Source organism: Streptomyces sp. NPDC048415, assembly GCF_040651675.1.
GTDB lineage: Bacteria > Actinomycetota > Actinomycetes > Streptomycetales > Streptomycetaceae > Streptomyces.
Window position 1 is genome coordinate 1 of sequence record NZ_JBEZKJ010000018.1, and the last position, 56673, is coordinate 56673.

Genomic DNA, 56673 nt, shown 5'->3' on the forward strand with positions numbered 1-56673 from the left:
CGGCGGTGGGGGCTGGTTCTCGCCCCCTGCGCCCCTTCCCGTCCCTGGAGCTCCGCCCCAGACTCCGCTCCTCAAACGCCGGAGGGGCCAGTCCTGGCCCGTCCGGCGCTTGAGGCCGAGAAACGACTGTCAGCCGCCCAGTTCCTGGTGGCGGGCCGCCAGGCGGGAAGCGCCGTCCTGGGTGAGGGAGCCGAAGAGGCGCAGCCTGGAGATGCCTCCGTCCGGGAAGATGTCCACGCGCGCGTGGGTGGCGACAGTGGGCTCGGGGAGGGTGAAGCGGTGGTTGGTGTCGGGCTGGAGGCGGGTCCGCGGCAGGATCTCCGTCCAGTCACCGTCGTCGCCGTCCTTCACGGCCACCGACGCCCAGCCGGCGCTGTTGCCCTTCAGATACGCCGTGTCGATCTCGATCGCACGGATCTCGGACTGCGCGACCAACTGGTAGCGAATCCAGTCGTTGCCGTTGTCGCGCCGGCGACGCGTCTCCCACCCGTCGTCCATCTTGCGCGAGCGCCCGGGCTGGATGGTGTTGGTGGCGGGCGAGTAGAAGAGGTTGGAGGCGTCCTCGACCTGTCCGCCGTTCTCGAGGGCGACGACGTCGAAGGTGCCGAGGACGGACAGCCACTTGGGGTCGGGCACGACCTCGCCGTACACCCGCAGACGGGCGATACCCCCGTCGGGGTGCTGGTTGACGCGCAGATGCGTGAAGCGCTGCTCGACGGAGACGGCGAAGCCGTTCGCCGCGTGACCGCCGACCGCCGTGCGCGGGACGAGCGTCGTCCACTTCACGTCGTCCGCGAGGAGTTCCTCGGGGGAGGGCGAGCCGGGTACCGAGGCGCCCTCGACCGACACCGCCTGCGGGTAGTTGCCGCGGAAGTGAGCGGTGTCGACGACGATGCCGCGGATGACGCCGGGCGCGCCGAGGCGGACCAGCGCCCAGTCGTGGTCGTCGGACGTCGGCCACGGGTGTGCGGCCGAGGCGCCACGGCGCCGCCGCGTCTCCCAGCCGTCCATGATCTTGCCCTTGTGGCCGAAGTGCTCGGGGTCGAACTCGGCGGCCTCGGGCACCAGAAGGTTCTCGCGCTGGGCGAAGAACTCGTCGTTGGCGGCGATGACTCCGCCGCCGAGCTGCCGGTCGGCGAGGTTGGCGTACTGGGTGAAGGGGAAGTCGGCGGTGCGGTAGTCCGCGTACGGGTCGCCGCCTCCATAGGGGTTCGCGTCGCCGGTGAAACGGGACAAAACGGAGGGATGCTGCGCCGTCACGATGATCGATCTGCCTTTCGAGGGTCGGCCGCTGCGGGTGCGGTGGACGGACTACGGGTGGCGGGAGAGGAGTTGGCCGGTCGGCTCACCGAACTCTCCGTCGGCCACGATGCGTTCGCCGCGCAGCCAGGTGGATTTGATGACGCCGCTGAGGGTCTTGCCCGCGTACGCCGTGACGCGGTTGCGGTGCTGGAGCCCGGCGGGGTCCACGGTGAAGGTCTCGTCGGGCGCGAGGACCGCGAAGTCCGCGTCTCGGCCCGCCTCGATGGCGCCCTTGCGGTGGTCGAGGCCGACCAGCCGCGCGGTGCGCGAGGACATCCAGCGGACGACGTCCTCGAGGCCGTAACCGCGCGCCCGCGCCTCGGTCCAGACCGCCGACAGGCTCAGCTGCAGGCCGGAGATGCCGCCCCATGCCGTCGCGAAGTCGTCCGTCTTCAGGTCGGCCGTCGACGGCGAGTGGTCGGTGACCACGCAGTCGATGGTGCCGTCGGCCAGCGCCTGCCACAGCAGGTCCTGGTTGGCGGCCTCGCGGATGGGCGGGCAGCACTTGAACTCGCTGGCGCCGTCCGGTACTTCCTCGGCGGTCAGCGTCAGGTAGTGCGGACAGGTCTCGACCGTGAGCCGTACACCCTCGGCCTTCGCGGCGGCGATCAGCGGCAGCGCGTCGCTGGAGGACAGGTGCAGCACGTGCACGCGGGCGTTGAGGCGCTTGGCCTGGGCGATGAGGTTCTCGATGGCCGTGTCCTCGGCGTCGCGCGGGCGCGAGGCGAGGAAGTCGGCGTACTTCTGGCCGCCCTTCTGGGGGGCGGCGGCGAGGTGGTGCGGGTCTTCGGCGTGCACGATCAGCAGGCCGCCGAATCCGGCGATCTCGGCCAGCGACTGGGCGAGTTGCTCCTGGTCCAGCTCGGGGAACTCCTCGACTCCGGAGGGCGACAGGAACGCCTTGAAGCCGAAGACGCCGGCGTCGTGCAGGGGCCGCAGGTCCTTGACGTTGTCGGGCAGCGCGCCGCCCCAGAAGCCGACGTCGATGTGCGCCTTGGAGCGGGCGACGTCCTTCTTGGTGCGGAGGTTGTCGACCGTCGTCGTCGGCGGGAGGGAGTTGAGCGGCATGTCGATCAGGGTGGTGATGCCGCCGGCCGCCGCGGCGCGCGTCGCGGTCCAGAAGCCCTCCCACTCCGTGCGGCCGGGGTCGTTCACATGGACGTGGGTGTCGACGAGGCCGGGCAGCAGGACGTCGTCGCCGAAGTCCTCGAGCCGGGCACCGGCCGGTACCTCGGCGTCGTGCGCGAGCACGGCCGTGATCTTCCCGGCTGCGACCGCGACGGAGGCGGCGCGTGTCCCTTCCGGAGTAATGACGCGCGTCGAGCGCAGCACCAGTTCGACGTCGGACACCCGGACCCCTCTCTCTGCCGCTGTTGACTCCCGGTACCGCGGGTTTACTTCCGCGTAATGGAATTCAACGTTCTGTTGAAGGAGTCTTCACTCCCGCCCTCACGCCGTCAAGAGTCCACTTCTCCACTCTGCCTCTCGGGCGTCTACTCTGGACGTTTCCACAAAGCGGAATTAGAATTCCATCCTGTAGAACGTAGCTACGCACAACCTTGTGGTCAACCGACCGCCGGGTAGGCTGCCTCCCTGCCCGCCCGTCACCCGCCGCCGCCCTAATCGAGACCCTTCGGGTCGCCCCCTCGATTCTGCGCCTCGAAAGGACCGCCGCCGTGCCGCCCTCCACCGCCAGCACCACCGACGCCGCCAAAACGTCCGCTCCGAGCGGCGGTGTCCAGTCCCTTGAGCGCGCCTTCGACCTGCTCGAGCGCATGGCGGACGCCGGGGGCGAGGTCGGCCTGAGCGAGCTCTCCGCCAGCAGCGGACTGCCGCTGCCCACCATCCACCGGCTCATGCGCACGCTGGTGGCCTGCGGCTACGTACGTCAGCAGGCCAACCGCCGCTATGCGCTCGGCCCCCGGCTGATCCGCCTCGGGGAATCCGCCTCCCGGCTGCTCGGCACCTGGGCGCGCCCCTACCTGGCGCGTCTCGTCGAGGAGACCGGCGAGACCGCGAACATGGCCCTGCTCGACGGGGACGAGATCGTGTACGTCGCCCAGGTGCCGTCCAAGCACTCGATGCGCATGTTCACCGAGGTGGGCCGACGCGTCCTGCCGCACTCCACCGGCGTGGGCAAGGCCCTGCTCGCGCACACCCCGGCCGACGAGGTGCGCGCGCTGCTGGCCCGTACCGGCATGCCCGCCGCGACGGACAAGACGATCACCACGGCGGACGGCTTCCTCACCGCGCTCGAGGAGGTGCGCCGGCTCGGCTACGCGATCGACGACAACGAGCAGGAGATCGGCGTCCGCTGCCTCGCCGTTCCCGTGCCCGACTCCCCCACCGCCGCCGCCATCTCGATCTCCGGACCCGCCGGCCGCGTGACCGAGGCCGCCACGGACAAGATCGTGCCCATGCTGCAGCAGGTCGCGACGGAACTGTCCCAGGTACTGGCCAGCTCGGGCCCCGCCGCCTAGGGCGCCCCCAGCGCCGTACGGCCGACCGCCACTACCGGCGTACGGCGCTCACGAGCCGCCCGTCCGCCATCTCCCGTACCGCGTCCGCCTCCCCGAGGTGGGCGCGGTCGTGTGTCACGAGGACGGTGGCCGTGGCGCGCTCGCGGGTGAGCCGGGCCAGCAGGTCAAGGACGGCCCCGCCCCGTTCGTGGTCGAGCGCGCTGGTCGGTTCGTCGACGAGCAGCACGGATGGCTCGTTGACCAGCGCGCGGGCGATGTTGACACGCTGGCGCTGGCCGCCGGAGAGCTGGTGCGGCCGCCGGTGCGCCAGGTCGCCGAGCCCGACGGCGGCCAGCAACTCCCGTGCCCGGTTCGCCACTTGGCGGCGCCCGTCCAGATGGCCCATCACCAGGAGCTGTTCCAGCGCCGTCAGTGACGGCAGCAAGTTCGGCTGCTGGAAGACGATGCCGATCTCGCGCCGCCGCAGCACGGCCCGCTCGGAACGGCTCAGCGTGCCCGTCTCCGTACCGCCGATGAGGACGCGTCCGCACTCTGGCGTGACGAGGGTCGCGGCGACCGCGAGGAGGCTCGATTTGCCGGAGCCGGACGGGCCGACGATCGCCGTCATGGTCCCGGCCGGGACATGGAGGCCGACGCCGTCGAGAGCGGTCAGGCGGCCGTCCCCGTCCGGGTAGGTGAGGGTGATCTCGTCCAGAACGAGGCTCATCGGGCACTCCCCAGCGCGGTCAGCGGGTCGACGGCGGTGATCCGCCGGATGGACAGGCCCGCGCCGAGCGCCCCGAGGGCGACCATCACGGCGGCGGGCCCGAGGACGGTCGACGCGTCGAGGACGAACGGCACGTCGCCGCCCCGCACCAGCCCGCCGATCGCGGTGGCGAGGCCCGTGCCGAGGAGCGTCCCCGCCGTGAGCATCAGCACCGCCTGGCCGAGCGCGTCGCGCAGCAAATACGGCGTGGAGGCTCCCAGCGCCTTCAGTACGGCGATGTCGGCGGACCGCTGGATCGTCCAGACGGTGAAGAACGCCCCTATGACAAGGGCCGAGATGACGAAGAGGAATCCACGCATCAGTTGCAGCGAGCCGTTCTCGGCCCGGTAGGAGCCGATGGCGGTGAGGGCGTCGTCCATGGTGAGGGTCTGGGTGCCCGCGGCCTTGTCTGCCGCCGCGAGGCCGGCGCCGTCGGTGCGCAGGGCGATCACCGTGGCGTCGCCGGACAGCGGGGTCCACACCACCGGCGTATGGCTGTACGAGGCGTCGCCCTCGACCGCCGCGACGGTCCGCTCGGTGCCGCCGAGCCGTACCCGGTCCCCGGCCTCTGCGCGAAGGTCGGTGGCCGCCTTCTCGGAGAGCACGACGCGGCCGGGGCCGACGCCCCGCGGGGCGATCCCGGAGTCCGGCTCGACGGCGAAGGACGACACCGCGGCCGTACGGTCCCCGGCGGTGGCGTTCAGCGTGCGAATGCCGATCGGCTCCGCCGAGGTGACACCCGGCCGCTCGGCCCACGTCCGCCACGCGCGCGTGTGGAGCGAGGAGTTGGTGAACGACACCGACTGGCCGGCCGGCGGCGCGGCGAAGGCCAGGTGGTCGGCGGGCAGGCCGGTGATCGCCGAGGTGTTCTCCTCGGCGAGCCCGGCGGTCAGCCCGGACAACAGCCCCACGAGCAGGGTGATCAGCACGATCACGGCCCCCATGAGGGTGAACCGCCCCTTGGCGAACCGGAGGTCTCTCCACGCGACGAACATGCCCCCACCCTGCGGCCCGGGCGGCGTCCGAAGCATCGCGCCACGGCACGGTTCACCCGAATCGAAGGCGGGAGCGCGCGGCGACGAAGGAGGGGCCTCTCGCCATCGAAGTACGGACCCCACTTTCAACCTTTCGGTTGACCGGGGCCCGCCCGCGCCCGCCTACCCTGGAACGACCATGGACGTCCGCCGGCACTCCCCCGTCGTCGCCACCCTGCGTCTGTGTCTGTACGCACTGCTCGCGGGGCTTCTAGCGCTGGCCGCCGTTCGCTCCGGGGACAGCGCGCATCCGTCGGCCGTCGTCGTGTCCGTCCTCGCGACGGGCGCGGTGTTCGCGGTGGGCGCGTTCAGCCCGGCGGTGCGCCGGTCACGGCGTACGGCCGCGTGGTGGCTGGCTGCCTTGTGCGCGAGCTGGCTCGCGCTGCTCACCCTCTCGCCGGACGGCTTGTGGGTGGCCTTCCCGCTCTACTTCCTGCAGTTGCACCTGCTGCCCGTGCGCTGGAGCCTGCCGGCGGTCGGCCTGACCGCCGCGGCGGCCATCGCGAGCTTCCTGGCGCACGGCTCGCATCTCACGCCCGGTGCGTTCATCGGCCCGCTCCTCGGGGCCGCCGTCGCGGTCGCGACGGTCCTCGGGTACGAGGCGCTGTACCGTGAGAGCGAGCGCCGCCGTGAGCTCATCGAGGAACTCATCGCCACCCGCGCCGAGTTGGCCGACGCCGAGCGCACCGCGGGCACGCTCGCCGAGCGGGAGCGGCTGGCCCACGAGATCCACGACACCCTCGCGCAGGGCCTGTCCAGCGTCCAGCTTCTGCTGCGTGCCGCCCAGCGGCTGCTGCCCGCGGACTCCCCGGCGGCCCCGCACATCGAGCAGGCCCGCTCGACCGCCCAGGACAACCTCGCCGAGGCTCGCCGCTTCGTCCGCGCCCTCACCCCGCCCGACCTGGAGCGCGGTTCGCTCGCCGGAGCCCTGGAGCGGCTGTGCCGGTCGGGCGCCGTCGACACTCCCACGGTCCGTTTCTCGGTGAGCGGGCGTCCGGCCGCGCTTCCGACGCCGTACGAGGTGGCCCTCCTGCGCATCGCCCAGTCGGCGCTCGGCAACACCCTGCGGCACGCTCGCGCGGACCGCGCCGAGATCACCCTCAGCTTCATGGACACGACGGTCGCCCTGGACGTCGTCGACGACGGCGTCGGCTTCACCCTCGATGCCGGACGGCCGGACGGCGGCCGCGAGGACGGCGGTTTCGGTCTCCCCGCGATGCGCTCGCGCGCGGAGTCGCTGGGCGGCACGTTCACCGTCGAATCGGCGCCGGGCCAGGGCACGGCGCTGGCGGTCACACTCCCACTGCCGGTCGTCGCCGCGGGGTGGGGGCCGCGGTCCGGCGACGCGGGCGGTTCTTTGCCCACCGCCGAGGGCCGGGTGCCTTGGCCGGTCAGCGGAGAGCGGGCTTGTCACAGCGCCGACGCGGACCGGCTCCCTCCGTCGCCTACGGCGGACCGGGCCCCTTTGCACCAGGCCCGGTCCGGCGACGCGGGCGTGATCCCCGGGACCCCGCTGCCGCGTGCCGCCGGGAGGACCGTGTGAGCATTCGGCTGCTGCTCGCGGACGATCACCCCGTCGTGCGGGCCGGGCTGCGCGCCGTCCTGTCCGCGGAGCCGGACTTCGAGATCGTCGCGGAGGCGCCGACGGCGGAGGCGGCGGTGGAGCGCGCCGGGGCGGGCGGTGTGGACGTCGTCCTCATGGACCTGCAGTTCGGTCCCGGCATGCACGGCGCGCAGGCCACGGCCGCGATCACGGCGCGCGCCGGCGCGCCACGGGTCCTGGTCCTGACCACCTACGACACCGACGCGGACATCCTGGCGGCGGTGGAGGCGGGCGCCGCGGGCTATCTTCTCAAGGACGCTCCGCCCGAGGAGTTGTCCGCCGCCGTGCGCACCGCCGCCTCGGGCCACTCGGCGCTCGCCCCTACGGTCGCCGACCGCCTCATGGACCGTATGCGCACTCCCGCCGCCGCCCTCAGCCGCCGCGAACTGGAAGTCCTCGAGCTCGTCAAGGACGGCCTGTCCAACCTGCAGATCAGCAAACGGCTGTTCCTGAGCCAGGCGACGGTGAAGTCCCATCTGGTCCATATCTACGCCAAGTTGGGCGTGGACTCGCGTACGGCCGCAGTGGCGGTGGCCACGCAGCGGGGCGTCATCCGGCGGCGGGGCTAGCGCGTGTCGGCGCAGGAGCACCGGCGGCGGGTCGCCTGACCCCCGCCCGCGCTTCCCCCGCACCGCCCGCCCGGCTACCGTCGCCCGGGCGGTTCCCCGAACAGTTCCACCGCGGTGCGGACGCCGGCGAGGCCGGTCGCCAGGGCGCTGACGGAGCCGATCGCGCCCGCGATCAGGAGGAGGGAGCGGCGCAGCCGGGGAATCTCGGGGATGCCGCTGACGGCCATCGCCGCGAGGGCCGCGAGTTCGTCCTCGGCGATGACCCGGTCGGGGAACTCGGCCGGGTGTGCGGCCAGTTCACGGCGCAGCCGGGAGACGGCGGTGCGCAGTTCCGCCACCCTCGGATCTTCGTCGCTGCCGGTCACTGGCCTCTGCCCCAAGCTCCGCAACACAGCTCTCCCCCCTCGCACGCCGTTGTGCGCCGGTTCTTCCCTGTCGGGCCCCACTCCCCATGGCGGTGGTCGCACGCCGGGGGACGCGGGCCAGTAAACGCCACCCCGTGTGCCGTGCGCCACTCCGCGGACCGAAATTCAGCCCTGGGACACCACGGTGACGGGCCAGGTTCCGCAGCGCGCCGGGGCCCGGTCGGGTATGCAGGGGACATGAAGGAGAACAAAGACCAGGTGGCCGGGCTGCTGCTGGCGGCCGGCGGCGGGCGGCGCCTCGGGGGTCGCCCCAAGGCACTCCTGCCCCACCGGGGCCGGCCCCTCGTCGAACACGCGGTCGCCGTGCTGCGGGCGGGCGGCTGCGCCCGCGTCCATGTGGTCCTGGGCGCCCAGGCCGACGCCGTACGCGCGCGGGCCTCCCTGCCGGGGTGCGTCCTCGTGGACAACCCGGAGTGGGAGAAGGGCATGGGCACCTCGCTTCGGGCCGGTCTGGACTCGCTGGCGGACACGGGGGCGCGGGCCGCGCTGGTGTCGCTCGTCGATCAGCCCGGCATCGGCGCGGAGGCGGTGGCCCGGGTGCTCGGCGCCTACGAGGACGAGGAGTCGCTCGTCTCGGCCGCCTACGCGGGCGTACGCGGCCATCCCGTCCTCTTCGGCGCCTCTCACTGGGCGCCGACCGCCGCGACCGCGACGGGCGACCGGGGCGCGCGTGCCTACCTGAGGGCGCACGAGGAGGCGATCACGCTCGTCGAGTGCGGGGACGTGGCGCGGCCGTACGACATCGACACGGAGGCCGATCTGATCCACCTTGAGTGAGCGGGGTGGCACTGAGCGCCATGTTGCCTCGACTCGGAGAATCTCGACATCAACAAACCATTGAACTTCCACTATGAGGAAACTAATATCCACTGATCAGAAGCGCCCGGCTGCTCCCCGGGCGCCCACCGCCCTACCCAGGTTTACTGGCACCCGGTGCCAAGCTCGCTGAAGGAAGTGACAGCTCATGTCCGCACCAGCGCCGTCCCCGCTGGCCATCGTCGACGCCGAGCCCCTGCCCCGGCAGGAAGAGGTCCTCACCGACGCGGCCCTCGCCTTCGTGGCCGAGCTGCACCGGCTGTTCACGCCCCGGCGTGACGAGCTCCTCGCCCGCCGCGCGGAGCGCCGCGCCGAGATCGCCCGCACCTCCACGCTCGACTTCCTCCCCGAGACCGCCGCGATCCGCGCGGACGACTCCTGGAAGGTCGCCCCCGCTCCGGCCGCCCTGAACGACCGCCGCGTCGAGATCACCGGCCCCACCGACCGCAAGATGACCATCAACGCCCTCAACTCGGGCGCCAAGGTCTGGCTCGCGGACTTCGAGGACGCCTCGGCGCCCACCTGGGAGAACGTGGTCCTCGGCCAGCTGAACCTGATCGACGCGTACTCCCGGAACATCGACTTCACCGACCCGAAGTCCGGCAAGTCGTACGCCCTGAAGGCCGCCGACGAGCTCGCGACCGTCGTCATGCGCCCGCGCGGCTGGCATCTGAACGAGCGGCACCTTCGGGTCGACGGCGTCCCGGTCCCCGGCGCGCTCGTCGACTTCGGCCTGTACTTCTTCCACAACGCCCGGCGCCTGCTCGACCTCGGCAAGGGCCCGTACTTCTACCTCCCGAAGACGGAGTCGCACCTGGAGGCCCGCCTCTGGAACGACGTCTTCGTCTTCGCGCAGGACTACGTCGGCATCCCGCAGAGCACCATCCGCGCGACCGTCCTGATCGAGACGATCACGGCCGCGTACGAGATGGAGGAGATCCTCTACGAACTCCGCGATCACGCCTCCGGGCTGAACGCGGGCCGCTGGGACTACCTCTTCTCCATCGTCAAGAACTTCCGTGACGGCGGCGCCAAGTTCGTCCTGCCCGACCGCAACGCGGTGACGATGACGGCCCCGTTCATGCGCGCGTACACCGAACTCCTCGTCCGCACCTGCCACAAGCGCGGCGCGCACGCCATCGGCGGCATGGCGGCGTTCATCCCGTCGCGGCGTGACGAAGAGGTCAACAAGGTCGCCTTCGAGAAGGTCAAGGCCGACAAGGACCGTGAGGCGGGCGACGGCTTCGACGGATCGTGGGTGGCCCACCCGGACCTCGTCCCGATCGCCATGGCCTCCTTCGACGCCGTCCTCGGCGACAAGCCGAACCAGAAGGACCGCCTGCGCGAGGACGTCTCGGTCGCCGCCGGTGATCTGATCGCCGTCGACTCCCTCGACGCCAGGCCGACGTACGACGGTCTGGTCAACGCCGTCCAGGTCGGTATCCGCTACATCGAGGCCTGGCTGCGTGGCCTCGGCGCAGTCGCCATCTTCAACCTGATGGAGGACGCGGCCACGGCGGAGATCTCGCGCTCGCAGATCTGGCAGTGGATCAACGCGGGCGTCGAGTTCGAGAACGGCGAGAAGGCCACCCCCGAGCTGGCCCGCAAGGTCGCCGCCGAGGAGCTGGCGAACATCCGCGCCGAGATCGGCGAGGAGGCCTTCGCGGCGGGCAACTGGCAGCAGGCCCACGACCTGCTGCTGACCGTCGCGCTCGACGAGGACTACGCGGACTTCCTGACCCTGCCGGCGTACGAGCAGCTGGCCGGCTGAGTCAGTCCGCTGTTCTGTCCGAGTGGCCCAGGGATCTTTCCGGGGCCACTCGGTCGCGTACGAGCCTCTTCACCGCCGTCGGCTCGGGGAAACCCTGCTCGCGGCGGTCCCAGACGACCTCGTCGTCGACGCGGACGACGAAGACACCGCCCGTGCCGGGCTTGAGAGCCAGCTCGCTCAGCTCCGTCTCGAAGGTGGTGAGGAGTTCCTGCGCGAGCCAGGCGGCACGCGGCAGCCAGCGGCACTGGGTGCAGTACTCGATCTGCACACGGTGAGCGTTTTCCCTGGTCATCCGAGGTGTACCGACCAATCCTGTTCCGCCGCCGGTTTGCCGTGCAGGTCCGGGACCCGCTTGAGCCAGTCCGGCCGGCCCCGCTGGGTTGTCGCCGCGCGGTCCGCGTCCTCGGCGGCCAGCTTTTCACGGCTCGGGAAGTCCGTGGGAAGCCAGGCCGCGGACGCCTTCACCCGGGCGAGGAGGTAGCCGACGTACGCCTCGCGGGCCTCGGCGGGGCCGGCGAAACCGGGCTCTTCGGCGAGCCAGGCGTCCGGCACCTCGGCCGTGACCTCGCGCAGCAGCTCCTCGGTCACCTTGGGCGCGAGCTCGGCGTCCGCCGCCCGGGTGTCCGGGGCGTAGCCGCCGAGAGCGTGGCGCCGGAAGTCGTACGCCTTCTCCGGTGACGAGGCGTCCCAGCGGTGATGGAAGACGAGGGCGGCGCCGTGGTCGATCAGCCACAGCCGCGGGGGCGCGATGCCGAAGGTGGGCCAGATCATCAGGTTCGAACTGTGCACCGTGCGGTCCACGTTGACGGTGAGGGCGTCCAGCCAGATCACCTTGCCCGCCTCCACCGGGTCGACGGTGAACGTCTTGGCGATCTCCGGTGTGAAGTCCTTCGCGCCCGGCAGATAGTCCATGCCGAGGTTCAGCCCGGCGCTGGCCCGGAGCAGGTCCCGCACCTCCTGGTGGGGCTCGTGCTCGCCGACCGCCGGGTCGAAGTGCACGAGGACCAGCTCGGGGAACCGCAGTCCGAGGGCGCGCGCCAGCTCACCGACGATCACCTCGGCGACCAATGCCTTGCGGCCCTGCGCGGAGCCGGTGAACTTCACGACGTACGTCCCCAGGTCGTCGGCCTCGACGACGCCGGGCACGGAGCCGCCCGCCCTCAGCGGGGTCACGTATCGAACAGCGGTCACGTCGCGCAGCACACCGGCCACTGTAATTCAGCCGGTCGTCCGGCCCATCGGCATTTTCGGCGCCCCCGTCCGGGCCAGCGGGTTGGGCAGCGGTACATACCGCGCGTCCGCGCCGTCCGCGCCCGTCCAGCGCAGCAGGAGGTTCGTCTTGCCGGGGAGGGTGGGCGAGGACAGCAGCCGCGCGATCTCAGGCAGGCTCCGCTCGCTGTCGTACCCGGTCAGCTCCTGTCGTACGGCGGGCCACGGGTCGACTCCCGGACACCGCTCGGCGAGCAGGTCCGCGAGCTCGGAGAGGTGGTTGACCAGCAGGCAGTACACCAGCCGCTCCCATCCGGCCGCCCGGCTCACCTCGGGGAGCAGCTTCACGCCCTCGGCGTCCCGGAACAGCGCCTGGACGGGCATGCCGTCGCTGTCGACGGCCACCAGGGTGTTCTGCAGATGCGCCTCGACCACGACTCCGTGGCGCGCGAACACGTCCAGGACCGGCGGTACGACCTGGCGCAGATACGCCCCCCACCAGGCGCCGGGGTCGGTGAGCAGGTCCAGGGGGCTGCCGTCGAAGCCCTCCACCAGGGCTGCGGCCAGCAGCGGAGTCGCGCCGGGGACGAGATGGTCGCGCAGTCCGTCGCGGACGAGGACGGCGAGTTCCTCGAAGGCGAAGTCGGCGGTGCGGTAGCCGCGGTCGCTCAGCCAGGCGGCCGGGCCGTGCCGGTCCGCGAAGGCCGAGGCGGTCGCCGCGTCCGTGCGGCGCATTTTCCGCAGGTCGTGCCGCCACAGCCGGCGAATATCGTTGGTGATGCGCACGTCGAGGCTGAACTTCAGGAACAGATCGTCCTCGGGGGCGTACAAGGTGCGGATGGCAGCCGTTGGCCGGAGCGGGCGCGCCGTGCGCCCCAGTCGCTTGAGCCGGCCGTCCGTGAAGGCGTCGCGGATCTCCGGGCGGCCGCCGACCAGGTCCAGCTGCCAGGGGTGGGCGGGCAGCAGCCGGTAGCCGGGCGGGGCCTGGCCGAGCGTGTCCAACGCCGTCGTGTCGCCCTCCTCGACGACCGCGTCCTCGCGCACCGCGAGCAGTTCGAGCGGGAAACGCGCGTACGCCTCGGGCGCATAGGGCAGCCAGCCGGCGACCGGTCCCCCGCCGCGGGCCTTGGGAGCGGGGTGGTGGGGGTGCCCGATGATCAGGGACTGCTCGGAGCGCAGATACGGGTCGTCGGGCGGTGACGTGCGCGCGCGTGCGGTGAGCAGCGCGGCCACCGCGTCGCGGCTGTCGAGCATCTCGGCGGGCAGCTCGGAGTTGGCCAGGCCGGTGTGCCGGCGCAGTTCCTCGGCGGTGAGTTTGACCAGCTCGGGATGGGTGAGCCGGTGCCAGGAGCCGCCCGCGTACACCTCGGGTTCGGTGGGGCGCCGCGTGCCCCGCACGCGCAGCAGCCGGCCGCCGGGGCCGAGCCGGTACACGCCGGGGGTCTCGGTGAGCTCTCCCAGCTCCCGCAGGAGACAATTGAGCAGAGGCGCGGCGGCGTAAGCGTCGGCGGCCGCTGCGACGTCGTCCGCGGGGGGGATGGGGTGCATGGAGTCCACGCGATCCATTCGTTCCATACGGTGCACTGGTGATCAGTATGTCTGTCGTCGCCGGCAGGCGCGACGCAGTCCCCGTACCCGAGGAGCCCGATCGTGCACCGTCCTTCCCGGCCCGAGGCCGAGTTCGCCGCCGAGCTGGGCGCCGTACGTCCCGACCTGTCGGCGCCGTACGCGGACGCGCTGCCCGGTGCGCGGGCCGCGGTGCTGTCCCGGCTGTGGCGTGCGCTCGCGTATGAGCCGCTGGCCTGGGTCGCGCGCCGCGAGCGGGGACGGGACGGGCTCGCCCTCCGCCTGAGGGACGGTCGCCGACTGCACGGGCCGCACGCGGACCCGTACGCCACCACCGCGTACGCGACCGAGGTACGGCTCGACGGGCGGCCCTACGACCACCCGGCGCGGCTGATGGAGGACCTCGCGGTCGCGCACGGGTCCGCCTTCGCCGCCGAACTAGACAACAGCGTGGTGTCCTTGGCCCTGTCCCGCGCGGGTCAGGCGACCTTCGGGGAGCCGGCGGAGTCCGCGACGAGCCTCGGATGGGAGCAGCGAGTCGTCGACGGGCATCCGTACCACCCCAACTGCCGTTCACGGCCCGGATTCTCGGTGGCCGAGCAGCTCGCGTACGCGCCGGAGCACCGCCCGGCGGTGGAGCTGGGGCTGATGCCCGCGGAGGACTGTCTCGTCACGGGCGAGTGGCCGAAGTGGCTGCGGGACGGGGAGCGGGTGCTGATTCCGGTCCACCCCTGGCAGGCTGCTCATGTGCTCGACGGTCCGGTCCAGGAAGGGTTCGCCGCCCACCCGTTGATGTCGCTGCGCACGCTCGCCCTGCCGGACGGCCCGCACGTGAAGACCGCGCTGAGCGCCCGGCTGACCTCCTCGGTGCGGGACATCTCGGTGTACTCGGTCGAGACGGCCGAGACCGTCTCCGCGTTCATGGAGAAGGTGACCGAGCGTCTCGACCTGCCGCTGCACGTCACCCGCACGCTCGGCGCGGCCAGCGCCAACGCCCCTGATCTGGCGGCGGTGTTGAGGGAGCCACCCGACGCGTACGCGGCGCCGGGCGAGCGGGTCGTCCCGGTGGCCGCCCTCCCGCTGACCGCCCTGCCCGAACATCCCGGCCGGCTCGCCGAGTTCACCCGGCTCGTCCTCACCGTGGGTCTGCGACTGCTCGAGGCGGGCGTGGCTTTGGAGGCGCACGGGCAGAATCTGCTCGTGGTCCTCGACCACGTCGGCGCCCCGGTCCGGCTCGTCTACCGCGACCTGGCCGACATCCGCGTCAGCCCGGCGCGTCTGGCCCGCCACGGTATCCCGGTCCCTGCCCTCTCGGGCCGTATCGTCACGGACGACGAGACCACCCTGCGCCGCAAGCTCTTCGGCTCCCTCGTCGGCGGCACGCTGGGTGCGACGGCCGGCTCGACGGCCGCGCTGCGCGAGGCCCTGGAGAAGGTCGTACGAGATCTGCCGGGCACCCCGGACCTGCCCGCCCTCCTCGAACAACCGCTTCCCACGAAGGCGCTGACCTTGATGCGGCTGTCGCCCGGCACGCCTGGTGACAGCTGGACTCAGCTGCCGAATCCGCTTGCCGTTCCCGGCTCGGCCACCCTCTCGTTTTGAAGCGCGGCACCTTTGATCAATAAGATCCGCCGATGATCACAAGACAACGGCTGGCGGCAGGAGTCTGCTCCCTGCTCGCCGCCCTGACGGCCGGAATCGCCTTCCCGGCCGGAGCGGTCGCCGACGAAACGGCGGAGCAGGCCGCTCCCAAGGTCGAACTCGTGCTGGACGTCAGCGGTTCGATGCGGGCGACGGACATCGACGGCGGGTCGCGGATGGCCGCGGCCAAGCAGGCGTTCAACGAAGTGCTCGACGCTACGCCCGAGGAGGTGCAGCTCGGCATCCGTACACTCGGCGCCAACTACCGCGGCAACGACCGGAAGACGGGCTGCAAGGACACGGCTCAGCTGTATCCGGTGGGGACCTTGGACCGCACCGAGGCGAAGACCGCCGTGGCGACCCTCACACCCACCGGCTGGACGCCGATCGGCCCCGCGCTGCTCAAGGCGGCCGACGACCTCGACGCGGGCGAAGGCACCCGCCGTATCGTGCTGATCAGCGACGGCGAGGACACCTGCCAGCCGCTCGACCCGTGCGAGGTGGCCCGCGAGATCGCGGCCAAGGGCATCGGCCTCACCATCGACACGCTCGGTCTGGTGCCGGACGCCAAGACCCGCGACCAGCTCAGCTGCATCGCGGACGCCACCGGCGGCACCTACACCTCCGTGCAGCACAAGGAGGAACTTGCCGACCGGGTAGGCCAGTTGGTGGACCGGGCCGCCGATCCGGTGGTGACGCCGGTCGCCGTGGAGGGCGCCGCCGAGTGCGCCAAGGCGCCCGCGCTGAAGTCGGGGCTCTACACCGACCGTGAGGAGTTCGCGCAGCACCGCTGGTACCGCGTGGAGGTCGAGCCGGGCCGGGAGCTGCGGGCCTCGGTGAGCGTCGGGGCGGACCGCGAAGTCAACCCGGACTACGGGGTGTTGCTGCGGGCCGTCACCGTGCAAGGACGGGAGATCGTCCGCGGCGAGGCGGCGGGCAACGGCCGCACCGACGTCATCTCGACCGGGCTGCGCTACCCGAAGGCCGACAGCGACGACGGGGACGCCACCGCCGAGACGGTGTGCCTCCAGGTGTCCAACTCCTTCTCGGCGGCCGCCGGCGTGAAGACCACGCCCGGACTGCCGCTGGAGCTGACGGTCGACGTCGTCGACGGGCCCGACCAGGCAGGCGACGTGGCCTCGTTCGGCCTCGGACGCGGCTGGTGGCTGCTCGGCGCCCTCGTGCTCACCGGCTTCCTCGCGGGTGTGCTGTGGGGCTGGATCTCGCGCTGGCGTGTCGCGGTCTGGAGGACCAACTGATGCGTATTCGACGTGTGTTGACCGCGACACTGTTCATGGTCGGTGTCGCCGTGACGCCCGCCGTCGCCGACTCCTCGCCCTCGGCGAGCCCGTCGGGCGACGGGGGCGCGCCCACCGAGGCCGGTACGTCGTTCCGTACGGCGACCGAGATCGAGCAGGGGCAGCAGGCCACCGCCAGCGGGTCCACGGGTGACTACCTGTACTGGTCGTTCCCCGCGGATGCCGGACAACGGCCCACCGTGAAGGCGACGGTGAAGCTGCCCGAGGCCTCGACGCGGAACACCGCCGAGACCTGGCAGCTCGATGTGTACGACGGGCTGCGACGCCGCCAGGCATGCCAGTACGGGGCGCAGACGCGGACCGCGGCGCGTGACGCGGCCACCGTGGACCTGTCCTGCACCCTGCGCACCGTCCGCGCCTGGTCGGAGACCTGGGCCGACGACCCGCTGCCGGGCACGTACTACGTCCGGCTGACCGCCACGGGGCTCGGGGCGTCCGAACTGGGCCTGCCGGTGAGCGCCGAGGTCAAGGTGGACTCCCAGGACATCGGCGGCTCGGCGGCCGTCGACGGCTCGCTCGCCAAGCCGCTGGTGCCGGGCATCGCGACGACCGCCGAGAAGTCCGCCTCCGGCTCGGACTCCTCGACGGCCGCGCTGTCCTCGCTCGAACCCGACGACGGCTGGACCTCCGGCTGGTGGTCCGACCGCTGGGTGTGGACCGCGATCGGCGGCGTCCTCGCGGCGCTCGCGGGCATCGGCGGGTACGCGCTGACGCGGGGGACGGGCCGCCCGTCGCGGGCCTGAGACGTCACAACGCCGGACGGGCAAGGATTCAGCCCGTCCGGCGTTTGAGGACGAGCAAGGATTCAGCCCGTCCGGCGATTGAGGACGAGCGCGAAGCGCGACAGCGGGGGTCTGGGGGCGGCAGCCACCAGGTAGGGGACGGGTAGGGGCGGAGGGGGCGAAACCCGCTCCGGTCACACCTCCCGCAGCACCTTGGCCAACGTGCCCTCCCCCGTCACCTCCACCCGCCCCGCACGCACCGCGTCCAGCAGACCCAACGCACCGCGGCTCACGGCCTCACACGTCTCCGTGTCGAGCGACAGCCAGACATCCGGCTCCTCAGGGGCCGGCCCGTCCCCGTACACGGGCCCGTCCCCGGCGCCCAGCCACACATGGAACTCCCCCTCCTCCAGGCGGACTTCCACCAGGCCCTCACCCTCCAGCCCGCGCAGCACCGGCAACGCGAACCAGTGAGCCCGCACCGCATCGGTGGGCCGTCGCTCCCCCAGCACGGGCGCACCCCACTCGCCGAGGGCCTGCAGCACGGGCAGCAACTCCCGCCCCCGCTCGGTGAGTTCATAGACGTACGCCGCCCCCGGCGGGGGAAGACGCCGCCGACTGGTCAGCCCGTCGCGCTCCATGTCCTTGAGCCGGGAGGCAAGAACATCCGTGCTGACGCCCGGCAGATCGGCGTGCAGATCGGTGTAGCGGCGCGGCCCGCCGAGCAGTTCACGGACGATCAGAAGGGTCCACCGGTCACCGACGGCGTCGAGGGCCCGGGCGGCGGAACAGTACTGGTCGTAGCTTCGGCGAGGTGACATGCGACGCAGTCTAGCTATCTTGTTGGACTTTCCAAGCGTCCACTTGGTAAAACCAAGCATCACCACTCACCGGAGGGCGCAGCGCATGGAGTTCCGGCAGTCGAGCAAGCTCAGCGAGGTCTGTTACGAGATCCGCGGCCCGGTGATCGAGCACGCCGACGCACTGGAGGCGGCAGGCCACAGCGTGCTGCGCCTCAACACCGGCAACCCCGCACTCTTCGGCTTCGAGGCACCGGAGGAGATCCTCCAGGACATGATCCGGATGCTGCCCAGGGCGCACGGCTACACGGACTCGCGCGGCGTCCTCTCAGCCCGCCGTGCCGTCGCCCAGCGCTACCAGGACCGGGGCCTGGAGGTCGGCGTGGACGACGTATTCCTCGGCAACGGCGTCTCCGAGCTCGTCTCCATGGCCGTCCAGGCGCTCGTCGAGGACGGCGACGAAGTCCTCATCCCCGCGCCGGACTTTCCGCTCTGGACGGCCGTCACCACCCTCGCGGGCGGCAAGGCGGTGCACTACCTCTGCGACGAACAGTCCGACTGGTACCCGGACTTGGCCGACATGGCGGCGAAGATCACCGACCGGACGCGCGCGGTCGTCATCATCAACCCCAACAACCCGACGGGCGCGGTCTATCCGAAGGAGATCGTCGAGGGCATCCTCGACCTCGCCCGCCGCCACGGCCTGATGGTGTTCGCCGACGAGATCTACGACCAGATCCTGTACGACGACGCCGTGCACCACTCGGCCGCCGCCCTCGCCCCCGATCTGGTGGTCCTCACCTTCTGCGGACTGTCGAAGACGTACCGCGTCGCCGGATTCCGCTCCGGCTGGCTGGTCGTCACCGGTCCGAAGCAGCACGCGCGCAGCTATCTGGAGGGGCTGACGATGCTCGCCTCCATGCGGCTGTGCGCCAACGCTCCCGCCCAGTACGCCATTCAGGCCGCACTCGGCGGCCGCCAGTCCATCCACGAGCTGACCGGCCCCGGCGGCCGCCTGCGCGAACAGCGCGACCGCGCCTGGGAGAAGCTCAACGAGATCCCCGGCGTCTCGTGCGTGAAGCCGAAGGGCGCGCTGTACGCGTTCCCGCGCATCGACCCAGAGGTGCACCGGATCCACGACGACGAGAAGTTCGTCCTGGACCTGCTGCTCCGCGAGAAGATCCAGGTCGTCCAGGGCACCGGCTTCAACTGGCCCCGCCCCGACCACTTCCGCATCCTCACCCTCCCGCACGCCGACGACCTGGACGCGGCGATCAGCCGGATCGGACGGTTCCTGAGCGGGTACCGGCAGTAGGGCGGGTACGGCGGCAGGGCCGACCGGCTCAGCCGCCGCTGCGGCCCGCCCCGACCGATGTCACCGTACGGAGGGACACAACCGTACGACGGGACAGAAAGGGTGCGGCGATGGGTGACCTTCTCCTCGTACGGCACGGTGAGACCGAGTGGTCGTTGTCCGGGCGGCACACGGGGTCGACCGATGTGGAACTGACCGACAACGGGCGGGAGCAGGCGCGCAGGCTGGCTCCGCTGATCGCGCGGCATCACATCGCGGCGGCCTTCGTCAGCCCGATGCGGCGGGCGCGGGAGACGGCAACGCTGGCCGGCATCGGCGGAGTCCGCGTCGACGCGGACCTGTCCGAGTGGGACTACGGCGGGTACGAGGGAATCACCACCGTCGAGATCCACCGGGAGCGACCCGACTGGTTCCTGTTCACGGACGGCGTCACGGCCGGGCCTCCCGAGCACCCCGGGGAGAGCCCGGACCAGGTCGGGGGGCGGGCGGAACGGATGCTGGCCAAGATCGACGCGGCGCTCGCCGAGGCGGAGGGCAGTGTGGTCGTCGTCTCGCACGGGCACTTCCTGCGGGTGCTGACCGCGCGCCGGCTCGGGCTGCCCGCCTCGGCCGGTGCCCTGTTCCAGCTCGGCACCGGGACGATGAGCCGGCTCAGCACGGAGCACCGCCGCCATGTGGTGGCCGGCTGGAATGTCAGACCCGACGCGTACTGTTCCCATGAGCCGCTCTCCCCGGCGGGACAGGGGTCCGAGGAGCAGTGCGAGGAGCGCTGACGGGCGGCTGAGCGAGCCGCCGTGAGTCGAGCGGCGGCGGGAGGGAGCGCGCCGTGACACGACCGCCGACCGCGGCGCAGCGGCGCGTCATCGATGCCGCCGATCCCGTGACCGGGCGGCTGAGGGGCACGGAGGCCCAGCTCGCCGCGCTGGTGACGCGCGGGCTCGCCTTCCGGCATCCCCGGCCGCCGCACGACCATTTTCTGACGCCCGCCGGGCATCGCCTGCGCGAGGCGCCGGAACCGGCCCCAGCCGTGGAGGCTCCCGCTCCGGCCGAGACCGGCGTGTTCGCCGCGCGAATCGGCGGCGAGGAGGCGACCGACGCCGGGCCCGCGCGCCTACGCGAGGTGCACAGCGCCTGGCAGGGGCTCCTGGAGCTGCGCCGGATGACCAATCCGGGCGGTGACGTCGACCGACCGTGCGGGTGGGAGCGTACGCATCTGGTGCGGGCCGCCGCGCTCGCCCTCGAGGCGGCGGGGCACCGGCCCGCGGCGGCCGAGGGCGGTGGCTACCGCGTGCGGGCGACACCCCAGCCGGAGGCCGTCGCCGTGCGCGAGTCCGACCAGGCGGCGCTGCGGGCCTGCGCGGCCACGCTGGAGAAGGCGGGCTGGCAGGTCGGCGAGCACACCGAGCCGCGCACCGGGGCCCGGTATGTGCTGGCTTCGCCGCGACGGATATGAGGGGCCGGAATGCCTTGCGGTACAAGGGAGTTGGAAGGAATCACGTCCTTGACCGCCGTTGAAGGGGAAGTCGTGACAGAGCCGTTTTCCGTCGCAGTGACCGTCCGGGGGTACGAGACGGATGTGCTGGGGCACCTCAACCAGAGCGTCTATCTCCAGTACGCCGAGCACGCACGCTGGTGCATGCTGCAAGCGGCCGGGATCGGCCAGAGCGAACTGATCGGCAAGGGCGTGGGCCCAGTGGTCCTGGAGACGACCATCCACTATCTGCGGGAGCTGCGCGCGGGCGACGAGGTCGAGGTGACGTGCGGTTTCGTCTGGGGCGAGGGCAAGACCTTCCGCGTCCAGCAGACGATACGGAAGACGGACGGCACGCCGGCCGCCGAGGTGACGGCGGTCGGGGGCCTGCTGGACCTCAAGGAACGCAGGCTGGTCGCCGACGCGCGCGAGTACTTCCGCGCGCTGGCCGCCGACCCGCGGATGTTCGGGCTCTGAGGTCCCGCGGAGCAGGCCTCACCTCGCTGTCGGCAACAGCGGCGTCTGGTGCGACTCGCCGGCTACCGGCGTGAGTCGCCCACGTCGTTCCTCACCGTCCGTCTTCCGGCAGCGCGGCCGCGTCGGGTGTGCGGGTCGGCACCGGTACCTGGTTGAAGCCGTAGTAGAGGGCGATCAGGCCGTGGACGGCCAGGGTGAGCGGGGCGGAGAGGTAGGCCAGGGCGACCGTCGCGGGGTAGGCGAGGGAGCCGACGGCGAAGCGGACGCGGGTGCGGCGGGCGGCCCCGACGTCGACGCGGCCGTCGAAGAGGTGCCCCGTGCGCGTGAGGTGCCACCACAGGGCCTGGAATGCCAGGGCCATCGCGACCATCACCATGCTGTATACGGCGGCCGCGACATGGGAGGCCTTGTCCTCGCGCAGATACTCCGCGAGCATCGCCGTCGGCCAGGGCACGGCGGCCACGACCATCAGCACGAGCAGGTTCAGGAACATCAGCGTGCGGTCGATCCGGGCCACATAGCTGAAGACCTGGTGGTGGTTGATCCACATGATGCCGATGACCAGAAAGCTGACGACATAGGCGGCGTACGAGGGCCACTGCGCGCCCAGCGCGTGCCACAGGCCGCCGTGCTCACCGACCTCGGGAACCTTGATCTCCAGGATCAGCAGCGTGATGGCGATGGCGAAAACGCCGTCGCTGAAGGCCTCCACACGGCCCGACTCGTTCATGACCGACTCCCCCCGTTGTGACCGTGTCCGTGCGTGCTCTGGGCGCGCTCCGTACGTGATCTGCGCGCTCAGACGGTAGCCCAGCGCGGCCCTTCGGCCGACGCCGGACAGTCAACTCGCCCTCGCCTGACGGGTATACGACAACCGGAATCTCTGGTAGGAAACTTTCCTAACAGTACGTGAACGAGCCCACTCCCCCATCGGAGGTACCGTGCACACCCCCCACATACGTACGTCACGCCGCACCCTGCTCGCCCTGATCGGAGCTTCCCTGGTGGCAGGTCCCCTCGTCGCCACCCAGTCCGCGACCGCCGCGGCGGTCGGTCTTGACGACCCGGCGAAGAAGGAGATCGCCATGAAGCTGGTCTCCAGCGCGGAGAACTCCTCGCTGGACTGGAAGGCGCAGTACAAGTACATCGAGGACATCGGCGACGGACGCGGCTACACCGCCGGGATCATCGGCTTCTGTTCCGGCACCGGCGACATGCTCGACCTCGTCGACCTCTACACCCAGCGCAAGCCCGGCAACGTCCTGGCCAAGTACCTGCCCGCGCTGCGCAGGGTGAACGGCAGCGACTCCCATGAGGGCCTGGACCCCGGCTTCCAGGACGACTGGCGCAGGGCCGCCCAGGACTCGGCGTTCCAGCAGGCCCAGAACGACGAGCGCGACCGCGTCTACTTCAACCCGGCCGTACGGCAGGGCAAGGCCGACGGCATCGGCGCACTCGGCCAGTTCACGTACTACGACGCCATCGTGATGCACGGCGACGGCGGTGACAGCACCAGCTTCAGCAGCATTCGCGGGCGGGCCCTGGCCAAGGCCAAGCCGCCCGCGCAGGGCGGCGACGAGGTGACGTATCTGAACGCCTTCCTCGACGCGCGTGTGTGGGCCATGAAGCAGGAGGAGGCCCACTCCGACACCAGCCGGGTCGACACCGCACAGCGGGTCTTCCTGCGCAAGCGGAATCTGAACCTCGATCCGCCGCTGGACTGGAAGGTGTACGGCGACAGTTACCACATCGGCTGAGCGGCGGGTCCGGTGGTGCGGAGGGCGCGGCGCCCTCCGCACCACCGGGTCGTCAGTGGGCCGGGACCGCCTTGAGGTCCTCGCCCGCTTCCATGGGGTGGGTCACTTCGTCCGCCTCCTGCCCCTTGCCGAGGTGGTTGAAGACGAGGTTGAGGACCACGGCCGCGACGCAGCCCGTCGAGATGCCCGAGTCCAGCACGATCCTCGCCGTCTGCGGGAAGGCGTGGTAGAACCCCGGCGCGGTGATCGGGATGATGCCGACCGCCAGGGAGACGGCCACGATCAGCACGTTGTTGTCCTTCTCCAGGCCCGCCCGTACGAGGGTCTGGATGCCGCTCGCGGCGACCGAGCCGAACAGGACGACACCCGCGCCGCCGAGGACCGGGCGGGGCACGACGGCGATGAGCGACGCGGCCATCGGGCACAGGCCCATCAGCACCAGGAATCCGCCGCCCGTGGCGACGACGTACCGGCTGCGGATCCTGGTCATCGCGACCAGGCCGATGTTCTGCGCGAACGCGCTGCACATGAAGCCGTTGAACAAAGGGCTCAGCGCGGAGCCGAGGGTGTCGGCGCGCAGGCCGGCCGCGATGGTCTTCTCGTCGGCGGGGCGCTCGACGATCTCGCCCAACGCCAGCATGTCGGCGGTCGATTCCGTCATCGAGACCACCATCACCACGCACAGCGAGAGGATCGCGGCGAGCTGGAACTGCGGTGCGCCGAAGTGGAACGGGGTCGGGAAGCCGACGACGTTCGCGTCGGCCACCGGCCCGAAGTCCGTGACGCCGAAGGGGATCGCGACGAGCGTGCCGATGACCAGGCCGAGCAGCACGGCGATCTGCTTGACGAAGCCGCGGGTGAAGCGGCGCAGCAGCAGGACGATGACGAGCGTCGCCGCCGCCAGGCCCAGATTGGTCGTCGAACCGTAGTCGTCCGCCGCCGGGTTGGGGCCCTGCGCCCAGCCGAACGCGACCGGCAGCAGCGACACGCCGATGAGCGTGATCACGGAGCCGGTGACGACGGGCGGGAAGAAGCGGACCGCCTTGCTGAAGAACGGGGCGGCTATGAAACCGAGGACTCCCGCGACGATGACCGCGCCGAAGATGATCGGCAGCGCATCGCTCTTGTCCTTGGCGGAGGCGACGACCGCGGTCATCGGGGCGACACCCGCGAAGGTCACGCCGTTGACGAACGGCAGCCTGGCTCCGATCTTCCAGAAACCCAGGGTCTGCAGGAAGGTGGCGAGGCCCGCGGTGAACAGGCAGGCGCCGGTGAGGAAGGTGAGTTCGGTGGGGGACAGACCCACGGCGGCGCCGACGATCAGCGGCGGGGCGACGACTCCCGCGTACATGGCGGCCACGTGCTGGAGGCCGCTGGTCGCCATCTTCAGGGCGGGGAGTTTCTCGTCAACTGGGTGCTTGAGCTCACCAGTTGGTTCTGCATCGGTGCGGGGCACGGGCTGGGCGGCCACGGCGGCTCCTCCAGTCGGGTACACGTCGGCGTTGACGTGGGTTTCAGGGAGGTGATGCGCGGTCGTGCGGGACCGGGACGATGACCGTGACCAAGGGGCGGTCACGGAGACCGTTCCGGGGCACGCACATCCATGCGCGCCCCGGAGACGGCCGCCATGGACCCCGCTCGGGTCCACGGCTACCGGCCGAGGGCCGTCCCCCTCAGCCGGAGATCTTCAACTGTTCAGTCCTGCGCGGAGATCCGCGCCAGGCGCTGGGCCTCTTCCCGCGTGGAGCGGGCGATGGCGTCCTCGTCGACGTGCAGCAGCCGGCTGTCCTCGACGACCGGCTTGCCGTTCACGAGCGAGAGCGTGACCGGGGCCGCCGCGCCGAAGACCAGCGCGGTCACCGGGTCGGCGATCGAGGAATGGGCCAGGGTGTCCAGCTTCCACAGGACGAGGTCGGCGAGCTTGCCGGGCTCCAGGGAGCCGATCTGCGCGGCACGGCCGAGGACCTGGGCGCCGCCGTAGGTACCGAGGCGCAGTGCCTGGCGGGCGTTCAGGGCTGCTTCGCGGTGGGCACCGAGGCGGTTGATGAGGAGCGCGTTGCGCAGCTCGGTGTGCAGCTCGCCGGACTCGTTCGACGCGGTGCCGTCGACGCCGAGGCCGACCGGGACGCCGGCCTTCAGCATGTCGGGGACGCGGGCGATCCCGGCCGCGAGGCGGGCGTTGGAGGACGGGCAGTGGGCGACACCCGTCTTCGTACGGGCGAAGGCGGCGATGTCGGAGTCGTTCATGTGGACGCAGTGCGCCATCCACACGTCCTCGCCGAGCCACCCCGTCGACTCGAAGTAGTCGGTCGGGCCCATGCCGAACAGCTCCTTGCAGAACTGCTCCTCCTCCACGGTCTCCGAGCCGTGCGTGTGCAGCCGTACGCCCTTGCGGCGGGCCAGCTCGGCGCCCTGCTTCATCAGTTCGGTGGACACCGAGAACGGCGAGCAGGGAGCCACGGCCACCTGGGTCATCGCGTCGAAGGAGGCGTCGTGGTGCTCGTCGACGGTCGCCTCGGTGGCGGCCAGCGCCCCTTCGAGGGTCTCGACGGCGAAGTCCGGCGGCAGACCGCCGTCCTTGACGCTGCGGTCCATGGAGCCGCGGGCCAGGGTGAAGCGGACGCCCATCTCGCGGGCAGCCCCGATGATGGCGCCGGACAGGTCGCCGGAGTCCTTGGGGAAGACGTAATGGTGGTCCATGGCGGTGGTGACGCCGCCGCGGGCCATCATGGCGAGGGAGCCCTGCGCCGCGGAGTACACCATCTTCTCGTCGATGCGCGCCCAGGTGGGGTAGAGCGCGACGAGCCAGTTGAAGAGGTTGTGGTCGGTGGCGAGGCCCCGGGTGATCCACTGATAGAAGTGGTGGTGGGTGTTGACCAGGCCCGGCGTGACCAGATGCCCGGTCGCGTCGATTCGGCGTACGACGTTCTCCAGGCCCTCCGGGGCCTTGCCCGCGCCGAGCGACTCGATGCGGTTGCCCGCGACGACGACATGGCCCGAGGCGTATTCGGTGTCACTCGCGTCCACCGTCGCGATCGAACAGTTCTCGATGACGATGCGCTGGACTTCTGCCGATGCTGCCATGGTGCGTCCTTCTTCGTTCTGTGGAGTGGGCACGGCAGGACCCTAGGAGGTTTGAGTGCCGCGGCGGGGAGGCCACGGGTGCCGAAGGAGGGGTGCCCCCGGCCGGCGGGACAGGGGCACCGGGCAGGTGTCAGAGGTTGGTGAGATCCACCGGGATGTGCGGCTCGCAGCCATCGCGCAGGATGGTGGCCTCGATGAGTCCGTAGGGACGGTCCGCCGCGAAGTAGACCTCGTTGTCGTTCTCGAGCCCGAACGGCTTCAGGTCCACCAGGAAGTGGTGCTTGTTCGGGAGGGAGAAGCGGACCTCATCGATCTCGCTGCGGTTGTTGATGATGCGCGAACCCATCTGGTAGAGGGTCTGCTGCAGCGAGAGGGAGTACGTCTCGGCGAAGGCCTGGAGCATGTGCTTCCTGACCTGGTCGTAGGACTTCTCCCAGTTCGGCATCTTCTGCTCGTCGCCGCTCCAGTTGAAGCGCCAGCGGCCGGAGACCTGGGTGGCCAGGATGCGGTCGTACGCCTCCTGCAGCGTCGTGTACTTGTCCTTGACGTAACCCCAGAACTCGGAGTTCGTCGAGTTCATCACGACGAGGTCCTTCAGGCCCGAGATGACCTCCCACTTCTCACCGTCGAAGGTGATCTGGGTGACCCGGGTCTCCTGGCCCTTGCGGATGAAGGAGTGCTTGACCGCGTCCGCGCCGATGAACTTGGAGTTGCCGTCCGAGGTCGCGATGCGCTCCCAGGAGTACTCCTCGATGCGGATGCGCGCCTGCTTGATCGGCTCCTGGCTCGTCACGAAGTGCCGGGCGAGGTGGATGCCGAACTGCTCGGCGGACTCGATGCCGTACTCCTTGGCGAAGGCGTACACCGTGTTCTTGGTGGTGTCCGTCGGCAGGACGTTCGCGTTGGAGCCCGAGAGGTGGACCTCCTGCATGTCGCCGCTCAGTGCGACCGACACGTTCAGGTCCTTGATGTGGTGCGTGTCCCCGTCACGGGTGATCTTGACTACGCGGTTCTCGGCTTTGCCGTACTGGTTCTGTCCCAGAATCGTGGGCATGTCTGCTAGCTCCCTCGGTAAACGGAGTAGCCGAACGGGTTGAGCAGCAGCGGTACGTGATAGTGCTCGCCCGGCCTGACGGCGAAGGTGATCGCCACCTCGGGGAAAAACGCACCGCTGTCCCGATTCGCGGGGGCGTCCTGCTGCGCATCGGCTTGCTTTTTTTCGAAGTACTGCTCGACGGCGAAGTCGAGCCGTACGTGGGTCGTCCCCTCCGGCAGCGCCGGGAGGTCCTTGCACCGCCCGTCCGCATCGGTCGCGGAGCCGCCGAGTGCCTGCCAGTCCGCTTCGCGCCCGGCGCGGGCCGCGAGCTGGACGGCGACGCCCTCGGCGGGGCGTCCGAGGCTGGTGTCCAGGATGTGGGTGGACACGGAGGCGGTGGTGTCGGTGCTCATGCGCTCTCTTCCTCTACGAGGCGGGTCAACCGGATGCGGTTGATCTTGCCCAGTTCGGTGCGGACGATCTCCCGCTCCTGCTCGGGCGAGTTGCCGATCCGCTCCTTGACCGCGTCGCGCATCTGCTCGCCGGTCCGGCCGGTGGCGCAGATGAGGAAGACATGGCCGAACTTCTCCTGGTAGGCCAGGTTCAGTTCGAGCATCTCCTCCTTGAGCTCCTCGGAGGCGCCGGCCATGCCGCGCTGCTCCCGGGAGGAGGTCGGGTCGCCGGGCTTCGGCCGCCCGATCGGCGGGTGCCCGGCCATCGCCTCCTCGAGGTCGGCGGTGGTCAGCTCGGCCGTGGCGGCGTCACTGGCCGAGAAGATGTCCTCGACGGTGGCGTAGGGACGCTGGGCGAGCAGCCCGCGCGCCCACGCGGAGGAGGCGCACGCCTCATGGAGAGCGGCGTAGGCCGCGTGCTCCTCCAGGGCGTTGAACCGGGCGAGGCCGCCGGGTGTCGTACTCGAAGTCACGGGAAGCCTCCGTGGCCTTGTTGCTGGCTTGCGTGCTTGCCTGCCTACCTACTGGACGGGCTGCGGATAGCTAACGCCCTCGGAAACACCACGTCAACACTTTGTTGAAAAATCGAGGTAACAAAAACCGCCGTCCGGGCAGACCGGACGGCGGCGGGGAAGCGAGCGCACGGGCCTAGTCACCCTTGGCCGCGTTTTCCCTGTTCAGGTAGTTGTAGACGGTGAACCGGCTCACTCCGAGGGCACTCGCCACGGTCTCCACGCCGTGCCGCACGGAAAAGGCTCCGCGCGCTTCCAGTATGCGCACAACCTCCTGCTTCGCCTTGCGGTCCAGGTCGGCCAGCGGCTTACCCCGCTTGCGCTCCAGTGCGGCCAGGATGTGGTCCAGCGAGTCGGCGAGCTGGGGCAGGCGTACGGCGATGACGTCCGCGCCCTCCCAGGACAGTACGACGTCGTCGGCGCCGGCCTGCTCGGGCGGCAGCATCTCGCCGCCCATGGCGTCGACCAGCGGCTTCACGGCCGTGACGAAGGGGTCCTCCCCGATGCCGGTCACTTATCGCCCTCCCCGACCACGTTCACCTGCAGCGAGACGCGGGTGGCTCCCGCTCCCAGGGCCTTGCGCAGCAGCGCGTCCACCGCGGTGAGCACCGCGTCCGCGCCGCCTTCCGCGGTGTTGCCGAACGGTCCGACGTCCACGGCGTCCAGCTCGGCCGCCTCGATGACCTCGCGGGCGACCAGCGCGTGCGGGGGCGCCTCGTCGAGATCGAAGGGCTCGGTCGTGAACTCCACTCTCAATCGCATTGCGCTCCCATGGCATCACTCTGACCTGCAGATTTCCCTCGCCTTCAAGAGGTGAGGGCACCATGTCAGGTCACCGATTTCACGACGGACTAAGGTCGGGCCGCCACAAGGGCGACCCTAGCCCACACGGGCTTCGCCCCATGGGGAACGTCGAACGGGGTAGCGGCGCGCGGGCCGCGGGCCCCGCACCAAGTCAGTGGCGGGGAACCAGCCCGGTGCGCAGAAGTCGAACTCGACCGTGTCCTCCCGCCTCGAAATCCCCGAACGCGCGCGACGGACGTCCCGCCCTGCCGCGTAGAGCAGGTACAGGCTCTGAGGGAGGGGATTGTGACGTGGCGGGACACAGGTTCACAGGCGCCAAGGGGACGGCGATCGCGGTGGCGGCGATGGCGGCGTTGACCGCCTCGCAGGCGCCGGGGACGGTGGCACGGGCCGCGGCGCGCGCTGAGGGGACGGGGGCACACGGGCCGACGGTGTCCGGCGACACTCCGTACCGCACAGCGCTGCCGCCTCTGCGGACGCGGGAGAGCCGGACGTCCGCGCTGGGCGGCGCGCTTCCGGCGAGCGTGTTCGCGGCGTACCGGCGAGCCGAGTCGGAGCTGCGACGCAGCGCGCCCGTATGCCGGCTGCGCTGGCAATTGCTGGCCGCCATTGGCCAGGTGGAGTCGGGGCAGGCGCGCGGCGGCCGGGTGACCTCCGACGGCACGACCAGGGCGCCGATCCTCGGGCCGCGCCTGGACGGCAACGGCTTCGCCGCCATCCAGGACAGCGACGGCGGGATCTACGACGGGGACAGCGTGTACGACCGCGCGGTCGGCCCGATGCAGTTCATCCCGTCGACCTGGGCCGCGTGGGGCGCGGACGGCAACGGTGACGGGCGCGCCGACCCCCACAACGTCTACGACGCGGCACTCGCCGCGGGCCGCTACCTGTGCGCCGGCGGTCGGGATCTCTCCGACCCGGGCGATCTGGACCGGGCGATACTCGGCTACAACCACTCGGCGGCGTATCTGCGGACGGTCAAGGCCTGGTACGGGTACTTCCTGGAGGGGCACCGGGTGGTGCCGGACAGTACGGCGGGCTCCGCGGCGCGCTCGGCCCCGAAGGCGCACCGGATCACGCGAGCCCCGTCGCCGACACCGTCCCGCCACCCGGCCCGCGCCGCGTCGCCCGCGCCCGCCACGCCCTCGCCCTCCCCCACCGCGTCCCGTCCGACGGGCGCCGCCGAGGAGCCGCGGCAGCCGGTGATCCCGCTGCCCGAACCGGGTGTCGGCCTCCCCTCTGCCGGGGTACTGCCGACCGCAGGTCCGCTGACCGGCGGCAACGATGAGAATTCGATGGGCGCCGCCCCCTCCACAATCCTGGATACCGGGCGGTAATGTCGCCACCCGCCGGGCGGCACAGGACCGGCGGGTGAGCGCGAAGGGGCCCTCATGGCGACGGACATGCCTGCGGAGATACAAGCGGCCCACGACCGTTGGCAGCGCATGTGGGGCCATCGTGAGCAGTTGCTCAAGGTGGCCCGCCGCCGGTCCATGAGTCCGGAGGACGCCGAGGACGCCGTGCACGAGGCGATGCTGCGCGCCGCCGAGCGCCCGGACCTCGACGACGAGCGCCTCGGTGCCTGGCTGACGACGGTGACCATGCGGCTGTGCGTCGACCGCTACCGGCAGGTGAACCGCGAGGCCGAGGTGCGCAGCAGCCCCACGCTGATCGCTCCCGGACCGGTGCCGGTCGAGGAGGCGGTCTGCGACCGGGCCGAGGCCAAGTGGCTGGCCGTGCGCAGCGGGGAGCTGCCCGCCCGGCAGGCGGAGGCGATCTGGCTGAAGTCGGAGGATCTGGACGTCGGCCAGGTCGCCCTGAAGATGGGCCTGAGCTACCGCACGGTCGAGTCCCTGCTGGCCCGGGCCCGGCGGACGCTGCGCGACTCGCTGGCCGGCACGCTGGGGTTCGCCCTGTTCCTGTGCGGGCGCGGCAGGCCGCGCGCCGGCGGGCACGCCCAGGCCGTGGCGGTGACCTCGGCAGCGGCGACCTTGGCGGTGGCGGGGCTGCTCGCCCTGCCGTACGCGCAGGACTCCGACGGGCAGGGTGCGGCACCCAGGCCTGCCGTCTCCCGGGCCGCGGACGCATGGCAGACGGACGGCGCGGGCCGGGTGCCGTCACCGGACGCGGGCGCACGGCAGGCGGCGTCGGCGGTCCCCGCCGCGAAGACGACGGAGCCGTCCGGTGACCGGCCGCTGTTGCCGCTGTCGGTGCCGTCCCTGCCGGAGATCTCACCGGTGCCGGCGTTGTCGGCCCCCGAGGTGCCGCCGGTGCCGAGTGTTCCGGATGTCCCGGAGCTGCCGAAGCTGCCGGACGTTCCGAGCGTGGGCGTCGAGTCCGCCGCCCCGGCGGTTCCGCAGGCGCCCGCCCTGCCCTCCGCCCCGGTCGGCGTACCGACCCGGCGCGTACTCCCTTAAACCTCTCGTCGGACCGCCCGTCGGAGCCCGTCGGACCGCCCGTCGGAGCCCGTCGGACCGCCCGTCGGACCGTCCGCAAATAAATTCGCCTTCGCGGCGACGGACGCCCCGCCCCTCCCCGTAGAGCAGATGTCGGAGCTGCTCCACGATGAAGGGTGGACCGGATGGGTGTCGAGATCTGTGTGGAAGGGCTGACCAAGTCCTTCGGCCACCAGGTCATCTGGCAGGACGTCTCGTTGACGCTGCCCGCCGGGGAGGTCTCGGTGCTGCTGGGCCCCTCGGGCACGGGCAAGTCGGTGTTCCTCAAGACGCTCGTCGGGCTGCTGAAACCGGAGCGGGGCTCGATCAGGATCGCGGGCCGGGACATCACCAGGCTGCGCGAACACGATCTGTACGAGGTGCGGAAGCTGTTCGGGGTGCTGTTCCAGGACGGCGCGCTGTTCGGGTCGATGAGCCTGTACGACAACATCGCCTTCCCGCTGCGTGAGCACACCCGCAGGTCCGAGAGCGAGATCCGGCGGACCGTGCTGGAGAAGATGGACATGGTCGGGCTGATCGGCTCCGAGGAGAAGCTGCCGGGCGAGATATCCGGCGGGATGCGCAAACGGGCGGGGCTGGCCCGGGCGCTGGTGCTGGATCCGGAGATCATCCTCTTCGACGAGCCGGACTCGGGCCTCGATCCGGTGCGCGTCGCCTACCTCAACCAGTTGATCGTCGACCTCAACGCCCAGATCGACGCGACCTTCCTGATCGTCACGCACGACATCGCCTCGGCCCGCCAAGTGCCCGACAACATCGGGCTGTTGTTCCGGCGGGAGCTCGTCGGGTTCGGCCCCCGCGAGGAGCTGCTGACCAGTGACGAGCCGGTCGTACGGCAGTTCCTGAACGGCCGGATGCAGGGGCCGATCGGCATGGCCGAGGAGAAGGACGCCGCCCAGGTCGAGCAGGAACTCGCGCAGCTCGGCGACGGCGAGCGCACACAGACACCCGGCAGTCAGGGTCTGACTCCCCGCCTGCTGCCGGGCCCGGGCATCACGCGCCCGCCCCGCTGGGAGGCGATCGCGCGGCGCGAAGCCGAGCTGCACCGCCGGGAGGTGGCGGACGCATGAGACTGTCGCCCACCGGCGCGCTGCGACACTCCGGCAACCTCTTCGCGATGGCCCTGGACGTCCTGCGGACGGTGCCCCGACGGCCTTTCCAGGCAAGGGAGTTCATCCAGCAGGCGTGGTTCATCGCGAGCGTCACCATCCTTCCGACGGCCCTCGTCTCCATCCCCTTCGGGGCGGTCATCGCGCTGCAGATCGGCAGTCTGACCCGGCAGCTCGGCGCTCAGTCCTTCTCGGGTGCCGCCTCGGTGCTGGCGGTGCTGCGGGAGGCCTCGCCGATCGTCACCGCGCTGCTGATCGCGGGCGCGGGCGGCACGGCGATCTGCGCGGACCTCGGGGCGCGGAAGATCCGCGAGGAGATCGACGCGATGCAGGTGCTGGGTATTGATCCGATCCACCGGCTGGTCGTACCGCGCGTGCTCGCCTCGATGGTGGTGGCGGTACTGCTCAACGGCTTGGTGTCGGTGGTCGGCGTGGCGGGCGGCTACTTCTTCAACGTCATCCTGCAGAACGGCACGCCCGGCGCGTACCTGGCCTCGTTCACCACCCTCGCCCAGCTGTCCGACCTGTGGGCGGCCGAGCTGAAGGCACTGGTGTTCGGCGCCATCGCCGCGATTGTCGCCTCGTACAAGGGACTTACCGCCAACGGCGGCCCCAAGGGCGTGGGTGACGCGGTGAACCAGTCGGTGGTGATCACCTTCATGTTGCTGTTCGTGACGAACTTCGTGATGACCGCCGTGTACTTCCAAGTCGTTCCGCAGAGGGGTTAGCCGATGCGACTCGTCGACCGCCCGCTGCGCTCCCTCGAAGCACTGGGCTCTCAACTCTCCTTCTACGGACGATCGTTGGCGTGGACCGGCCGTACCGTGCGCCGCTACAAGAAGGAGATCCTGCGCCTTCTCGCCGAGGTGAGCTTCGGCCGCGGCGCGCTCGCGGTGGTCGGCGGCACGGTCGGCGTCATCGCCTTCCTGTCGTTCTTCACCGGCACGGAGGTGGGCCTCCAGGGCTACGCGGCGCTCAACCAGCTCGGCACCTCCAACTTCGTGGCGTTCCTGTCGGCGTACTTCAACACCCGGGAGATCGCCCCGCTGGTGGCCGGGCTCGCGCTGTCCGCGACGGTCGGCGCCGGGTTCACCGCACAGCTCGGCGCGATGCGGATCAGCGAGGAGACCGACGCCCTGGAGGTCATGGGCGTACCGTCGCTGCCGTTCCTGGTGACCACCCGGATGATCGCGGGTTTCGTCGCGGTGATCCCGCTGTACGTGATCGGGCTGCTGTCCTCGTACTTCGCCGCCCGGACCATCACCACCGGCTACTACGGACAGTCGGCGGGCACCTACGACCACTACTTCCAGCAGTATCTGCCGCCGGTCGACGTGTTCTGGTCCTTCGGCAAGGTGCTCGTCTTCGCCGTCCTGATCATTCTCGTGCACTGCTTCTACGGCTACTACGCGAGCGGCGGCCCGGCCGGTGTCGGCGTCGCGGTGGGTCGTGCGGTGCGGACCTCGATCGTCGCCATCAACGTCCTGGACTTCTTCCTGTCGCTGGCGATCTGGGGCGCCAACACGACCGTACGGATCGCGGGGTGAGCCGGATGAGAGTACTGAGGCTCCGGTTGTACGGCGTCGTCTTCCTCGCGGTCCTCGCGCTGCTGCTGTCCCTCTCCGTCGCCGTCTACCAGCAGGCGTTCACCTCCGTCGTACGGATCACGCTGGAGGCCGACAGCCTCGGCAACCAGCTCGATCCGCGCGCCGACGTCAAGCTGCGCGGCCTGCTGGTCGGCGAGGTGCGGGACGTGCGGGCGGACGGCGCGAAGGCGACGCTCGACATCGCGCTCAAGCCGGAGTACGTCGCGCACATCCCCTCGGACGTGCACGCGCGGCTGCTGCCCAAGACGCTGTTCGGCGAGAAGTACGTCGACCTGGTGGCGCCCGCACGCTCCGCCGCCCGGCCCATCCGTGCCGGGGACGTCATCACCCAGGACCGCACCCGGGTCGGCATCGAGGTGCAACAACTGCTGAACGACCTGCTGCCGCTGCTGCGCACCGTGCAGCCGGGCAAGCTCAATGCCACGCTCTCCGCGTTCTCCACCGCTCTCGAAGGGCGCGGGGACCGCATCGGCGACAACCTCACCCGGGTCGAGGGCTATCTGCGCCGCATCAATCCGCACATGCCCTCGCTGCAGGAGGACATCGCGCGGTTCGCCGACGTCGCCGAGGTGTACGGCGACGCGGCGCCCGACCTGATGAAGCTCCTGCGCAACACCGTCACCACCAGCCGCACCCTCGTCGAGAAGCGGGACCAACTGGCCGCCGCGCTCACCTCGACGGCCACGGTCGCGGGCACCGCGGACGACTTCCTCGGCGAGAACGGTGACCGGCTGATCACCCTCGGCCGGGTCTCCCGTCCCACGCTGGACATCTTCGCCCGCTACTCCCCCGAGTACCCCTGCCTCCTGGACGGGCTGGTCAGGCAGGAGGAGGCCTCGGAGGAGGCGTTCAAGGGCGGCGAGATGCGCATCACCCTCGAAATCGTCCGCCAGAGATCCGCGTACGAGCCCGGTGAGGAGCCCCGCTACGGCGAGCGGTCCGGGCCCGACTGCCGGGGCCTGGCGAATCCGCAGGTGCCCGCGCCCGACATCCACCTCAACGACGGTACAGCGAAGGGGAGTTCACGTGGGGGCAGCGGTGTGTCCGCCACCAGGGCCGAGCAGCGCGCCGTCGGCTCGCTCGTGGCACCCGTCATGGGAGTGCCGGCCGACGAGGTGCCGCCGGTCGCGACGCTGCTGTTCGGGCCGCTGGCCCGCGGGACGGCGGTGAGCGTGGCATGAGGACTTCAGGAGCACGTCAGGCCGCCGCACCGCTCGTCAAGTTCAGCCTCTTCGCGGTGGTGACCATCCTGGCGACGGCGCTGCTCGCCGCCACCATCGTCAACGTCTCCCTCACCCCGCGGCACACGTATCGCGCGGTGTTCACCGACGTCACCGGGCTGGAGAAGGGCGACGACATCCGGGTGGCGGGGGTGCGGGTCGGCGAGGTCGAGGGCATCCGGATCAAGGACCGGACGCTGGCGGAGGTCACCTTCAGCGTCACCGAGGACCGTCCGCTGCTGCGCAGCACCGGCGCGGTCATCCGCTACCGGAACCTGGTCGGCCAGCGGTACATCGCGCTGACGGAGGGCGCGGGCGACGGCACGCGGATGCGGCCCGGCGGCCGTATCCCGCTGTCCAGGACCGAGCCCGCGCTGGACCTCAACGCGCTGCTGAACGGCTTCAAGCCGCTGTTCGCCGCGCTCAGCCCGAAGGACGTCAACCAGCTCGCCACCGAGATCATCAAGACGCTGCAGGGCGAAGGCGGCACGGTCAACAGCCTGCTCGCGCACACCGCTTCGCTCACCACGACGCTCGCGGGGCGCGACCAGCTGATCGGCTCCGTGATCGACAACCTCAACACCGTGCTGGAGACGCTGGACAAGCGCGGCGCCCGGTTCTCGGGGCTGCTCAAGCAGCTGCGGCGGGTGATCTCCGGTCTGTCGGCCGACCGCAAGCCCATCGGGGACTCACTGGGGAGCATCGGCGATCTGACGGATGCCACCTCGGGACTGTTGAAGGACGCCCGTCCGCCGCTGAAGGTCGACATCGCCGAGCTGACCGATCTCACCGGAACGCTGAACAAGAACGAGAAGACCGTGGAGGGCGTCCTGAAGCGGCTGCCGAACAAGCTGAACGAGCTGACGGGGACGGCGTCCTACGGCTCGTGGTTCAACTTCTACCTCTGCGACTTCGACGGCCGGGTCGTCCTGCCGAAGACGAAGCAGGTACTCACTCCCGAGCTCCATGTGGCGAGGGCGAGGTGCGGCGGATGACGAAGCGCGTCCTCCGGCGCCGGAGCCGCCGACCCGAACCGTTGGTGAAGGTACGGATCCTGCCGCCGAAGCTGCCGAAGCTGCCGACGATACGGCTCCTTCCGCGCAGGGCCCCGCGACGCCGACGCCCGGAACCGCTGGTGAAGGTCCGTATCCTCCCGCCGAAGCTGCCGAGGATACGGCTGCCACGGCGCCCGCGCCTCACCCCGTTCCGTGAGCGCAACCCGGTGGTGATCGGCGCCGTCGGCCTCACGGTCCTCACTCTGCTGACCGTCGCCGCGTTCAACGCCGACAGCCTTCCGCTGATCGGCGACGGCGAGACCTACAGCGCCGCCTTCGCGGAGGCGGGCGGGCTCAAGCCGGGCGACGAGGTGCGGATCGCCGGGGTCAAGGTCGGCAAGGTCGAGGAGGTCGACCTGGACGGTGACCACGTCAAAGTCACCTTCAAGGTCAAGGGCGATCCGCAGTTCGGCACCTCGACCGGCGCGTCGATCCGGGTCAAGACGATCCTCGGCGCCAAGTACCTCGCCCTGCACCCGAAGGGGCCGGGGCAGCTGGAACCCGGGAGCGAGATCCCGCTGGGGCGGACGGTACCGGCGTACGACGTCGTGCAGGCGTTCAGCGATCTGACCACCACCACCGAGAAGGTCGACACCGATCAGCTGGCGACCGCCCTCGACACCATTTCCAGCACTTTCCAGGACTCGCCCGCCGAGGTCCGGGCGTCCGTCAAGGGCCTGTCCAGGATCTCGAGGACGGTGGCCTCGCGCGACAAGGCGCTGCGCGGGCTCCTCAAGCACGCCAACGGCGTCACCGGGGTCCTGGCGGAGCATTCCAAGGACTTCACGGCCCTCGTCGAGGACGGCGATCAGCTGTTCAAGGAGATCAGCAAACGACGCAAGGCGATCCACGCCCTGCTCAAGAGCTCGGCCGCGCTCGGCATCCAGCTCTCCGGTCTGGTCGAGGACAACGACAAGGAGATCGGCCCGGCGCTCAAGGGTCTGAACCGCGTGGTCGGGATGCTCGAACGCAATCAGTCGAGTCTCGACCGGAGCGTCAAGCTGCTCGCGCCCTATGTGCGGGTCTTCACCAACACCCTCGGCAACGGCCGCTGGTTCGACAGCTACATCCAGAACCTGGTCGCCGCTCCGGTGACGCCACGGACGGGAGGCTCGTGATGACGTCACGTCTGCTGCACCGCAGTTCCCCTCTGATCCTTCTCCCCGTCCTGGCGCTCGTCGCCACACTCACCTTCGTGCTGTGGCCGCGCTCCGGGACCGTAGGCGTCACCGCGTACTTCCCGCGCACCGTCGGCATCTACCCCGGCTCGGACGTCCGCGTCCTCGGCGTCCGGATCGGCGAGGTCAAGAAGATCACGCCGGAGGGCGACCGGGTGCGGGTGGAACTGGCGTACGACGAGGGGCGCAAGGTCCCCGCGAGCGCCCGGGCCGCGATCATCAACTCCTCGGTGGTCAGCGACCGTTACGTTCAGCTGCTGCCCGTCTACCGGAAGGGTCCGGTGCTGCGGGACGGCGCTGTCATCCCCGAGACACGTACCGCCGTACCGGTCGAGCTGGACCGGATCTTCGACAGCCTGCACACGACGTCCGAGGCGCTCGGCCCGAAGGGCGCCAACAAGGACGGCTCGCTGTCGCGGCTGCTCGGGGTGAGCGCCGACAACCTCGAGGGGCAGGGCACCAACCTCAACCAGACGGTCGAGGACCTCTCGCAGGCGGTCACCACGCTGTCGGACGGCCGCGGTGACCTGTTCGCAACGGTAGGAAATCTGCAGGTGTTCACGGCCGCGCTGGCGGCCGACGACAAGAGCGTGCGGTCGTTCAACGGCAGCCTCGCCAAGGTGGCGAAGCAGCTGGCCGGGGAGCGCGAAGATCTCGCGGCGGCACTCAAGAATCTGGGGACGGCGCTCGGTGACGTGTCCGACTTCGTGAAGAAGAACAAGAAGTCGCTGACCTCGAACGTGCGGGGCCTCAGCAAGGTCACCAAGGTGCTCGTCACCCAACAGGCCGCGTTGAAGGAGCTGTTGGAGGTCGCGCCCACCGGTCTGTCGAATCTGCAGAACGCCTACAACGCGTCCGCGGGCACCCTCGACACCCGCAACAATCCCGACCGGCCGCAGGATCCCGCGTCGCTGCTGTGCTCCGTACTGAAGACGACCGGCGACGAGGGCGGGAAGAACCCCGACTGCCAGGAGCTGCGGAAGCTCTTCGACTCGCTGCCGAAGCTGCCGAAGGCGACGGCGGTGCCGAGCACCGGGACCGTCGACAGGACGCTCGGCGGAATCCTGGGGGCGAGCGCATGAGCGGGCTGCGCAAGGGCGGGGCGATCGCCTGGGCGGCCGTCGGTTCGCTGCTGCTGTCCGGCTGCGAGTTCAACGGCTGGTACGACGTCCAGCTGCCCGGGGGCGCCGCGGCGGACGGCCACGCGTACCGGGTGACCGTCGAGTTCCGCGACGTGCTCGATCTGGTGCCGCAGTCGGCCGTGAAGGTCAACAACGTCACCGTGGGCGCGGTGGAGAAGGTGCAGCTGGACGGCTGGCACGCGCGGGTACGGCTGCGGGTGGCCGACTCGGTGAAGCTGCCCGGCAACGCGATCGCCGAGCTGCGCCAGACCAGCATGCTCGGCGAGAAGTACGTGGCACTGTCCGCTCCGCCGGACACCGCCGCCGTGGGCCGGCTCCGCGACGGCGACCGGATCCCGCTGTCCCGCAGCGGTCGCAACCCCGAGATCGAGGAGGTTCTCTCGGCCCTGTCCGCGCTCCTCAACGGCGGCGGGGTGGCCCAGCTCAAGACGATCACGGTGGAGCTGAACAAGGCCCTCGCAGGCCGGGAGAGCCGGGTCAAGTCGCTGCTCAAGGAGCTGGACACCTTCCTCGGCGGTCTGGACGAGCAGCGGGGGAACATCGTCCGCGCACTCAAGGGCATCGACCGACTGGCCAAGCGGCTCGGCAAGGAGAAGAAGACGATCGCCCAGGCCGTCGACACGATGCCGCCGGCGCTGAAGGTCCTCGCCGACCAGCGGCGCGATCTGACGGGGATGCTCACCGCCCTGTCGAAGCTCGGCAAGACCGGCACCCGGGTGGTGACCGCCTCGCGGGACGACACCGTCGCCAACCTCAAACAGCTCCGGCCCATCCTGCGCCAGCTGAACAAGGCGGGCGACGATCTGCCCAACTCCCTCGAACTGCTCACCACTTACCCGTTCCCGCGCAACGCGGCGGACGCCATCAAGGGCGACTACGTCAACCTCAAGGTGACCGCGGACCTGGATCTGTCGAGCCTCTACGGCAACCTCGCCGACAAGCCGGGCGGAACCGGCAAGGGAAGCGGGGGCGACAGCAAGCCCGGTACCCCGGACCTTCCCTCGCTCCCGGACCTGCCGGCCGTGCCGACCCCGACGGCGCTCCCGAGCGCCCCGGACCTGCCGGACCCACCCACCACCCCCTCGGCCCCCTCCGGCGGTGGTCCGCTGTGCCCGCCGGTGTGCACCAGCCGCTACACCACCGGCCGGGGTGTGCCCCCGGGAATCGACCTCGCGCTCGCCGAGCTCATGCTGAAGGGGATACAGCCGTGATCACCCGTACGGTCAAGGCCCAGTTGCTCGCCTTCGCCACCGTCACCGCCGTCGGCGTGTCGTACGTCGGCGCGACGTACACGGGCCTGGTGGACGGCCTCCTCGGCCGCGGCTACACCGTCCAGGCCGACTTCGCCGACTCCGGGGGTATCTTCCCGGGCGCCGAGGTGACGTATCGCGGGGTGCCGGTGGGCCGCGTCGGCGCGCTGCGGCTGTCCGGCTCCGACGGCGTCTCGGTCCCCCTCGACCTCAAGGACGGCGGGCCGCGCATCCCGGCGGACACCCTCGCGGTGGTGGGGAACCGTTCGGCGGTGGGCGAGCAGTACGTGGATCTGCAGCCGCGCCGGTCGGGTGGCCCGTATCTGCTCGACGGCGCTTCGATTCCCCGTTCCCGCACACGGGTGCCGCTGCCCACCACGGATCTCGTCCTCAGCCTGGACCGGCTGGTCAACTCGGTCGGCAAGGACGATCTGCGGGTCAGCGTCGACGAGTTGGGCAAGGCGTTCTCGGGTACCGGGCCGCGGCTGAGCCGGCTGGTGGATTCGGGCAACGCGCTCGTCGAGTCCGCTTCCGACTCGCTCCCTCAGACCATCTCGCTGATCGAGGACTCGCGGAAGGTCCTCAAGACGCAGGCCGACGAGGGTTCGTCGATCAAGTCGTTCTCGCGTGATCTGGCGTCCCTCAGCGCGGAGCTGAGGTCGAGCGACGGGGACCTGCGCAAGCTGATCGGCAACGCGACGCCCGCCGCGCAGCAGGTGAACTCGCTGCTGAAGTCCACCGGGCCGCGCCTTTCGGTGCTGCTGGCCAATCTGATCAGCGGAGGCCAGGTCACGCTGGCCCGGCTGCCCGGCGTCGAACAGGCCCTGGTCACCTTCCCGGTGGTGGTCGCGGGCAGCTACACCGTCATCCCGGGCGACGGCACCACCCACTTCGGCCTGGTCGTCAACGCCGACGACCCGCCGCCCTGCACCCAGGGGTACGGGACGCGTCGGCGCGATCCGGCGGACACGAGCACGCGCCCGGCGAACACCGACGCGCGCTGCACGGCCCCGCGCGGCGGGACCACCTCGGTACGCGGCGCGCAGAACGCCCCCGGCGCGTCAAACGACCCCGAAGGCGCGCGAGGCGCTGCGTACGTGACGCCGTACGACCCGGAGACCGGCGCCGCCACGGGGCCGGACGGAACGCCCGTCGAGATCGGCTCGACGGGCGGCCAACAAACCCTGTTCGGAAAGGAGTCGTGGCAATGGCTGCTCGTCGGACCGATGGCATGAGGTGGAGCGTGGCCGCGATGGGCTGGAAGTCACTTGGGCGCCGCCGGGTGCTGTCGGCGGGGCTCGTCGTGGCGACGGTCCTGACGACGGCGCCGGCGATCTGGCTGAGCGTGCAGCTGTACGACCAGCATGAGGCGGAGCAGCGCCGTCAGGACATCCTGACGGCGGCGCGCCAGTCGGCGCTGAACTTCACCTCGCTCGACTACCGGCATTACCGCCAGGACAGCGGAAACGTGCTGAAGGGCGCCACCGGCGACTTCAAGAAGCAGTTCGCCGCGCAGACCGGGGAACTGACCAAGCTGGTCGCCCAGAACAAGTCGGTGTCCGAGGGGCAGGTGCTCGATGCGGGCATCGTCCGCTGCGACGACCACTCGGCCCGCGTCCTGGTGGTCGCCGACAGCAAGGTGACCAACACCGCCGTGCCCCAGGGGGAGGCCCGTACCTACCGGCTGCAGCTCGACCTCGTGCACCGCAGCGGCCGCTGGCTGACCTCCGACGTCGAGTTCGTCGGCTGACCACCCATCAGCACGATCAGTGAGGAGAAAGACCGTGGCGAACCCGATCTCCCGGGGCCGCGGCTCCGGCTCGCCCGCCCGCCGTACCTTGACCGCGGCCGCCCGCGCGGCGGCCAAGCGCGCGGAGAGCGTCACCCGCGATGCGGGGGACCGGGGGCGGACGGAGTCCGCCGCCGAGGCACCGTCGCACCCGAAGCGGCAGCAGCTCTCCGGAGGCACACCGGAACGGCAGCCTTCCGGAGGCACACCGGAACGGCAGCCCTCCGGACGCACCCTTCTCATCGAGGCCCCGGACGGCTGGGACGATCCGCCCGAGCCGTCGCCGGAGGCCTTCGCGGAGGATTTGCGGGAGGGCCAGGAGCCCGGCGCGGATGCGGCGACACGACGCCGGGGGCGCAGGCTCCTCGTCGCGGTGCTCGCCGTCGCGCTCGTCGCGGGCCTGGTCGCGGTCGCCGTACTGGGATGGCGGTACCGGGAAGGGCGGCAGGCGGAGCAGGCGCGGGGACAGGCGCTCGCGGCCGCACGGCAGGCGGCGCCCGTCGTGCTGTCGTACGACTACCGGCATGTGGACCAAGACTTCGCCGCCGCCCGCGCCCATCTCACAGGGCACTTCCGTGACGAGTACGCGAAGACCACGAAGACGGTGGTCGGGCCGACGGCCAAGAAGTACCGGGGGGTCGTGAAGGCCACGGTGGTGGAGCCGTCCGGGGGCGGCGCCCCGGCGGCCTCCGTGGTGTCGGCCTCGCCGGACAGGGCGGTGGTGCTGCTCTTCGTGAACCAGGTGACCAGGAGCACCCAGGTCTCGGGGTCCCGGGTGGATCTGAACCGGGTGCGGATGACGCTGTCCCGTACCTCCGAGGGCTGGAAGGTGAGCGCCGTCGACGCGCTCTGACCGGCCCGTGTTCGAGAGTGCCCCCGTGCATCCCGCACGGGGGCACTTTTTTGCGCGCGCTCTTGACAGTGCTCCCCACCCCCAGGCAATCTTCCATTAAGCAGAAACGAACTTCCGCAATACGGAATCTCGATCCAAGGGAAGGAGCGCCGACCCCCATGGGATTCGCAGACCAGCGCTTCAACGTCAACCTGTCGATCCTCTTCACGGAACTCCCGCTCCTGGAGCGCCCCGCGGCCGCCGCCGCGGCGGGCTTCACCGCGGTCGAGCTGTGGTGGCCCTGGGTCGACTCCCCCACTCCCGAGCAGTCCGAGCTCGACGCCCTCAAGAAGGCGATCGAGGACGCGGGCGTCCAGCTCACGGGCCTGAACTTCTACGCCGGACAGCTGCCCGGACCGGACCGGGGCGCATTGTCGATCCCCGGCGCGGAGTCGGAGCGGTTCCGCGCCAACATCGACGTGGCCGCCGACTTCGCCCAGTCCCTGGGCTGCACGGCGCTCAACGCGCTGTACGGCAACCGGGTCGAGGGCGTGGACCCGGCCGAGCAGGACGCGCTCGCGCTGGAGAACCTGGTCCTCGCGGCCCAGGCCGCGAGCCGGATCGGCGCGATCCTCCTGGTCGAGACCCTCAACCAGCCGGAGTCCCCGCGCTACCCGCTGGTGACCGCCCCGGCCGGCGTCGACGTCGTCGACAAGGTCAACGAGGCGACCGGCCTCGGCAACGCCAAGTTCCTCATGGATCTGTACCACCTGTCCATGAACGGCGAGGACCTGTCGTCGGTCATCGAGCAGTACGCGTCGAAGACCGGCCATGTGCAGATCGCCGACAACCCCGGCCGCGGCGCCCCGGGCACGGGCACGCTCCCGCTGGAGGACCTCCTCGACCAGCTTCGCAAGGCCGGTTACGCCGGCTGGGTCGGCCTGGAGTACAAGCCGGGCGACCGCCCGAGCGCAGAGGCCTTCGAGTGGCTGCCCGCCGAGGCCCGCGCCGCCCACTGAACTTCCTGACGCACCACAGTTTTGAGAGAGGCACCCTCATGAGCAATCTTCCCAAGGTGGCATGGATCGGTCTCGGCATCATGGGCTCCCCCATGTCGGAGAACCTGATCAAGGCCGGTTACGACGTCACCGGCTTCACGCTGGAGCAGGACAAGCTGCAGCGCCTGGCCGCCGCGGGCGGCACGGCCGCCGGCTCGATCGCCGAGGCCGTCCGTGACGCGGACGTGGTGATCACCATGGTGCCCGCGTCCCCGCACGTCGAGGCGATCGCGTACGGCCCCGAGGGCATCCTGGAGAACGCGAAGTCCGGCGCCCTGCTGATCGACATGTCCTCGATCACCCCGCAGACCTCCGTGGACCTCGCGAAGGCCGCCAAGGACAAGGGCATCCGCGTCCTCGACGCGCCCGTGTCCGGCGGCGAGGCGGGCGCCGTCGAGGCCGTGCTGTCGATCATGGTCGGTGGCGAGCGGGCGGACTTCGCCGAGGCGGAGCCGATCTTCGAGGCGCTCGGCAAGACCATCGTGCTGTGCGGTCCGCACGGCTCGGGCCAGACCGTGAAGGCGGCCAACCAGCTGATCGTCGCCGTGAACATCCAGGCGTGCGCCGAGGCCGTGGTCTTCCTGGAGAAGTCCGGCGTGGACCTGAAGGCCGCGCTCGACGTCCTGAACGGCGGCCTCGCGGGCTCCACCGTGCTGACGCGCAAGAAGGACAACTTCCTCAACCGCGACTTCAAGCCGGGCTTCCGCATCGACCTGCACCACAAGGACATGGGCATCGTCACGGACGCCGCCCGCAACGTCGGCGCCGCGCTGCCCGTCGGCGCCGTGGTCGCCCAGCTCGTCGCCAGCCTGCGTACGCAGGGCGACGGCGGCCTGGACCACTCCGCGCTGCTGCGCGCGGTCGAGCGCCTCTCCGGCGCACAGATCTGAGCCCGGGCCCGGCAGAGCCGGGCCCGCCCCAGTCCTCCGGGCGGCGCCGCCGCTGACACCTGTCCTGTCGCGCCCAAGCGGCGGCGCCGTCCGGAATCTCCTTCAACAAACTGTTGACGTCCAGATCGCCCCAAACCTAGGCTCCACTAAGCGGAAGGTCCACGAAGCGGAAGAAGCTTTCCGCTGACCCCGCTGCTCCCTCGCATGGAAGGTCCACGATGTCGAAGCGCGTGCTCACGACAGAGTCCGGCGCCCCGGTCGCCGACAACCAGAACTCAGCCTCCGCCGGCATCGGCGGCCCGCTCCTGCTCCAGGACCAGCAGCTTCTGGAGAAGCTCGCCCGGTTCAACCGCGAGCGCATTCCGGAGCGCGTGGTGCACGCCCGCGGATCCGGCGCGTACGGCTACTTCGAGGTCACCGACGACGTCACCGGCTTCACCCACGCCGACTTCCTGAACACGGTCGGCAAGCGCACCGAGGTCTTCCTGCGCTTCTCCACGGTGGCCGACAACCTCGGCGGCGCGGACGCGGTCCGCGACCCGCGCGGCTTCGCACTGAAGTTCTACACCGAAGAGGGCAACTACGACCTCGTCGGCAACAACACTCCGGTCTTCTTCATCAAGGACCCCATCAAGTTCCCCGACTTCATCCACTCCCAGAAGCGCGACCCGTTCACGGGCAAGCAGGAGCCGGACAACGTCTGGGACTTCTGGGCGCACGCCCCCGAGGCGACGCACCAGATCACCTGGCTGATGGGCGACCGCGGCATCCCGGCCTCGTACCGCCACATGAACGGCTACGGCTCGCACACCTACCAGTGGACGAACGCCGAGGGCGAGGCCTTCTTCGTCAAGTACCACTTCAAGACGAACCAGGGCGTCCGCAGCCTCTCCACCGAGCAGGCGCAGGAGATCGCGGGCAAGGACGCCAACTCGCACCAGACGGACCTGCTCCAGGCCATCGAGCGAGGCGTGAACCCGTCCTGGACGCTGTACGTCCAGCTCATGCCGGCGGCGGAAGCGGCGGACTACCGCTTCAACCCCTTCGACCTCACCAAGGTGTGGCCGCACAAGGACTACCCGCTGCAGCGCGTGGGCCGCCTGGTCCTAGACCGCAACCCCGACAACGTCTTCGCCGAGGTCGAGCAGGCCGCGTTCTCCCCGAACAACTTCGTTCCGGGCATCGGCCCCTCCCCCGACAAGATGCTCCAGGGCCGCCTGTTCGCCTACGCGGACGCGCACCGCTACCGTCTGGGCGTCAACCACACCCAGCTCGCGGTGAACGCCCCCAAGGCGACGGTCGCGAACAACTACGGCCGCGACGGCCTCATGGCGTCCAACGCCTACGGCCGCGACCGCAAGAACTACGAGCCGAACTCCTACGACGGCCCGGCCGAGACCGGCCGCCCGCTGTCGGCCCCGCTCGCGGTGAACGGCCACACCGGCACCCACGAGGCCCCGCTGCACACCAAGGACGACCACTTCTTCCAGGCGGGCGAGCTGTACCGGCTGATGTCGGCCGAGGAGCAGTCGCGTCTGATCGCGAACATCGCCGGCGGGCTCTCCCAGGTCTCCCGCGACGACGTGATCGAGAAGAACCTGGCACACTTCCACGCCGCCGACCCCGAGTACGGCAAGCGCGTGGAGGAGGCGGTCCTCGCCCTGCGCGAGGACTGAGCCTCAACTCCAGCCGCCCGCGACAGCGTTGGACCCGGATGAGGGGTGGTCCCACGCTGTCCGGGCAGGACCGGGACCGCGGCGGCATGCGAGCCAGTGCGGTGGTGAAGGTCTCGGGGCCTCCTTCTTGACCTGAGGGAAGGACGACCCCGTTCCGTCGCATCCGCCGCGGTCCCCGCCACACGGCACGATCAATGACTCCGTCCGGCGGCGCGAATGTCCTGTCGCGCCCAGCCTCGCGCTGTCGGACGGCCACAGGGCCCCCTCACCGACCGGAGCGTCGGGTACGGAAGGTTCGTACCCGGCGCTCCGTCATGTTCTCCGGGTGCGGACTGGGCCGTCGCACAGCAGCCTGAGGGCATGGACTATTCCAGCATCGTCGTGCACGCGCCGGGCCTGGACGGGTCGCGGCGGGTCACCGCGGGCGACGAGAGGCTCGGCATCGCCTTTCACCTCGCCGACGTCGTGAAGATCCTCCGCCGGGCCGACGTCGACCTCGACGAGATCGAGGTCGAGGAGAGCGACATCATCCAGTGGCAGGGCGGCGGCCCCGACGACTGGCCGGGGCTGAGGGAGTGAGAGCGCCCCAACGGTCTCCAGGCGTACACCACCGGGCGTAGACCGCCTACGGAACCCTCAAATCAAGCTCTGAACACGGCCCCGGGGGCTTCAACTCCGCCCGGATGAGGAACATTCTCGGCACACGGGGCCCGCCGACACGGGGGCGGCGGGCCCCGAACGGGGTACGGGGGAGCACCATGGTCAGGAGCGCGGCGGTCGGGCCTGAAGCCCAGACCGTCGCGCTGCTGCGCGTTCACCGGCGACGGGGAAGCCGGCTGCTAGTGACGACCGGCCGCACGCGGATCCTTCAGGAACGGCAGGGTGTGGCGCAGGAAGAGGTCGGGGCGTTCGTTGTACGGCTCGTGAGCCGTGGGGAGCCGTACACTCAACGTGTGTACGGGGAGCGCGCGTTGAGCGCGGCGGCCGTCCAGGAAGGCGGGGACGACCGGGTCCCGGCGTCCCCACAGGAGCAGGATCGGGACGTCCAGGACGGCGGGATCGGCAAGGCCGTAGTCCGGGTCGGCGAAGCCGCGCCAGATGGCGCAGTGCACCGCCAGTCGCCGTTCGTCCCGGGGTAGTCGACGGGCTCGCGCGTACGTCGCCCGGGCGCTCGGCGTGCCGAGTCGGCCGAGGTAGGCGCGGGCCAGCAAGACGACCAGTCGGCGGGCACGGGCGGGACGGCCCATCACCTCGCGGCAGAACCAGCGGGTGAGTGCGCTGGGCCGGGTGAAGCCGGCCGGGTCGACGAGGACGAGCGCCGTGACCGACCCCGCGTGGCGGCCCTCGGCCAGACGACAGGCCACGTAACCGCCGACGCTGTTGCCGAGCACCGCGATCTCACGGACCCCCTGCTCCTCGGCGAGCGCCTCGAGGACCTTCTCCGCGGCCACCACCAGCCGCTCCGGAGTGACCAGTTGGGGGTCGGGCGCGGTGGAGTCGCCGTAGCCGGGCCAGTCGACGACGAACGTGCGGTGCCGTTCGGCCAGCGCGGGCAGGACGGCGTCGTAGTCGCGGCCGTCCCCGGGGTTGGCGTGCAGAAGCAGCAGCGCGGGGGCACCGGGCGCGCCGTGGCAGCGTACGGCAAGGTCGCCGAGGGGGGTGGGGACGGTCATCCGCATGGAGCGAGGATGCCGGGTGCGCGCCGTGTGTCAACAGGGTGCCTGGCAGGGGAACCCGTGTCACTGGTCCTCCGGCATGGGAAAGGGGCGGCTCTCCCCCCGGATGAGCCGCCCCTGGCTGAGAAGCGCGCGTATTAGACCGTCAGGTCAGACCTTGAGCGATCAGACCGCCAGGTCAGACCTTCACCGATCAGACCGCCAGGTCAGACCTTCAGCGATCAGACCTTGAGCGTCTTGATCGAGGTCGGCGCGTGACCCGGCTCCGTCGCGATCTCCTCGAACTCGACCACGTTGCTGATGTCGTTCGTCTTGCTCATCGCGATGTTGGTGACGCGCTCCAGGATCGCCTCGACGACGACCGGCACCTGGAATTCGGCGGCGAGCTTCTTGGCCTGCTCGAAGGCGGCGCCCAGTTCGGCCGGGTCGGTGACCCGGATCGCCTTGCAGCCGAGGCCCTCGACGACCTTGATGTGGTCGACGCCGTAGACGCCCAACTCCGGGGAGTTGATGTTCTCGAATTCCAGATTGACCTGGAAGTTGATGTCGAGACCGATCTGCGCCTGCCGGATCAGGCCCAGGTAGGCGTTGTTGACCAGGACATGGACGTACGGGATCCGGTGCTGGGCGCCGACGGCCAGTTCCTCGATCATGAACTGGAAGTCGTAGTCGCCGGAGAGCGCGACGACCTGGGCGTCCGGGTCGGCCTTGGCGACACCGAGTGCGGCCGGGATCGTCCAGCCGAGCGGGCCCGCCTGGCCGCAGTTGATCCAGTGCCGCGGCTTGAAGACGTGCAGCATCTGGGCGCCGGCGATCTGCGAGAGGCCGATGGTGGAGACGTAGCGGGTCTCCGGGCCGAAGGCCTTGTTCATCTCCTCGTAGACGCGCTGCGGCTTGATCGGGATGTCGTCGAAGTGCGTACGGCGCTGGAGAGTGGCCTTCCGCTCCTGCGCGGACGCGGCCCACACGGACCGGTCGGGGAGCTTGCCCGCGGCCTTCAGCTCCCGTGCCACCTCGACGAACAGCTCGAGAGCGGCCTTGGCGTCGGAGGCGATGCCGAAGTCGGGAGCGAAGATCTTGCCGATCTGGGTGGGCTCGATGTCGACGTGGACGAACTTGCGCCCGGCCGTGTAGACGTCCAGCTTGCCGGTGTGGCGGTTGGCCCAGCGGTTGCCGATGCCGAGGACGAAGTCGGACTCCAGGAAGGTCGCGTTGCCGTAGCGGTGCGAGGTCTGCAGGCCGACCATGCCGGCGTTCAGCTCGTGGTCGTCGGGCAGGATGCCCCAGCCCATCAGGGTCGGGACGACCGGAGTGCCCGTCAGCTCGGCGAACTCGGTGAGGAGTTCGGAGGCGTCGGCGTTGATGACACCGCCGCCGGCGACGATCAGGGGGCGCTCGGACTCGTTGAGGAGCGTGATCGCCTTCTCGACCTGGGCGCGGGTGGCGGCGGGCTTGTAGGTCTGGAGCGGCTCGTACGTCTCCGGGTCGAACTCGATCTCGGTGAGCTGGACGTCGATGGGCAGGTCGATGAGGACCGGGCCCGGACGGCCGGAGCGCATGAGGTGGAACGCCTGCTGGAAGACGCCGGGAACCTGCGCGGCCTCCAGCACCGTGACGGCCATCTTCGTCACCGGCTTGGCGATCGAGGCGATGTCGACGGCCTGGAAGTCCTCTTTGTGGATCACGGCGGTCGGGGCCTGGCCCGTGATGCACAGGATCGGGATCGAGTCGCCGATGGCGGAGTAGAGCCCGGTGATCATGTCGGTGCCGGCGGGGCCGGACGTGCCGATGCAGACGCCGATGTTTCCCGGGTGGGTCCGGGTGTAGCCCTCCGCCATGTGCGAGGCGCCCTCGACGTGCCGGGCGAGGGTGTGATTGATCCCGCCGGCGGCCTTGAGGGCCGCGTAGAACGGGTTGATCGCCGCGCCCGGGACGCCGAACGCGTTGCTGACGCCCTCGCGCTTGAGGATCTCGACTGCCGCGCGGGCAGCGGTCATACGAGCCATGGAGTACTCCTGCTTCGGCTGGCGGATTCGCGCTCCCGTCGCGCCCTGCGGAAGAGCTACAAAATTCCGTATTGCGGAAACTACTTTCTACTATCTGGAAGCAATGTAAGCGCCGGGTCGGAGGGCGTCAAGAGTTGGCCGGGCGGTGCACCCGGAGCTGCCTGTCGAACCGTTTCCCTGCCGCGAGCCCCCTCCCTGGAGGACTATGGACACGCTGTCCCGACGGACGTCCCTGGAGTGGGCCATGGCCGAGAGCGTGCCGGTGCGGTGTCCGGTCTGCCGTCGCGAGCATCTCTACGCGGCGCCGTCCTATCCGTGTGCGTGCGGCGCGCCCGTGACGCCCCCGCTCGACCGCCTCGCGGATCCGTCGCCCGTCACCCACCGCGTCTGGGACGAGGACTGGGCCACGGTCCGCTGTGGGGCGTGCGGCCGCGACGGCCAGTGGCCGCACCCCGAGCTGGGATGCTCCTGCGGGACGACACTGCGGATTCCGGTACGCGGGGTTCGGCGACCCCAGCGCGCGGGTCTCGCGCCCGGCACGGCCCCCGAACCCCGCGCACGGACCCGCCCGCACACGCCCGACGGTCCGGACGGAGGCGAGGAGCGGATCCCGGACCGTGGCAGCTCACCCCAGGACACCGCCCGGCGGCCGCGCAACAGGGCGGCCGCACCCCGCCCGGCGTTCCAGCCGGTCGCCATCCGTACCGCCCGGGACGCGGTCACGGCGGCCGCGCTGTACCTGCGCTGGCTGGGTTACCGCGAGATCCGGCGGGCCGACCAGCGGCCGCCGTCCGGGATCGGGCTCGCCGCGCGCGGCATCCTGGCCCAGGTGGACCCCACCGTGCGCCCCGCCTCACTGCGCGATGTTGAGTGTCTGTGGCTGACGGCCATGACGGAGTCGGCGGGCTGTGTGTACTTCTCCCTCGCGGGGTACGCCGACGACGCCCGCGCCTGTGCCGACACCCTCGGCGTCCCCCTCTTCGTGCTCGACCTCACGGGCACGCCGCAACCGGTGAACAGCCCGGCCGACGAACTCATCGCCGTCACGGGCTGAGCACCTTCCCGAAGGTCAGTCGGCGTGGGTCTCCCGCAGTTCGATCTTCCGCACCTTCCCGGACACGGTCATGGGAAAGGCCTCCAGGATCCGCAGCCGGCTGGGAATCTTGTAGTGCGCCAGCCGCCCCTCGCAGAAGGCGCGCAGCTCCTCCAGTGTCAGCGGGTCGGCCGGGTCCCGGGAGATGACGCAGGCGAGCACCTCCTCGCCGTAGCGCTCGTGGGGCACGCCGACCACCTGGACGTCGGCGATCTTCGGGTGGGCGTACAGGAATTCCTCGATCTCGCGCGGGTAGATGTTCTCGCCGCCCCGGATGATCATGTCCTTGATCCGCCCGACGATCTCGACGTAGCCGTCCTCGCGCATCACGGCCAGGTCCCCGGTGTGCATCCACCGTCCGGCGTCGACGGCCTCGGCGGTCTTCTCGGGTTCGTTCCAGTAGCCGAGCATCACGCTGTAGCCGCGGGTGCACAGCTCACCGGGGGTGCCGCGGGGCACGGTCACTCCGTCCACCGGGTCGACGACCTTCACCTCGAGGTGCGGGAGGACCCGGCCGACGGTGCCGGTGCGGTGTTCCAGGTCGTCGTCCCGGCGGGTCTGCAGGGAGACGGGCGAGGTCTCGGTCATGCCGTAGCAGATGGAGACCTCCGCCATGTGCATCTCGGCGACCACCCGCTTCATCACCTCGACCGGGCAGGGCGAGCCCGCCATGATGCCCGTCCGCAGCGAGGACAGGTCGTAGGTGGCGAAGTCGGGGAGGTTCAACTCCGCGATGAACATCGTCGGTACGCCGTACAGCGAGGTGCATCGCTCGTCCTGGACCGCGCGGAGCGTCGCCGCCGGGTCGAAGGACGGCGCGGGGATGACCATGCACGCGCCGTGCGAGGTCGCCGCGAGGTTTCCCATCACCATGCCGAAACAGTGATAAAAGGGCACGGGGATACAGATCCGGTCCTGCCCCGTGTAGCTGACCAACTCCCCCACGAAATACCCGTTGTTGAGGATGTTGTGGTGGGAGAGGGTGGCTCCCTTGGGGAAGCCCGTGGTCCCCGAGGTGTACTGGATGTTGATCGGGTCGTCGCAGGACAGCTCGCTCCCGCGGGTGTGGAAGTCCTCGTACAGGTCCGGGGTTCCGCGCCGGACCAGCGCGTCCCAGCTCGGGTCGCCGATGTACACGGTCTGCCGCAACTGCGGGCAGTTTCCCCGTACTTGCTCGACCATCGCCCGGTAGTCGCTCGTCTTGTGGCTCAGGGAGGCGAAGAGCAGCGAGATGCCGGCCTGCTTGAGGACGTACTCGACCTCGTGGGTGCGGTAGGCCGGGTTGATGTTCACCATGACCACGCCGATACGGGCGGTGGCGTACTGGACGAGCACCCACTCCGGACAGTTGACCGCCCAGATGCCCACCCGGTCGCCCTTGGCGATACCGGTCGCGAGCAGCGCGTACGCCAACCGGTCGACGTCGGCGGCGAACTGGGCGTAGGTCCAGCGCCGTCCGGAGGGCACGTCGACGAGCGCCTCCCGGTCCGGCCAGGCCGCGACCGCACGGTCCAGGTTCGCTCCGATCGTGTCCCCGAGCAGGGTCGTCCCGCTCGTCCCGTGCGCGTACGACAGTCCAGTCACCGGAAGTCCTCCTCGCGGTACTCGGCGTCCGAGCCCGCGGCCGTGGCCTCGCGCAGCTCGATTCGGCGGATCTTGCCGGAGACGGTCTTGGGGAGTTCGCCGAACTCCAGACGGCGGATGCGCTTGTAGGGCGCGAGGACCGTGCGCGCGTGCTCGAAGAGCACCTTGGCGGTGTCGGGGCCCGGCTCGTATCCCGCCGCGAGGACGATGTACGCCTTGGGAACGGCGAGCCGGAGTTCGTCGGGGGCCGGGACGACGGCCGCCTCCGCGACCGCCTCGTGCTCCAGGAGCGCGCTCTCCAGCTCGAAGGGCGAGATCTTGTAGTCGCTGGCCTTGAACACGTCGTCGGCGCGGCCCACATAGGTGATGTAGCCGTCGGCGTCGCGGGAGCCGATGTCGCCGGTGCGGTAGTAGCCGCCCGCCATGGCCTCGGCGGTGCGGTCCGGGTCGCCGTGGTAGCCGGTCATCAGGCCGACCGGACCGGTGGAGAGGTCCAGGGAGATCTCGCCCTCCTGGGCGCCCGGCGCACCTGAGACCGGGTCGAGCAGTTCGACGCGGAAGCCGGGGCTGGGCCGCCCCATGGAGCCGGTCTTGAGCGGCTGCCCCGGGCTGTTGGAGACCTGGACGGCCGTCTCGGTCTGCCCGAAGCCGTCCCGGATGGTGACGCCCCAGGAGCGCCGCACCTGCTCGATGACCTCGGGGTTGAGGGGCTCCCCCGCGGCGACGGCCTCGCGTGGCGGAGTCCGCAGCTGGGTCAGGTCGGCCTGGATGAGCATCCGCCACACGGTGGGCGGGGCGCAGAACGTCGTCACGCCCGCCCGGTCCATCTCGGCCATCAGCCGGCCCGCGTCGAAGCGGGTGTAGTTGTGGATGAAGACGGTCGCCTCCGCGTTCCAGGGCGCGAAGAGGTTGGACCAGGCGTGCTTGGCCCAGCCGGGCGAGGAGATGTTCAGGTGTACGTCGCCGGGCTTGAGCCCGATCCAGTACATCGTCGCCAGGTGGCCGATCGGGTAGGAGACGTGGGTGTGTTCCACCAGCTTGGGGTGGGCGGTCGTGCCCGAGGTGAAGTAGAGCATCAGCGGGTCGTCCGCGTGGGTGTGACCGGCGGGCTCGAAGGCGGCGTCCGCGGAGTCCGCGTCCTCGTACGAGTGCCAGCCGGGCCGCGAGCCGCCGACCGTGATCCGGGTGTAGCGGCCGGGCACCTCGTCGAACTTCCCGGCGTCCTCGGTGCGGACGACGACATGCCGCACGCGGCCGCGCTCGACGCGGTCGAGCAGGTCGGCGGCGCCCAGCAGCGGGGTCGCCGGGATGACGACGGCGCGCAGTTTCATCGCGGCGAGGGCCGTCTCCCACAGTTCGACCTGGTTGCCGAGCATGACCAGGACGCGGTCCTCGGCGCCCACGCCCCGCGCGCGCAGCCAGTTGGCCACCCGGTCGGAGCGCGCGGACATCTCGGCGAAGGAGACCTCTGTGCGTTCCCCGTCCTCCTCCACGATGTGCAGGGCGGTGCGGTCGTTGCCCTCCGCAATGACGTCGAACCAGTCGAGTGCCCAGTTGAAGTACTCCGGGCGGGGCCAGCCGAAGCCCTCGTAGGCCGTCGTGTAGTCCTCGCGGTGCGCCAGCAGGAAGTTCCGCGCCGCGCGGAACTCGTCCGTCGCGCCCGTCGTCACCGTCATGTGTCCTCCTCGTTGCCGGACCGCCGCATAACATCCTGTATTCGTGATGCAGGTCCCACCACCCCCGAACGGGGGTGCGCCGCGACGAGGGGGCGAACAGGTGGCAGCAGACGCAGCCGATGCAGTGGAGATGCGTGGTGCGCTGGTACGGCTGCGGCGCGCGACGGGGCTGCCGGTCGCCTTCGGCGGCCTGGTCGAGTCCCCGGGCCGGCACGTACGCATCAGCGAACTCAGCGGTACGGCGACGCCCGCGCTCAGCGCGCTCGCGGTGTCCTCGGGCAACGGCCTGGGCGGCAAGGCGGTGGCGCTCGGCCGGCCCTGCGCCGTGACCGACTACTCCGCCTCACGGCAGATCAGCCACGAGTACGACATGGCGGTCGCCACCGAGGGACTGTGTTCGGTCGTCGCGGTCCCCGTCGTCGTACGCCGCCGGGTGCGCGGTGTGCTGTACGGCGCCCTGCGGACGGCCCAGCCCCTGGGCGACCGCACGCTCGGCGCGGCCGTCGCGGCGGCCCGGGACGTGGAGCAGGCGCTCGTCGTACGGGACGAGGCGCGCGACCTGCTCGCCGTCTGGCGGGAGCCGGGGCCGGCGGGGGCGGGCGCCGCATGGGAGGAGGTGCGCGAGGCGCACGGGGCGCTGCGGGCGCTGGTCCCGCGGATCGTCGACCCGGCGCTGCGGGCCGAACTCCTCGCCGTGTGCGGGCGGTTGGCCGACGCGGGGCCCGGCCCCGGCGCGCGCCACGTCCAGCTCGCGCCGCGTGAGGTCGACGTCCTCGCGTGCGTCGCGACGGGGGCGACCAACGCGGTCGCCGCGCAGCGGCTGGGCCTTCGTACGGAGACCGTCAAGGGGTACCTGCGGTCGGCGATGCGCAAGCTCGGCGCGCACACACGACTGGAGGCGGTCGTCGCCGCACGCCGGGCCGGGGTGCTGCCGTAGGGCCGCCACCCTTGGCGTTTTTCATTCAATCTGCGGTGCCTTGAAATGACCTATGCGGAGCTCCTGTTATTTCCCTCACCACCCCGACAGTCCGAAATTCAAAGAGACATTGCCTAATATTGGCCCGAACACGACACACGAGGGGAGCGGTGACCGTGCCAGGGGACTTCAAGGAACCTGCGAGACCCCGCCCCGACCTGGTCATCGGCCGGGAGGAGCTCTTCGCGGACGCGCGTGAGCAGCTCCTGGGCGGGGGCAGTGTGCTCGTGCACGGCCCCGCCGGAATAGGAAAGTCGACCGTCCTGCGGGCGCTGGCCGGGGAATGCGCCGAAACAGCACGGACCGTGTTGCGGTGCTCGGCCACCGAGTCCGAATCACATCTCCCCTTCCTCGCGCTGGCCGACCTCCTCGGCCTGGTCGCCGACGAGGTCTCCGACCGGCTCCCCGCCCCGCAGCGCACCGCACTGGAATCGGCCCTCACCGGACGCGGCGAATCCACCCTGCAGCGCGATGGACTGGCGCTGCGGCTCGCCGTGCTGTCCGTGTTCCGCGCCCTGGCCGCCCAGGGCCCGGTGCTGATCGTCGCCGACGACCTGCAGTGGCTCGACCCGGCCAGCGCCGAGCTGCTCGGCTTCGCCGCCCGCCGCCTCGGCGGCATGCCCGTACGGATGCTGTGCGCCGTACGCACCGACACCGAACCCGGGGACCAACAGCACGACCGCTATCTACGGGTCTCCCCACCGGAAACCCTGGCCGTGCGCATCAACCCGCTCTCCCGAGCCCAGATCGCCGAACTCCTCGGCCACCGGGGCTACACCGGCCTGCCCCGCTCCACCGTGCGGGACATCCACCGCACCAGCGGCGGCAATCCCCTCTTCGCACTGGAGCTGGGCCGCGCCCTCGCCGAGTCCCCGACTCCGCCGAGCCCGGGCGATCCGCTCCCGGTGCCCACCTCGCTGCGCGCGCTCGTCCTCAGCCGTCTGCAGATGCTGTCCGCCGAGGCCCGCCGCACCCTGCTGGTGGCGAGCGCGGGGGCCCGCCCGACGCTGACGCTGCTGCACGCAGCGGGCCGGGCGAACGCCGAGGCGGAGACCGCCTCGGCCGCGGCGCTCGGTCTCCTTGCCACCGAACGCGAGACACCGGGCATCCGCTTCGCGCACCCCCTCGTCTCCGCCGCCCTGTACGCGGAGGCGAGCGCGCAGGAGCGGCGCGCCGCCCACGCCGCGCTGTCCACCGCCGCCTCCGACCCCATCGAACGGGCCCGGCATCTCGCCCTGGCCACCACCGGCACGGACCCTCAGGTCGCCGCCCGTCTCGGCGAGGCCGCTGCCGCCGCCCGTGACCGCGGCGCGCCCTCCGTCGCCGCGGGGCTCGGGCTGCTCGCGGCCCGGCACACCCCGGCCGACGCCGAGCCGGGCCCCGACGAACGGCGGCTGCGGGCCGCCGAGGACGCGCTGACGGCCGGGGAGACCGACCTCGCGCGGGACATCGCGCGTCAGGTGCTCGCCCGGGCCACCGAGCCCACGGAC

Annotated in this window: 53 protein-coding genes and 1 pseudogene (1 of these 54 only partly in view); 33 read left to right on the top strand and 21 right to left on the bottom strand. The window is 70.8% G+C overall.

Going from position 1 to position 56673, the window contains the following annotated elements; genetic code table 11:
* Positions 1–129: 129 nt before the first annotated feature.
* The gene (alc, locus tag AB0D27_RS14805) at positions 130–1260 is read right to left on the bottom strand and encodes an allantoicase (protein ID WP_362507359.1); all 1131 of its coding nucleotides are present in this window, start codon (positions 1258–1260) and stop codon (positions 130–132) included.
* A 51-nt stretch (positions 1261–1311) separates the two neighbouring features.
* Positions 1312–2652 carry an allantoinase AllB gene (gene allB / locus AB0D27_RS14810; protein ID WP_362507362.1) on the bottom strand — a complete coding sequence of 447 codons (1341 nt, stop codon included), beginning with the start codon at positions 2650–2652 and terminating at the stop codon, positions 1312–1314.
* Between the two features lie 326 nt (positions 2653–2978).
* On the opposite strand from allB, the gene AB0D27_RS14815 reads away from it, so the two are divergent.
* Positions 2979–3782 (top strand): IclR family transcriptional regulator, encoded by an 804-nt coding sequence (locus AB0D27_RS14815; protein WP_362507365.1) that lies wholly within the window; start codon positions 2979–2981, stop codon positions 3780–3782.
* Positions 3783–3813: 31 nt separating this feature from the next.
* Here the strand turns inward: AB0D27_RS14815 and AB0D27_RS14820 are convergent, their stop codons facing one another.
* Entirely contained in the window at positions 3814–4488 is a 675-nt protein-coding gene (locus AB0D27_RS14820) for an ABC transporter ATP-binding protein (RefSeq protein ID WP_362507368.1), read from the bottom strand.
* The gene (locus tag AB0D27_RS14825; RefSeq protein WP_362507371.1) at positions 4485–5522 is read right to left on the bottom strand and encodes an ABC transporter permease; all 1038 of its coding nucleotides are present in this window, start codon (positions 5520–5522) and stop codon (positions 4485–4487) included. Before AB0D27_RS14825 ends, AB0D27_RS14820 begins: the two co-directional genes overlap by 4 nt.
* Positions 5523–5700: 178 nt before the next feature.
* Between AB0D27_RS14825 and AB0D27_RS14830 the strand changes: the two are divergent.
* Positions 5701–6873 (top strand): annotated as a pseudogene (locus AB0D27_RS14830) (sensor histidine kinase); the annotation flags it as partial.
* A gap of 227 nt (positions 6874–7100) precedes the next feature.
* Positions 7101–7733 (top strand): response regulator transcription factor, encoded by a 633-nt coding sequence (locus tag AB0D27_RS14835; protein ID WP_362507374.1) that lies wholly within the window; start codon positions 7101–7103, stop codon positions 7731–7733.
* A gap of 74 nt (positions 7734–7807) precedes the next feature.
* Here AB0D27_RS14835 and AB0D27_RS14840 read toward each other — a convergent pair whose 3' ends face one another.
* Complete coding sequence (locus AB0D27_RS14840) at positions 7808–8098, bottom strand: DUF5955 family protein (RefSeq protein WP_362507377.1); 291 nt, start codon at positions 8096–8098, stop codon at positions 7808–7810.
* A 237-nt stretch (positions 8099–8335) separates the two neighbouring features.
* On the opposite strand from AB0D27_RS14840, the gene AB0D27_RS14845 reads away from it, so the two are divergent.
* Both AB0D27_RS14845 and aceB read left to right on the top strand, forming a co-directional pair.
* On the top strand, positions 8336–8935 hold the full coding sequence (locus AB0D27_RS14845; RefSeq protein ID WP_362507380.1) for a nucleotidyltransferase family protein: 600 nt from the start codon (positions 8336–8338) through the stop codon (positions 8933–8935).
* Between the two features lie 187 nt (positions 8936–9122).
* Entirely contained in the window at positions 9123–10745 is a 1623-nt protein-coding gene (gene aceB / locus AB0D27_RS14850; protein ID WP_362507383.1) for a malate synthase A, read from the top strand.
* Position 10746: 1 nt separating this feature from the next.
* On the opposite strand, the gene AB0D27_RS14855 is transcribed toward aceB, so the two are convergent.
* From AB0D27_RS14855 to AB0D27_RS14865, 3 genes are read right to left on the bottom strand one after another with little or no spacing between them, the layout of a single operon-like run.
* A complete protein-coding gene (locus AB0D27_RS14855) occupies positions 10747–11037 on the bottom strand; it encodes a SelT/SelW/SelH family protein (RefSeq protein WP_362507386.1) in 291 nt (96 codons plus the stop codon).
* Positions 11034–11948 carry a HipA family kinase gene (locus tag AB0D27_RS14860; RefSeq protein ID WP_362507389.1) on the bottom strand — a complete coding sequence of 305 codons (915 nt, stop codon included), beginning with the start codon at positions 11946–11948 and terminating at the stop codon, positions 11034–11036. The genes AB0D27_RS14855 and AB0D27_RS14860 overlap by 4 nt, the downstream gene beginning before the upstream one ends.
* A 15-nt stretch (positions 11949–11963) precedes the next feature.
* On the bottom strand, positions 11964–13529 hold the full coding sequence (locus AB0D27_RS14865; protein ID WP_362507392.1) for an IucA/IucC family protein: 1566 nt from the start codon (positions 13527–13529) through the stop codon (positions 11964–11966).
* Between the two features lie 75 nt (positions 13530–13604).
* On the opposite strand from AB0D27_RS14865, the gene AB0D27_RS14870 reads away from it, so the two are divergent.
* Genes AB0D27_RS14870 through AB0D27_RS14880 form a run of 3 tightly spaced genes read left to right on the top strand, consistent with a single transcriptional unit; the run spans position 13605 to position 17223 of the window.
* Entirely contained in the window at positions 13605–15122 is a 1518-nt protein-coding gene (locus AB0D27_RS14870) for an IucA/IucC family protein (RefSeq protein ID WP_362507395.1), read from the top strand.
* Positions 15123–15154: 32 nt separating this feature from the next.
* Positions 15155–16420: a VWA domain-containing protein gene (locus AB0D27_RS14875; protein ID WP_362507398.1), complete on the top strand. Its 1266-nt coding sequence runs from the start codon at positions 15155–15157 to the stop codon at positions 16418–16420.
* Positions 16420–17223 (top strand): hypothetical protein, encoded by an 804-nt coding sequence (locus AB0D27_RS14880; RefSeq protein ID WP_362507401.1) that lies wholly within the window; start codon positions 16420–16422, stop codon positions 17221–17223. Before AB0D27_RS14875 ends, AB0D27_RS14880 begins: the two co-directional genes overlap by 1 nt.
* Positions 17224–17396: 173 nt before the next feature.
* Here AB0D27_RS14880 and AB0D27_RS14885 read toward each other — a convergent pair whose 3' ends face one another.
* Positions 17397–18023, bottom strand: coding sequence for a helix-turn-helix domain-containing protein (locus tag AB0D27_RS14885; RefSeq protein ID WP_362507404.1), 627 nt, complete (start codon positions 18021–18023; stop codon positions 17397–17399).
* 85 nt (positions 18024–18108) lie between these two features.
* On the opposite strand from AB0D27_RS14885, the gene AB0D27_RS14890 reads away from it, so the two are divergent.
* From AB0D27_RS14890 to AB0D27_RS14905, 4 genes are all read left to right on the top strand, one after another.
* Positions 18109–19317, top strand: a complete 1209-nt coding sequence (locus tag AB0D27_RS14890) for a pyridoxal phosphate-dependent aminotransferase (protein ID WP_362507407.1) — start codon at positions 18109–18111, stop codon at positions 19315–19317.
* Positions 19318–19427: 110 nt separating this feature from the next.
* Entirely contained in the window at positions 19428–20090 is a 663-nt protein-coding gene (locus AB0D27_RS14895) for a histidine phosphatase family protein (protein WP_362507410.1), read from the top strand.
* A gap of 53 nt (positions 20091–20143) precedes the next feature.
* Positions 20144–20770 (top strand): hypothetical protein, encoded by a 627-nt coding sequence (locus AB0D27_RS14900; RefSeq protein ID WP_362507413.1) that lies wholly within the window; start codon positions 20144–20146, stop codon positions 20768–20770.
* A 72-nt stretch (positions 20771–20842) separates the two neighbouring features.
* On the top strand, positions 20843–21265 hold the full coding sequence (locus tag AB0D27_RS14905; RefSeq protein WP_362507416.1) for an acyl-CoA thioesterase: 423 nt from the start codon (positions 20843–20845) through the stop codon (positions 21263–21265).
* Between the two features lie 91 nt (positions 21266–21356).
* On the opposite strand, the gene AB0D27_RS14910 is transcribed toward AB0D27_RS14905, so the two are convergent.
* Positions 21357–21995 carry a TMEM175 family protein gene (locus AB0D27_RS14910; protein ID WP_362507419.1) on the bottom strand — a complete coding sequence of 213 codons (639 nt, stop codon included), beginning with the start codon at positions 21993–21995 and terminating at the stop codon, positions 21357–21359.
* 211 nt (positions 21996–22206) lie between these two features.
* Here AB0D27_RS14910 and AB0D27_RS14915 point away from each other — a divergent pair, with 211 nt between their 5' ends.
* Positions 22207–23022 (top strand): chitosanase, encoded by an 816-nt coding sequence (locus AB0D27_RS14915; protein WP_362507422.1) that lies wholly within the window; start codon positions 22207–22209, stop codon positions 23020–23022.
* A gap of 52 nt (positions 23023–23074) precedes the next feature.
* On the opposite strand, the gene AB0D27_RS14920 is transcribed toward AB0D27_RS14915, so the two are convergent.
* The 7 genes from AB0D27_RS14920 to AB0D27_RS14950 all read right to left on the bottom strand — a co-directional run bounded on the left by AB0D27_RS14920 (position 23075) and on the right by AB0D27_RS14950 (position 28868).
* Positions 23075–24493 (bottom strand): nucleobase:cation symporter-2 family protein, encoded by a 1419-nt coding sequence (locus AB0D27_RS14920; RefSeq protein ID WP_362507425.1) that lies wholly within the window; start codon positions 24491–24493, stop codon positions 23075–23077.
* Positions 24494–24717: 224 nt separating this feature from the next.
* Positions 24718–26106 carry an 8-oxoguanine deaminase gene (locus tag AB0D27_RS14925; RefSeq protein WP_362507427.1) on the bottom strand — a complete coding sequence of 463 codons (1389 nt, stop codon included), beginning with the start codon at positions 26104–26106 and terminating at the stop codon, positions 24718–24720.
* 130 nt (positions 26107–26236) lie between these two features.
* Positions 26237–27160 (bottom strand): factor-independent urate hydroxylase, encoded by a 924-nt coding sequence (pucL, locus tag AB0D27_RS14930; RefSeq protein WP_362507430.1) that lies wholly within the window; start codon positions 27158–27160, stop codon positions 26237–26239.
* 5 nt (positions 27161–27165) lie between these two features.
* Entirely contained in the window at positions 27166–27555 is a 390-nt protein-coding gene (gene uraH / locus AB0D27_RS14935) for a hydroxyisourate hydrolase (RefSeq protein WP_362507433.1), read from the bottom strand.
* A complete protein-coding gene (gene uraD, locus AB0D27_RS14940; RefSeq protein WP_362507436.1) occupies positions 27552–28067 on the bottom strand; it encodes a 2-oxo-4-hydroxy-4-carboxy-5-ureidoimidazoline decarboxylase in 516 nt (171 codons plus the stop codon). Before uraD ends, uraH begins: the two co-directional genes overlap by 4 nt.
* A 175-nt stretch (positions 28068–28242) precedes the next feature.
* Positions 28243–28620 (bottom strand): helix-turn-helix domain-containing protein, encoded by a 378-nt coding sequence (locus AB0D27_RS14945; protein WP_362507439.1) that lies wholly within the window; start codon positions 28618–28620, stop codon positions 28243–28245.
* Positions 28617–28868, bottom strand: a complete 252-nt coding sequence (locus AB0D27_RS14950; protein WP_037763576.1) for a hypothetical protein — start codon at positions 28866–28868, stop codon at positions 28617–28619. Before AB0D27_RS14950 ends, AB0D27_RS14945 begins: the two co-directional genes overlap by 4 nt.
* Positions 28869–29200: 332 nt before the next feature.
* Here AB0D27_RS14950 and AB0D27_RS14955 point away from each other — a divergent pair, with 332 nt between their 5' ends.
* From AB0D27_RS14955 to AB0D27_RS15035, 17 genes are all read left to right on the top strand, one after another.
* The gene (locus AB0D27_RS14955; RefSeq protein ID WP_362507442.1) at positions 29201–30247 is read left to right on the top strand and encodes a lytic transglycosylase domain-containing protein; all 1047 of its coding nucleotides are present in this window, start codon (positions 29201–29203) and stop codon (positions 30245–30247) included.
* A 54-nt stretch (positions 30248–30301) separates the two neighbouring features.
* Positions 30302–31327: a sigma-70 family RNA polymerase sigma factor gene (locus AB0D27_RS14960; RefSeq protein ID WP_362507445.1), complete on the top strand. Its 1026-nt coding sequence runs from the start codon at positions 30302–30304 to the stop codon at positions 31325–31327.
* Between the two features lie 164 nt (positions 31328–31491).
* Positions 31492–32436, top strand: coding sequence for an ABC transporter ATP-binding protein (locus AB0D27_RS14965; RefSeq protein WP_362507447.1), 945 nt, complete (start codon positions 31492–31494; stop codon positions 32434–32436).
* Complete coding sequence (locus AB0D27_RS14970; RefSeq protein ID WP_362507450.1) at positions 32433–33203, top strand: ABC transporter permease; 771 nt, start codon at positions 32433–32435, stop codon at positions 33201–33203. The genes AB0D27_RS14965 and AB0D27_RS14970 overlap by 4 nt, the downstream gene beginning before the upstream one ends.
* Before the next feature lie 3 nt (positions 33204–33206).
* Positions 33207–34022 carry an ABC transporter permease gene (locus AB0D27_RS14975; RefSeq protein ID WP_362507453.1) on the top strand — a complete coding sequence of 272 codons (816 nt, stop codon included), beginning with the start codon at positions 33207–33209 and terminating at the stop codon, positions 34020–34022.
* Positions 34023–34027: 5 nt separating this feature from the next.
* A complete protein-coding gene (locus tag AB0D27_RS14980) occupies positions 34028–35263 on the top strand; it encodes an MCE family protein (protein ID WP_362507456.1) in 1236 nt (411 codons plus the stop codon).
* Positions 35260–36297, top strand: coding sequence for an MlaD family protein (locus AB0D27_RS14985; protein ID WP_362507459.1), 1038 nt, complete (start codon positions 35260–35262; stop codon positions 36295–36297). Before AB0D27_RS14980 ends, AB0D27_RS14985 begins: the two co-directional genes overlap by 4 nt.
* Positions 36294–37475 (top strand): MCE family protein, encoded by a 1182-nt coding sequence (locus AB0D27_RS14990; RefSeq protein ID WP_362507462.1) that lies wholly within the window; start codon positions 36294–36296, stop codon positions 37473–37475. Before AB0D27_RS14985 ends, AB0D27_RS14990 begins: the two co-directional genes overlap by 4 nt.
* Positions 37475–38617 carry an MCE family protein gene (locus AB0D27_RS14995; protein ID WP_362507465.1) on the top strand — a complete coding sequence of 381 codons (1143 nt, stop codon included), beginning with the start codon at positions 37475–37477 and terminating at the stop codon, positions 38615–38617. The genes AB0D27_RS14990 and AB0D27_RS14995 overlap by 1 nt, the downstream gene beginning before the upstream one ends.
* A complete protein-coding gene (locus AB0D27_RS15000) occupies positions 38614–39888 on the top strand; it encodes an MCE family protein (RefSeq protein ID WP_362507468.1) in 1275 nt (424 codons plus the stop codon). Before AB0D27_RS14995 ends, AB0D27_RS15000 begins: the two co-directional genes overlap by 4 nt.
* A complete protein-coding gene (locus AB0D27_RS15005; RefSeq protein ID WP_362507471.1) occupies positions 39885–41162 on the top strand; it encodes an MlaD family protein in 1278 nt (425 codons plus the stop codon). The genes AB0D27_RS15000 and AB0D27_RS15005 overlap by 4 nt, the downstream gene beginning before the upstream one ends.
* 17 nt (positions 41163–41179) lie before the next feature.
* Complete coding sequence (locus AB0D27_RS15010) at positions 41180–41677, top strand: hypothetical protein (protein WP_362507669.1); 498 nt, start codon at positions 41180–41182, stop codon at positions 41675–41677.
* A gap of 34 nt (positions 41678–41711) precedes the next feature.
* The gene (locus AB0D27_RS15015) at positions 41712–42569 is read left to right on the top strand and encodes a hypothetical protein (RefSeq protein WP_362507473.1); all 858 of its coding nucleotides are present in this window, start codon (positions 41712–41714) and stop codon (positions 42567–42569) included.
* A gap of 158 nt (positions 42570–42727) precedes the next feature.
* Complete coding sequence (locus tag AB0D27_RS15020; protein WP_362507476.1) at positions 42728–43567, top strand: TIM barrel protein; 840 nt, start codon at positions 42728–42730, stop codon at positions 43565–43567.
* 38 nt (positions 43568–43605) lie between these two features.
* Positions 43606–44496: a 2-hydroxy-3-oxopropionate reductase gene (locus AB0D27_RS15025; protein WP_362507479.1), complete on the top strand. Its 891-nt coding sequence runs from the start codon at positions 43606–43608 to the stop codon at positions 44494–44496.
* 218 nt (positions 44497–44714) lie between these two features.
* Positions 44715–46172: a catalase gene (locus tag AB0D27_RS15030; protein ID WP_362507482.1), complete on the top strand. Its 1458-nt coding sequence runs from the start codon at positions 44715–44717 to the stop codon at positions 46170–46172.
* A gap of 360 nt (positions 46173–46532) precedes the next feature.
* Positions 46533–46751, top strand: a complete 219-nt coding sequence (locus AB0D27_RS15035) for a hypothetical protein (protein ID WP_362507485.1) — start codon at positions 46533–46535, stop codon at positions 46749–46751.
* 260 nt (positions 46752–47011) lie between these two features.
* Here AB0D27_RS15035 and AB0D27_RS15040 read toward each other — a convergent pair whose 3' ends face one another.
* Together AB0D27_RS15040 and gcl are read right to left on the bottom strand one after the other, a co-directional pair.
* Positions 47012–47851, bottom strand: a complete 840-nt coding sequence (locus AB0D27_RS15040; RefSeq protein WP_362507488.1) for an alpha/beta fold hydrolase — start codon at positions 47849–47851, stop codon at positions 47012–47014.
* A gap of 218 nt (positions 47852–48069) precedes the next feature.
* The gene (gene gcl, locus AB0D27_RS15045; protein ID WP_362507491.1) at positions 48070–49854 is read right to left on the bottom strand and encodes a glyoxylate carboligase; all 1785 of its coding nucleotides are present in this window, start codon (positions 49852–49854) and stop codon (positions 48070–48072) included.
* Between the two features lie 205 nt (positions 49855–50059).
* On the opposite strand from gcl, the gene AB0D27_RS15050 reads away from it, so the two are divergent.
* Positions 50060–50908, top strand: coding sequence for a hypothetical protein (locus AB0D27_RS15050; RefSeq protein ID WP_362507494.1), 849 nt, complete (start codon positions 50060–50062; stop codon positions 50906–50908).
* 15 nt (positions 50909–50923) lie between these two features.
* Here the strand turns inward: AB0D27_RS15050 and AB0D27_RS15055 are convergent, their stop codons facing one another.
* Together AB0D27_RS15055 and AB0D27_RS15060 are read right to left on the bottom strand one after the other, a co-directional pair.
* Positions 50924–52531 (bottom strand): AMP-binding protein, encoded by a 1608-nt coding sequence (locus AB0D27_RS15055; protein WP_362507497.1) that lies wholly within the window; start codon positions 52529–52531, stop codon positions 50924–50926.
* Entirely contained in the window at positions 52528–54207 is a 1680-nt protein-coding gene (locus AB0D27_RS15060; protein WP_362507500.1) for an AMP-binding protein, read from the bottom strand. Before AB0D27_RS15060 ends, AB0D27_RS15055 begins: the two co-directional genes overlap by 4 nt.
* A gap of 100 nt (positions 54208–54307) precedes the next feature.
* Here AB0D27_RS15060 and AB0D27_RS15065 point away from each other — a divergent pair, with 100 nt between their 5' ends.
* Both AB0D27_RS15065 and AB0D27_RS15070 read left to right on the top strand, forming a co-directional pair.
* The gene (locus tag AB0D27_RS15065) at positions 54308–55144 is read left to right on the top strand and encodes a helix-turn-helix transcriptional regulator (RefSeq protein WP_362507503.1); all 837 of its coding nucleotides are present in this window, start codon (positions 54308–54310) and stop codon (positions 55142–55144) included.
* Between the two features lie 149 nt (positions 55145–55293).
* On the top strand, positions 55294–56673 hold the 5' end (the start) of the coding sequence (locus tag AB0D27_RS15070; protein WP_362507506.1) for an AAA family ATPase. It continues 1431 nt past the right edge of the window; the window shows 1380 of its 2811 coding nt (coding positions 1–1380); the start codon lies at positions 55294–55296; its stop codon lies off the right edge, out of view.

What these genes read in the sequence shown, in the direction of transcription:
- AB0D27_RS15060 (WP_362507500.1), bottom strand. Translation starts at nt 54,207, where the DNA reads ATGACGGTGACGACGGGCGCGACGGACGAGTTCCGCGCGGCGCGGAAC.
- AB0D27_RS14865 (WP_362507392.1), bottom strand. Translation starts at nt 13,529, where the DNA reads ATGGAACGAATGGATCGCGTGGACTCCATGCACCCCATCCCCCCCGCG.
- AB0D27_RS14995 (WP_362507465.1), top strand. Translation starts at nt 37,475, where the DNA reads ATGACGTCACGTCTGCTGCACCGCAGTTCCCCTCTGATCCTTCTCCCC.
- AB0D27_RS15010 (WP_362507669.1), top strand. Translation starts at nt 41,180, where the DNA reads ATGGGCTGGAAGTCACTTGGGCGCCGCCGGGTGCTGTCGGCGGGGCTC.
- aceB (WP_362507383.1), top strand. Translation starts at nt 9,123, where the DNA reads ATGTCCGCACCAGCGCCGTCCCCGCTGGCCATCGTCGACGCCGAGCCC.
- AB0D27_RS14880 (WP_362507401.1), top strand. Translation starts at nt 16,420, where the DNA reads ATGCGTATTCGACGTGTGTTGACCGCGACACTGTTCATGGTCGGTGTC.
- AB0D27_RS14890 (WP_362507407.1), top strand. Translation starts at nt 18,109, where the DNA reads ATGGAGTTCCGGCAGTCGAGCAAGCTCAGCGAGGTCTGTTACGAGATC.
- AB0D27_RS14925 (WP_362507427.1), bottom strand. Translation starts at nt 26,106, where the DNA reads ATGGCAGCATCGGCAGAAGTCCAGCGCATCGTCATCGAGAACTGTTCG.
- AB0D27_RS15050 (WP_362507494.1), top strand. Translation starts at nt 50,060, where the DNA reads ATGGACACGCTGTCCCGACGGACGTCCCTGGAGTGGGCCATGGCCGAG.
- AB0D27_RS14855 (WP_362507386.1), bottom strand. Translation starts at nt 11,037, where the DNA reads ATGACCAGGGAAAACGCTCACCGTGTGCAGATCGAGTACTGCACCCAG.
- AB0D27_RS14895 (WP_362507410.1), top strand. Translation starts at nt 19,428, where the DNA reads ATGGGTGACCTTCTCCTCGTACGGCACGGTGAGACCGAGTGGTCGTTG.
- AB0D27_RS14875 (WP_362507398.1), top strand. Translation starts at nt 15,155, where the DNA reads ATGATCACAAGACAACGGCTGGCGGCAGGAGTCTGCTCCCTGCTCGCC.
- AB0D27_RS14990 (WP_362507462.1), top strand. Translation starts at nt 36,294, where the DNA reads ATGACGAAGCGCGTCCTCCGGCGCCGGAGCCGCCGACCCGAACCGTTG.
- AB0D27_RS15000 (WP_362507468.1), top strand. Translation starts at nt 38,614, where the DNA reads ATGAGCGGGCTGCGCAAGGGCGGGGCGATCGCCTGGGCGGCCGTCGGT.
- AB0D27_RS14950 (WP_037763576.1), bottom strand. Translation starts at nt 28,868, where the DNA reads ATGCGATTGAGAGTGGAGTTCACGACCGAGCCCTTCGATCTCGACGAG.
- AB0D27_RS15040 (WP_362507488.1), bottom strand. Translation starts at nt 47,851, where the DNA reads ATGCGGATGACCGTCCCCACCCCCCTCGGCGACCTTGCCGTACGCTGC.
- AB0D27_RS15025 (WP_362507479.1), top strand. Translation starts at nt 43,606, where the DNA reads ATGAGCAATCTTCCCAAGGTGGCATGGATCGGTCTCGGCATCATGGGC.
- AB0D27_RS14885 (WP_362507404.1), bottom strand. Translation starts at nt 18,023, where the DNA reads ATGTCACCTCGCCGAAGCTACGACCAGTACTGTTCCGCCGCCCGGGCC.
- AB0D27_RS14980 (WP_362507456.1), top strand. Translation starts at nt 34,028, where the DNA reads ATGAGAGTACTGAGGCTCCGGTTGTACGGCGTCGTCTTCCTCGCGGTC.
- AB0D27_RS14970 (WP_362507450.1), top strand. Translation starts at nt 32,433, where the DNA reads ATGAGACTGTCGCCCACCGGCGCGCTGCGACACTCCGGCAACCTCTTC.
- AB0D27_RS14910 (WP_362507419.1), bottom strand. Translation starts at nt 21,995, where the DNA reads ATGAACGAGTCGGGCCGTGTGGAGGCCTTCAGCGACGGCGTTTTCGCC.
- AB0D27_RS15035 (WP_362507485.1), top strand. Translation starts at nt 46,533, where the DNA reads ATGGACTATTCCAGCATCGTCGTGCACGCGCCGGGCCTGGACGGGTCG.
- AB0D27_RS14960 (WP_362507445.1), top strand. Translation starts at nt 30,302, where the DNA reads ATGGCGACGGACATGCCTGCGGAGATACAAGCGGCCCACGACCGTTGG.
- AB0D27_RS14985 (WP_362507459.1), top strand. Translation starts at nt 35,260, where the DNA reads ATGAGGACTTCAGGAGCACGTCAGGCCGCCGCACCGCTCGTCAAGTTC.
- AB0D27_RS14975 (WP_362507453.1), top strand. Translation starts at nt 33,207, where the DNA reads ATGCGACTCGTCGACCGCCCGCTGCGCTCCCTCGAAGCACTGGGCTCT.
- AB0D27_RS14845 (WP_362507380.1), top strand. Translation starts at nt 8,336, where the DNA reads ATGAAGGAGAACAAAGACCAGGTGGCCGGGCTGCTGCTGGCGGCCGGC.
- gcl (WP_362507491.1), bottom strand. Translation starts at nt 49,854, where the DNA reads ATGGCTCGTATGACCGCTGCCCGCGCGGCAGTCGAGATCCTCAAGCGC.
- pucL (WP_362507430.1), bottom strand. Translation starts at nt 27,160, where the DNA reads ATGCCCACGATTCTGGGACAGAACCAGTACGGCAAAGCCGAGAACCGC.
- AB0D27_RS15020 (WP_362507476.1), top strand. Translation starts at nt 42,728, where the DNA reads ATGGGATTCGCAGACCAGCGCTTCAACGTCAACCTGTCGATCCTCTTC.
- AB0D27_RS15030 (WP_362507482.1), top strand. Translation starts at nt 44,715, where the DNA reads ATGTCGAAGCGCGTGCTCACGACAGAGTCCGGCGCCCCGGTCGCCGAC.
- AB0D27_RS14825 (WP_362507371.1), bottom strand. Translation starts at nt 5,522, where the DNA reads ATGTTCGTCGCGTGGAGAGACCTCCGGTTCGCCAAGGGGCGGTTCACC.
- uraH (WP_362507433.1), bottom strand. Translation starts at nt 27,555, where the DNA reads ATGAGCACCGACACCACCGCCTCCGTGTCCACCCACATCCTGGACACC.
- AB0D27_RS14965 (WP_362507447.1), top strand. Translation starts at nt 31,492, where the DNA reads ATGGGTGTCGAGATCTGTGTGGAAGGGCTGACCAAGTCCTTCGGCCAC.
- AB0D27_RS14820 (WP_362507368.1), bottom strand. Translation starts at nt 4,488, where the DNA reads ATGAGCCTCGTTCTGGACGAGATCACCCTCACCTACCCGGACGGGGAC.